Source organism: Afipia broomeae ATCC 49717, from assembly GCF_000314675.2.
GTDB lineage: Bacteria > Pseudomonadota > Alphaproteobacteria > Rhizobiales > Xanthobacteraceae > Afipia > Afipia broomeae.
Genome location: NZ_KB375282.1, coordinates 2,117,315 through 2,174,985 on the forward strand (window position 1 = coordinate 2,117,315; position 57,671 = coordinate 2,174,985).

Annotated in this window: 54 protein-coding genes (2 of these 54 running past the window's edge); 12 read left to right on the plus strand and 42 right to left on the minus strand. The window is 62.2% G+C overall.

Going from position 1 to position 57,671, the window contains the following annotated elements; translation table 11 throughout:
- From HMPREF9695_RS09775 to HMPREF9695_RS09785, 3 genes are all read right to left on the minus strand, one after another.
- Positions 1-445 carry the 5' portion of a tetratricopeptide repeat protein gene (locus tag HMPREF9695_RS09775; RefSeq protein WP_006020688.1) on the minus strand. 383 nt of this gene lie to the left of the window's left edge, so the window shows 445 of its 828 coding nt (coding positions 1-445); it begins with the start codon at positions 443-445; its stop codon lies beyond the left edge, outside the window.
- A complete protein-coding gene (ilvD, locus tag HMPREF9695_RS09780; protein ID WP_006020689.1) occupies positions 432-2,156 on the minus strand; it encodes a dihydroxy-acid dehydratase in 1,725 nt (574 codons plus the stop codon). The genes HMPREF9695_RS09775 and ilvD overlap by 14 nt, the downstream gene beginning before the upstream one ends.
- A 384-nt stretch (positions 2,157-2,540) precedes the next feature.
- On the minus strand, positions 2,541-3,197 hold the full coding sequence (locus HMPREF9695_RS09785; protein ID WP_245258736.1) for a hypothetical protein: 657 nt from the start codon (positions 3,195-3,197) through the stop codon (positions 2,541-2,543).
- Between the two features lie 6 nt (positions 3,198-3,203).
- Between HMPREF9695_RS09785 and HMPREF9695_RS26940 the strand changes: the two genes are divergently transcribed.
- Positions 3,204-3,992: a hypothetical protein gene (locus tag HMPREF9695_RS26940; protein ID WP_245258737.1), complete on the plus strand. Its 789-nt coding sequence runs from the start codon at positions 3,204-3,206 to the stop codon at positions 3,990-3,992.
- A gap of 60 nt (positions 3,993-4,052) precedes the next feature.
- Positions 4,053-4,511 (plus strand): hypothetical protein, encoded by a 459-nt coding sequence (locus tag HMPREF9695_RS09795; protein ID WP_006020692.1) that lies wholly within the window; start codon positions 4,053-4,055, stop codon positions 4,509-4,511.
- A 127-nt stretch (positions 4,512-4,638) separates the two neighbouring features.
- Here HMPREF9695_RS09795 and HMPREF9695_RS09800 read toward each other — a convergent pair whose 3' ends face one another.
- Both HMPREF9695_RS09800 and HMPREF9695_RS09805 read right to left on the minus strand, forming a co-directional pair.
- A complete protein-coding gene (locus HMPREF9695_RS09800; protein WP_006020693.1) occupies positions 4,639-4,914 on the minus strand; it encodes a GlsB/YeaQ/YmgE family stress response membrane protein in 276 nt (91 codons plus the stop codon).
- Positions 4,915-5,038: 124 nt separating this feature from the next.
- Positions 5,039-6,763, minus strand: coding sequence for an autotransporter outer membrane beta-barrel domain-containing protein (locus HMPREF9695_RS09805; protein ID WP_006020694.1), 1,725 nt, complete (start codon positions 6,761-6,763; stop codon positions 5,039-5,041).
- A 273-nt stretch (positions 6,764-7,036) separates the two neighbouring features.
- Between HMPREF9695_RS09805 and HMPREF9695_RS09810 the strand changes: the two genes are divergently transcribed.
- The gene (locus tag HMPREF9695_RS09810; RefSeq protein WP_006020696.1) at positions 7,037-8,008 is read left to right on the plus strand and encodes a LysR family transcriptional regulator; all 972 of its coding nucleotides are present in this window, start codon (positions 7,037-7,039) and stop codon (positions 8,006-8,008) included.
- A 189-nt stretch (positions 8,009-8,197) separates the two neighbouring features.
- On the opposite strand, the gene lpdA is transcribed toward HMPREF9695_RS09810, so the two are convergent.
- The 9 genes from lpdA to eno all read right to left on the minus strand — a co-directional run bounded on the left by lpdA (position 8,198) and on the right by eno (position 17,851).
- Complete coding sequence (gene lpdA, locus HMPREF9695_RS09815; RefSeq protein WP_006020697.1) at positions 8,198-9,616, minus strand: dihydrolipoyl dehydrogenase; 1,419 nt, start codon at positions 9,614-9,616, stop codon at positions 8,198-8,200.
- A gap of 2 nt (positions 9,617-9,618) precedes the next feature.
- The gene (locus HMPREF9695_RS09820; protein ID WP_041711615.1) at positions 9,619-10,035 is read right to left on the minus strand and encodes an endonuclease domain-containing protein; all 417 of its coding nucleotides are present in this window, start codon (positions 10,033-10,035) and stop codon (positions 9,619-9,621) included.
- Between the two features lie 61 nt (positions 10,036-10,096).
- Positions 10,097-11,464: a pyruvate dehydrogenase complex dihydrolipoamide acetyltransferase gene (locus HMPREF9695_RS09825; protein ID WP_006020698.1), complete on the minus strand. Its 1,368-nt coding sequence runs from the start codon at positions 11,462-11,464 to the stop codon at positions 10,097-10,099.
- 19 nt (positions 11,465-11,483) lie between these two features.
- Positions 11,484-12,878: a pyruvate dehydrogenase complex E1 component subunit beta gene (locus HMPREF9695_RS09830; RefSeq protein WP_006020699.1), complete on the minus strand. Its 1,395-nt coding sequence runs from the start codon at positions 12,876-12,878 to the stop codon at positions 11,484-11,486.
- Between the two features lie 25 nt (positions 12,879-12,903).
- Complete coding sequence (gene pdhA, locus HMPREF9695_RS09835; protein WP_006020700.1) at positions 12,904-13,956, minus strand: pyruvate dehydrogenase (acetyl-transferring) E1 component subunit alpha; 1,053 nt, start codon at positions 13,954-13,956, stop codon at positions 12,904-12,906.
- A gap of 309 nt (positions 13,957-14,265) precedes the next feature.
- A complete protein-coding gene (locus tag HMPREF9695_RS09840; RefSeq protein ID WP_085947371.1) occupies positions 14,266-14,583 on the minus strand; it encodes an FtsB family cell division protein in 318 nt (105 codons plus the stop codon).
- 68 nt (positions 14,584-14,651) lie between these two features.
- Positions 14,652-15,203, minus strand: a complete 552-nt coding sequence (locus tag HMPREF9695_RS09845; RefSeq protein ID WP_006020702.1) for an NADPH-dependent FMN reductase — start codon at positions 15,201-15,203, stop codon at positions 14,652-14,654.
- A 110-nt stretch (positions 15,204-15,313) separates the two neighbouring features.
- Positions 15,314-16,438: a CaiB/BaiF CoA transferase family protein gene (locus tag HMPREF9695_RS09850; RefSeq protein WP_006020703.1), complete on the minus strand. Its 1,125-nt coding sequence runs from the start codon at positions 16,436-16,438 to the stop codon at positions 15,314-15,316.
- A gap of 129 nt (positions 16,439-16,567) precedes the next feature.
- On the minus strand, positions 16,568-17,851 hold the full coding sequence (eno, locus tag HMPREF9695_RS09855; protein ID WP_006020704.1) for a phosphopyruvate hydratase: 1,284 nt from the start codon (positions 17,849-17,851) through the stop codon (positions 16,568-16,570).
- A gap of 139 nt (positions 17,852-17,990) precedes the next feature.
- On the opposite strand from eno, the gene queF reads away from it, so the two are divergent.
- Positions 17,991-18,470, plus strand: coding sequence for a preQ(1) synthase (gene queF, locus HMPREF9695_RS09860; RefSeq protein WP_006020705.1), 480 nt, complete (start codon positions 17,991-17,993; stop codon positions 18,468-18,470).
- Here the strand turns inward: queF and HMPREF9695_RS09865 are convergent.
- The 8 genes from HMPREF9695_RS09865 to tpiA all read right to left on the minus strand — a co-directional run bounded on the left by HMPREF9695_RS09865 (position 18,467) and on the right by tpiA (position 26,085).
- The gene (locus HMPREF9695_RS09865; RefSeq protein WP_006020706.1) at positions 18,467-19,642 is read right to left on the minus strand and encodes an MFS transporter; all 1,176 of its coding nucleotides are present in this window, start codon (positions 19,640-19,642) and stop codon (positions 18,467-18,469) included. The two genes, queF and HMPREF9695_RS09865, sit on opposite strands and share 4 nt — an antisense overlap.
- Before the next feature lie 43 nt (positions 19,643-19,685).
- The gene (gene kdsA / locus HMPREF9695_RS09870; protein WP_006020707.1) at positions 19,686-20,537 is read right to left on the minus strand and encodes a 3-deoxy-8-phosphooctulonate synthase; all 852 of its coding nucleotides are present in this window, start codon (positions 20,535-20,537) and stop codon (positions 19,686-19,688) included.
- A 68-nt stretch (positions 20,538-20,605) separates the two neighbouring features.
- Entirely contained in the window at positions 20,606-21,478 is an 873-nt protein-coding gene (locus HMPREF9695_RS09875) for a VOC family protein (RefSeq protein ID WP_006020708.1), read from the minus strand.
- Positions 21,479-21,500: 22 nt separating this feature from the next.
- Entirely contained in the window at positions 21,501-21,833 is a 333-nt protein-coding gene (locus HMPREF9695_RS09880; protein WP_006020709.1) for an NIPSNAP family protein, read from the minus strand.
- A gap of 301 nt (positions 21,834-22,134) precedes the next feature.
- Positions 22,135-22,923 (minus strand): COG3904 family protein, encoded by a 789-nt coding sequence (locus tag HMPREF9695_RS09890; RefSeq protein ID WP_006020710.1) that lies wholly within the window; start codon positions 22,921-22,923, stop codon positions 22,135-22,137.
- Positions 22,924-23,017: 94 nt separating this feature from the next.
- Positions 23,018-24,649, minus strand: coding sequence for a CTP synthase (pyrG, locus tag HMPREF9695_RS09895; RefSeq protein WP_006020711.1), 1,632 nt, complete (start codon positions 24,647-24,649; stop codon positions 23,018-23,020).
- A 180-nt stretch (positions 24,650-24,829) separates the two neighbouring features.
- The gene (gene secG, locus HMPREF9695_RS09900; protein ID WP_006020712.1) at positions 24,830-25,195 is read right to left on the minus strand and encodes a preprotein translocase subunit SecG; all 366 of its coding nucleotides are present in this window, start codon (positions 25,193-25,195) and stop codon (positions 24,830-24,832) included.
- Positions 25,196-25,329: 134 nt separating this feature from the next.
- Entirely contained in the window at positions 25,330-26,085 is a 756-nt protein-coding gene (tpiA, locus tag HMPREF9695_RS09905) for a triose-phosphate isomerase (protein WP_006020713.1), read from the minus strand.
- 273 nt (positions 26,086-26,358) lie between these two features.
- Between tpiA and HMPREF9695_RS09910 the strand changes: the two genes are divergently transcribed.
- The 6 genes from HMPREF9695_RS09910 (at position 26,359) to lexA (ending at position 32,789) form a co-directional block, all read left to right on the plus strand.
- Entirely contained in the window at positions 26,359-28,254 is a 1,896-nt protein-coding gene (locus HMPREF9695_RS09910) for a peptidylprolyl isomerase (RefSeq protein ID WP_006020714.1), read from the plus strand.
- Positions 28,255-28,288: 34 nt separating this feature from the next.
- Positions 28,289-29,302, plus strand: coding sequence for an anthranilate phosphoribosyltransferase (trpD, locus tag HMPREF9695_RS09915; RefSeq protein ID WP_006020715.1), 1,014 nt, complete (start codon positions 28,289-28,291; stop codon positions 29,300-29,302).
- 13 nt (positions 29,303-29,315) lie between these two features.
- Positions 29,316-30,137 (plus strand): indole-3-glycerol phosphate synthase TrpC, encoded by an 822-nt coding sequence (gene trpC / locus HMPREF9695_RS09920; protein ID WP_006020716.1) that lies wholly within the window; start codon positions 29,316-29,318, stop codon positions 30,135-30,137.
- Between the two features lie 3 nt (positions 30,138-30,140).
- Entirely contained in the window at positions 30,141-30,650 is a 510-nt protein-coding gene (moaC, locus tag HMPREF9695_RS09925) for a cyclic pyranopterin monophosphate synthase MoaC (RefSeq protein WP_006020717.1), read from the plus strand.
- Between the two features lie 10 nt (positions 30,651-30,660).
- Complete coding sequence (locus HMPREF9695_RS09930) at positions 30,661-31,869, plus strand: molybdopterin molybdotransferase MoeA (RefSeq protein ID WP_006020718.1); 1,209 nt, start codon at positions 30,661-30,663, stop codon at positions 31,867-31,869.
- Positions 31,870-32,081: 212 nt separating this feature from the next.
- A complete protein-coding gene (lexA, locus tag HMPREF9695_RS09935; RefSeq protein ID WP_006020719.1) occupies positions 32,082-32,789 on the plus strand; it encodes a transcriptional repressor LexA in 708 nt (235 codons plus the stop codon).
- Between the two features lie 106 nt (positions 32,790-32,895).
- Here lexA and HMPREF9695_RS09940 read toward each other — a convergent pair whose 3' ends face one another.
- The 5 genes from HMPREF9695_RS09940 to HMPREF9695_RS09960 form a co-directional block, all read right to left on the minus strand.
- Complete coding sequence (locus tag HMPREF9695_RS09940) at positions 32,896-35,205, minus strand: ComEC/Rec2 family competence protein (RefSeq protein ID WP_006020720.1); 2,310 nt, start codon at positions 35,203-35,205, stop codon at positions 32,896-32,898.
- Between the two features lie 131 nt (positions 35,206-35,336).
- The gene (locus tag HMPREF9695_RS09945) at positions 35,337-35,573 is read right to left on the minus strand and encodes a tautomerase family protein (RefSeq protein ID WP_006020721.1); all 237 of its coding nucleotides are present in this window, start codon (positions 35,571-35,573) and stop codon (positions 35,337-35,339) included.
- A gap of 11 nt (positions 35,574-35,584) precedes the next feature.
- Complete coding sequence (locus tag HMPREF9695_RS09950; RefSeq protein ID WP_006020722.1) at positions 35,585-36,295, minus strand: SDR family NAD(P)-dependent oxidoreductase; 711 nt, start codon at positions 36,293-36,295, stop codon at positions 35,585-35,587.
- A gap of 146 nt (positions 36,296-36,441) precedes the next feature.
- On the minus strand, positions 36,442-37,377 hold the full coding sequence (locus tag HMPREF9695_RS09955) for a LysR family transcriptional regulator (protein ID WP_006020723.1): 936 nt from the start codon (positions 37,375-37,377) through the stop codon (positions 36,442-36,444).
- Positions 37,378-37,473: 96 nt separating this feature from the next.
- Positions 37,474-39,141, minus strand: coding sequence for a glutamine--tRNA ligase/YqeY domain fusion protein (locus tag HMPREF9695_RS09960; RefSeq protein WP_006020724.1), 1,668 nt, complete (start codon positions 39,139-39,141; stop codon positions 37,474-37,476).
- Positions 39,142-39,354: 213 nt separating this feature from the next.
- On the opposite strand from HMPREF9695_RS09960, the gene gltX reads away from it, so the two are divergent.
- Positions 39,355-40,779 carry a glutamate--tRNA ligase gene (gene gltX, locus HMPREF9695_RS09965; RefSeq protein WP_006020725.1) on the plus strand — a complete coding sequence of 475 codons (1,425 nt, stop codon included), beginning with the start codon at positions 39,355-39,357 and terminating at the stop codon, positions 40,777-40,779.
- Positions 40,780-40,957: 178 nt separating this feature from the next.
- Positions 40,958-42,262, plus strand: coding sequence for a citrate synthase (gene gltA / locus HMPREF9695_RS09970; protein ID WP_006020726.1), 1,305 nt, complete (start codon positions 40,958-40,960; stop codon positions 42,260-42,262).
- A gap of 70 nt (positions 42,263-42,332) precedes the next feature.
- Here gltA and lpxB read toward each other — a convergent pair whose 3' ends face one another.
- The 15 genes from lpxB to HMPREF9695_RS10045 all read right to left on the minus strand — a co-directional run.
- Positions 42,333-43,508 carry a lipid-A-disaccharide synthase gene (lpxB, locus tag HMPREF9695_RS09975; protein ID WP_006020727.1) on the minus strand — a complete coding sequence of 392 codons (1,176 nt, stop codon included), beginning with the start codon at positions 43,506-43,508 and terminating at the stop codon, positions 42,333-42,335.
- Positions 43,505-44,359, minus strand: coding sequence for an LpxI family protein (locus HMPREF9695_RS09980; protein WP_006020728.1), 855 nt, complete (start codon positions 44,357-44,359; stop codon positions 43,505-43,507). Before HMPREF9695_RS09980 ends, lpxB begins: the two co-directional genes overlap by 4 nt.
- Positions 44,356-45,186 (minus strand): acyl-ACP--UDP-N-acetylglucosamine O-acyltransferase, encoded by an 831-nt coding sequence (gene lpxA / locus HMPREF9695_RS09985; protein WP_006020729.1) that lies wholly within the window; start codon positions 45,184-45,186, stop codon positions 44,356-44,358. The genes HMPREF9695_RS09980 and lpxA overlap by 4 nt, the downstream gene beginning before the upstream one ends.
- A 148-nt stretch (positions 45,187-45,334) precedes the next feature.
- Complete coding sequence (fabZ, locus tag HMPREF9695_RS09990) at positions 45,335-45,793, minus strand: 3-hydroxyacyl-ACP dehydratase FabZ (RefSeq protein WP_006020730.1); 459 nt, start codon at positions 45,791-45,793, stop codon at positions 45,335-45,337.
- Complete coding sequence (gene lpxD, locus HMPREF9695_RS09995) at positions 45,793-46,872, minus strand: UDP-3-O-(3-hydroxymyristoyl)glucosamine N-acyltransferase (protein ID WP_041711627.1); 1,080 nt, start codon at positions 46,870-46,872, stop codon at positions 45,793-45,795. The genes fabZ and lpxD overlap by 1 nt, the downstream gene beginning before the upstream one ends.
- 144 nt (positions 46,873-47,016) lie before the next feature.
- On the minus strand, positions 47,017-49,566 hold the full coding sequence (bamA, locus tag HMPREF9695_RS10000; RefSeq protein WP_006020732.1) for an outer membrane protein assembly factor BamA: 2,550 nt from the start codon (positions 49,564-49,566) through the stop codon (positions 47,017-47,019).
- Positions 49,567-49,738: 172 nt separating this feature from the next.
- On the minus strand, positions 49,739-50,887 hold the full coding sequence (gene rseP / locus HMPREF9695_RS10005) for an RIP metalloprotease RseP (RefSeq protein WP_006020733.1): 1,149 nt from the start codon (positions 50,885-50,887) through the stop codon (positions 49,739-49,741).
- A 45-nt stretch (positions 50,888-50,932) separates the two neighbouring features.
- Positions 50,933-52,156 (minus strand): 1-deoxy-D-xylulose-5-phosphate reductoisomerase, encoded by a 1,224-nt coding sequence (dxr, locus tag HMPREF9695_RS10010; protein WP_041712059.1) that lies wholly within the window; start codon positions 52,154-52,156, stop codon positions 50,933-50,935.
- Positions 52,157-52,160: 4 nt separating this feature from the next.
- On the minus strand, positions 52,161-52,949 hold the full coding sequence (locus HMPREF9695_RS10015) for a phosphatidate cytidylyltransferase (RefSeq protein WP_006020735.1): 789 nt from the start codon (positions 52,947-52,949) through the stop codon (positions 52,161-52,163).
- Positions 52,950-53,011: 62 nt separating this feature from the next.
- Positions 53,012-53,770: an isoprenyl transferase gene (locus tag HMPREF9695_RS10020; protein WP_006020736.1), complete on the minus strand. Its 759-nt coding sequence runs from the start codon at positions 53,768-53,770 to the stop codon at positions 53,012-53,014.
- Positions 53,771-53,780: 10 nt separating this feature from the next.
- Complete coding sequence (frr, locus tag HMPREF9695_RS10025; protein ID WP_006020737.1) at positions 53,781-54,344, minus strand: ribosome recycling factor; 564 nt, start codon at positions 54,342-54,344, stop codon at positions 53,781-53,783.
- Positions 54,345-54,445: 101 nt separating this feature from the next.
- Positions 54,446-55,162, minus strand: coding sequence for a UMP kinase (gene pyrH / locus HMPREF9695_RS10030; RefSeq protein WP_006020738.1), 717 nt, complete (start codon positions 55,160-55,162; stop codon positions 54,446-54,448).
- Positions 55,163-55,257: 95 nt separating this feature from the next.
- Positions 55,258-56,181 (minus strand): translation elongation factor Ts, encoded by a 924-nt coding sequence (gene tsf, locus HMPREF9695_RS10035; protein WP_006020739.1) that lies wholly within the window; start codon positions 56,179-56,181, stop codon positions 55,258-55,260.
- A 129-nt stretch (positions 56,182-56,310) separates the two neighbouring features.
- Positions 56,311-57,306, minus strand: a complete 996-nt coding sequence (locus tag HMPREF9695_RS10040) for a 30S ribosomal protein S2 (protein ID WP_006020740.1) — start codon at positions 57,304-57,306, stop codon at positions 56,311-56,313.
- Between the two features lie 227 nt (positions 57,307-57,533).
- Positions 57,534-57,671, minus strand: partial view of a caspase family protein gene (locus tag HMPREF9695_RS10045; protein ID WP_006020741.1) — the final stretch only. It continues 2,139 nt past the right edge of the window; only the last 138 of its 2,277 coding nucleotides appear in the window; the start codon falls outside the window, past its right edge — the gene reads right to left on this strand; its stop codon occupies positions 57,534-57,536.

Genomic DNA, 57,671 nt, shown 5'->3' on the forward strand with positions numbered 1-57,671 from the left:
GATCAGCCTTTACGCGGGTGTTCGGAATTCCGGAGACGTAATACCGGCCGAGCGCCACGAAAGCGTTGGCAACGATCGTCGCCTGTGGCGCCGACGGGCTATCCTCGGCGTGGGCGTTCGCGATCTTGCTGAAATAGTCGTAGGCGCGCAGATCGTCCTGCGCGACGCCGTCGCCCTTGGCGTACATGCGCCCGAGCTTCCACTGCGCCACCGGATGACCCCCCTCGGCGGCATATTGCAGCGCCGACAACGTCGCCGGAGGCTGGGGAATGTCGGCCGGTGGGACCGGCTTCTTGATCACGGCAACGCCGGTGGGAGCGGCAACAACCGGCAGCGTGCCGTCCTGATTGCCCGGCGACGTGCCCTCAAAGGCAACGGCCGGACCTGCCGCGAAAAACGCGACAGTCAGGGCAGCAACAATACCGATGCGCTCAGATGTCCGCATAACACACTTTCTCAGCCGCCCCGCCGGGATGGGTCACCGCGCCCTTGACCGCCGGTCCCACCTGCTGGGCATATTTCCAAAGCACGCCGGAACCGACCGAGGTTTCACGCGGCTTCCACGCCTTCCTGCGCTCGGCCAGTTCGGCATCGGTTAATTTGACATTGAGCGTGCCGTTGACCGCATCGAGCTCGATGATGTCACCGTCGCGGATCAGCCCGATCGGGCCGCCGACGGCCGCTTCAGGCCCGACATGGCCGACGCAGAAGCCGCGGGTGGCTCCCGAGAAACGCCCGTCGGTGATGAGAGCCACCTTGCCGCCCATGCCCTGGCCGGTGAGAGCTGCGGTTGTCTGGAGCATTTCGCGCATGCCGGGGCCACCCTTGGGGCCCTCGTAGCGGATCACGATGACGTCGCCTTCCTTGTAGGTCTTATTGTTCACGGACTCGAACGCATCTTCTTCGCAATCGAAGCAACGCGCGGGCCCTGTGAACTTCAACACCGACATTCCAGCGACTTTCACGATCGCGCCGTCGGGCGCGAGATTACCCTTCATGCCGACAACGCCACCGGTCACGGTGATCGGCTTATCGGCTGGATACACCACGTCCTGGTGAGGATTCCATTTCACGCTCTTGAGGTTTTCGGCGATCGTACGACCGGTGACTGTCATGCAGTCGCCGTGCAAGTAACCGTTGTCCAAGAGCGTCTTCATCAGAAGCGGTATTCCACCAGCCTCGAACATATCTTTGGCCACATAACGGCCACCCGGCTTCAAATCCGCGATATACGGTGTCTTTTTGAAGATTTCGGCAACGTCAAAAAGATCGAACTCGATGCCGCATTCGTGTGCCATCGCGGGCAGATGCAGCGCAGCATTGGTCGAGCCGCCCGACGCCGCCACGACGGCTGCCGCGTTTTCCAAGGACTTACGGGTGACGATGTCGCGCGGACGGATATTCTGCGCGATCAATTCCATGATCTTTTCGCCCGCCGCCATGCAGAAGCTGTCGCGGATTTCGTAAGGAGCCGGCGCACCGGCCGAGTAAGGCAAGGCAAGGCCGATCGCCTCGGAGACGGTCGCCATGGTGTTGGCGGTGAACTGAGCGCCGCAGGCGCCCGCCGACGGGCACGCCACCCGCTCGATTTCGTCCAGATCCTCGTCGGACATTTCGCCGACCGAGTGCTTGCCGACCGCCTCGAACATGTCCTGGACGGTGACCTGCTGGCCCCGGAAGTTGCCGGGCAGGATCGAGCCGCCGTAGATGAAGATCGACGGTACGTTGAGCCGCAGCATCGCCATCATCATGCCGGGCAAGGACTTGTCGCAGCCGGCGAGGCCGATCAGGGCGTCATAGGCATGGCCGCGGACGGTCAATTCAACTGAATCGGCAATGGTTTCGCGCGACGGAAGCGACGACCGCATCCCCTCGTGGCCCATGGCGATGCCATCGGTGACGGTGATGGTGCAGAATTCGCGAGGGGTGCCGCCCGCCGAGGCGACGCCCTTTTTGGCGGCCTGGGCCTGACGCATCAGGGAAATATTGCAGGGGGCCGCCTCATTCCAGCAGGACGCCACGCCGACGAACGGCTGGTGGATCTGCTCGGTGGTGAGGCCCATGGCATAGAGGTAGGAGCGATGGGGAGCGCGTGCGGGACCCTCCGTCACATGACGGCTTGGGAGTCGCGACTTGATGTTGCTCTTCGCGTCCATCGTGAACCTTGTCCCGCAGCCGCCCCGAGAGCCAGAAAACCCCTAAAAATGGGAGGTTCTTCCAATGCCATCGCGAATGCCGTGGCGTTTCGCCTACGGAATAATGATCTCATGGAGGCGTGTGGCTAAATAGCGGCGCGCGCAAGTGCTTGCTGGGGCCACGGTTAAATGTTCACGAAGTGTTGTAGACACGCAACATTCGTTGCTGCGCGGCAACTCCAACGACCAGCGCCTGACAAGCCTTAGAACTTCTCCGCCGCTCAGGACTTACTTCGGATGGGGTGTCCCGGTGCTTACCGCGCTTGGAAGCCGGGTCATGGAGACAGGCCAGCCGTTGGCGCTGGTTCTTTACATTTTCAGAATTCAAGTCGGCGCAGTCCGAGGTCAGCCGTCGATTAATTCGCGGGACGCATCCCTGGCGTTCTGCTTTGTCCACTCCGCCATGACGACGCAGTTGACGGCGTCGTGGAGATACATGCCTACGGCAAGCCCGCGGTCGTAGCTCGACCAGAAACGCGGCAGGATCTCGATGCCGCGGCCGCCGCGGCCGACGATTTTCACCAGCCCCGCCGCTTGCGCCGTCTCCATCAGGTTGCGGACATGCGTTCGCGAGACGCCGAAGCGATCGGCCGCGTCGAAATACGGCACCGCCGCGGCTGGATCGCCGGCATCCATCGCTGCCTTGAGTACCGCATTCTGAATCAATGGCCCGGCGGCGTGGCTGAAGAACAGCATCGTGTCGGGCAGCGTCATCATCATCCGCGCGCTTACGGGCGTAAACGGCAGGCAGGCACGACAATGGAGCGCATGGAAAGTGCGGTCGCGCGTTAGCACCGGAGTATAATCATGCGCGGGAAAGAGCGTCGCGAGCGGAACATAATGCGCCGCCAGCCAATCGGCATGATGCGAGCGAAGCTTGTCCGTGGTGGCGAGCAGACGCACGCGGCCGTCGCCGGGCGCACGGCGCTGTTCGATGAAGCCGACCTCCTGCAGCCGCGCCAGCAGATGATCCACCTGTCTTGCACTGACATAGCCGAACATCGCCAATTGCTGCTTCAACGCCGCGACCGTGAACCAGGTCTCGCGTCGCGCGAGGTCATGCGAGGATTCCAGGACCATGGCGCAGTGAAACACGAGGAAACGGCCAGCCTGCAAAAGGAGGCGGATCAAAAAGGGATCGCCCTCGTAGACGTCGAGAAAGCTCTGCAGATACGCTCGCCGAGCCTGCGGCAGGAGCGGATGGTTCAAGATTTCCTCGAAGCTATGCCGCAACCGGCCGCCGACGAGTCGCTCAAGTTCGTCGCTTTCCACGGTCTGCCCCAAGGCGTCATTCCCCGCCGAAACGCTATCTGCGCGGTCCGATCTGCGCAATGTTTTCCGACCGGACGAACACATCTGCGAATAGCTTGTCCGCGTTGCAGGACGCTTTTGCATTTATGGACATTCATTCTGCTGGGGAGTTTGACCATGGTTCGATATCTATCGGCTGGCTTGAGCGCGTTCATTCTGTCGATCGGCGCAGCGGCCGCACAAAGTGCCCCGCCCTCCTATGAGGCCGACCCAACGGTCTACAAGGTCATTTTCGAAGATCAGAACTTCCGCGTGATTTCAGCGACTTGGAAGAAGGGCGTGACGGACAAGCAGCACTCCCACCCGGTTGCCTTTGTCACTTACGCGCTCGATGACTGTAAGGTGAAGGTCCATAACGTCGACGGCACGACGCGCGAGATCAAGGTCAAGGCCGGCGAGGCCCACACCGGTCCGATCACTGCGTCGCATGCAGCCGAAAATGTGACGGATGCGGATTGCCACGGTCTTTTGATCGAGCGCAAATAAGCAGCGCAAGAGAACTCCAGAACCGACCGCTTGCCCCTCGCCCTAGCCGGAGACGATCCGATGCGCCGTGCTGTTGCTTTGGCATTCGCCATTCCATGCCTCTTCCTCGGTGCGCCGGTGTCGTCCGGCCGCGCGGATGACATGGTCGATGCGCGGGAGCAGGTCTTCAGGACGGAGGCCGAAAAGGCCTTCATCCTTGATCAGATGCGGCTGCTTCTGAATTCAATCACTGAAATCGAGGAAGGGCTTGGGACCGGCGATATGGGCCTGGTCGCGCGCGAAGCCGCCGCGCGGGGCCGGAAGGCCAACCTGACGCTGGCGCGGCCGCCCTCGTTGGCGGCCAAGGAAAGCGAGGCCTGGAAGTTGATGTTTCTGTCGGTGAGGAATGGCTTCGATGCGCTCGCCGATCAAGCCCGCGCCAATGCACCGGCGGCGACGATCAACAAGTCGCTTGCCGATATCATGCGCAACTGCGTCGCCTGCCATCAGACCTACCGCATCGAGGTAAAGGCCCAGTAGCCGCAATCCTCCGGCGGACATCGGACGGCGCGCGTGAATCGCCCGTGGCCCGCACCCATCCTCCACCTGGCATCAACCGATTGGCCGAGGCGGCCTTTCGCTTTTGGTCCTCGGCAGATGCCCGCGCTTAGCGGCCGCGGATCATGCGCCACGCAAACAGCAGAAGCACCGCGCCGATCGCTGCGGAAACGAGCGTCCGCCAGAAGCCGAAGACTGGCACTTCCGCGATTTCGGCAAGCTTGGCGCCGACGAACGACCCGGCGATGCCGACAAGGATATTGGTGAAGATGCCGTGGTCGGACGACGTCACCCGCTCCGCGATCCAGCCGGCGATGGCGCCGATCAGAAGCATGGTAAAGAAGCCGACTCCCGGCTGGCTGAAAAAGGCCTGAGCTTCGTTCATTGATAGTCCTTGCACAAACTGTCCGGTCACATTGCGTTATACCGGACCTCGCACAGGACAGTTAGGCTTTCGTGAGCGAAAGTCGTGCAAATCTGATTGAGAGCGGCCATCAGTACATTAGCCCTTACCAAACATACCGCACACGACCGGTGCCCGCGTAAGTCTGCGTCCGCTCGGAGAATTCACCGTCAAACTTCGCCATCAGCGACCAGCCCTTGCCCATCATCCATTCTGATCCGGCAGCGACCAGCGCCAGGTCGCGGGCGGGCGTCACACCGCCGACCCCAAACGCCGGGATAGCAAAACCGGAAAACGAAGCTGCAATCGTCGGATCGCTATATTCATCGTGGCCGTAGGCGATCTTGCCGAACGCGCGCAGGCTGCCGCCACTTGGCAGACTCCATGTCTTGTCGAGGCGGCTGCCGGCTTCCGAGCGGACGACCCACGCATCGCGCGACGCGAACGCCAGCGCGAATGCGCCTACGCCTGCCGATGCGGTCTCGGTATAGGACGGCGTGGTGTAGAACTGCGACTGGATCGCGACATAGGGCGTCAGACGCATACCTTCGGGAACCTGAAAGTGCCGCCCGAGTTCGAACCGCCCGCCGAAATTCTGCACGTTGAACTTCGCATCGAACTGATCCGCGCCGACCGTCCGATTGGTTGTCGTCCAATAATTGCCGAAGCTCAAAGCGCCGGAGAGATAATACGACGTGTTGAAACCATGCGCGCCATAGACACCGACGAGGAGTGCATCGCTGCGGCCGCCGCCGTTGTTATCTGACACCGACCACGATGTTCCGCCACCCGCAAGCGAAAAACCGATCATCGAGTTCGGCGAGAATTTGTAATCGACGCCGGCGGCAAAACCTCCGACCGTCGTTGATGTATCTGAAATGCCGAGTGTGGACACGCCGCTGCTCTTGTTGCCGCCGCCGAAAGCCGCGCCCCACATGCTGTAGCGTGGCTCATAACCGTTCGGCGCTTTGTTGAACTTGGCGAAGGCAGACGCGACGCCCGCGGGCACGTTCGACGGGCGCTCCGGTGCAAAGCCGATGGCTGAAGCGCCACCGCGATCGGTGACAAACGGATCGGTCAGCACATTCAGGTACTGGTGCATCAGTTGGACGACGCCCTGCTGCGCCTCGATGCCGTTCTGGCCCGCGACGGGAAGACCGGGGATAATCGTTGCCGTAAAGGCGAGATCGAGATTGGGCGACCCCCAGCTCTGGCCGAGCAATCCAGCCAGGGTGGGACTCGATTGCGTGACAAAATTTCCTCCCGAATAGGCCGAGCCGCCCATATATCCAAACCGATAAAGTCCGGCGGCCTGAGCGCCGACCGAACTCGTGGTCACGAACAGAGCATATTGCTGGCCCGGCGAAAGAACCACGCCGCCGCCGGTATTGATCGTCATCTGCGCAAATGCTCCGGCGGTCGCCGGAGCCGTCATCACCCCCGACGTAAACAGGGCGCTGCCGACCATACTGCTTGTGACCGGATCCCATTGATAAACGTACGCCCGATATTGCTGGGGTACTCCCGAGTCTTGAATTACTTCAAATGAGAAACTCGACAGGCGCGAAGGCGCGCTTCCGGCGGTAATGCTCTGGCCGAACGCTGTCTGACCTCCTCCGGAGCCCCAAAAAGAAAGCGCTTGAGTGCCGTTCCATGAGGGACGAGTGTCGATGGACTGCGCAAATGCGGGAGCGCCGAGCACCGCAAGCAGCGCGGTGCCGAGCATCGCGCGCCGCAATCCGAACTTAACCCGAAGCCGTATCACATAAGGCGCACCGACCAGCGCCCGGCGGCGGTTGATATTGCCGCCGCTTTTCAATCTTTTGCTCATTTCAACACCCCGGCCCCTTCGCTCGGCTGCGCGCAAGCAACCCGACTCCGGGGGCAAAATAGGCAAAGCACTCGGCGGTGAAAAATCATCAGTACGAATAGCAACCATAGTTCTGATGAATGATCCGCAGCAGGGTCGCAAACCACGAATACGGCTCTGCAATCATGATGTTACCTACACGAGCGGGAACGAGACGCTTGGAAAATGCGGCGGTTTCAGGTTTATGTATCAAGTCCATGAATATGTCTGTCCTGCACATAGAAAACCGCGACAGTGTCCGCCAATTTGCGCAATATCGATCTCAATCTGCTGATCGTTTTTGAAGCCGTATTCTCCACCGGAAATATCAGCCACGCCGCCAGACAGCTCGCGCTTAGTCAGCCTGCGGTCTCCAACGCGCTGACGCGGCTGCGCGAGCATTTCGACGATCCGCTGTTCGTGCGGTCCGGACGCGGCGTAAAGCCGACCAACCGCTCGCTGCAGATGATCGCGCCGGTACGCGAAGCACTGCAGCTGATCCGGCGCCAGCTCGACGGCGGGCAAAGTATCGACCTGGCCACCTATCAGCGCAAATTTCGTATCGTGATGGTCGATACGCTGGAGCCGGTGCTGATGCCGCCGCTGCTGCGCGATATATCCGGACATGCGCCGCACGTTTCGATCGAGTCGCGTCCGGCGTGGAATTCCAGAGTATCGGAGGAGATCGTCGCCGGCACACTCGACCTTGCCTGCCATACGTTTCCGATCAGCGCTCCGGGATTGATGATCTCCACGATCTGCGACTGCGATCACATCGTTGTCGCCCGCCGTGATCATCCGCGCATCGGCAAGACTCTCGACGCCAAGACATTCATGTCGCTCGGCCATCTCGCGCTGATCGGCGAATTGCGTGGCCACGCCAATATCGACCGCGACATCACCTCGCGCGGCGGCATACGCAACATTGTCTATGAAGTGAACAAGGTCTGGTCGATGCCCGCCATCGTGGGCAGCACCGACCTCGTCTGCGTATTGCCGCGCCGGTTTGCGGAGCTGATGGCACCGCTGTTCGGGCTGGAGATCTACGATTCACCAGTACCGATTTCGGATCAGTCCTACCACATGATCTGGCACGAGAAGAACAACGACGATCCGGGCCACAAATGGCTGCGCGAAACGCTGATGCGGAATTTTCAAGCCGGTACCGCAGCGAGCTACCCGATGAAGCCGTCAAAGCCTTCAAAAGCCAGAAGGCCCAGGCCTTGAAGTCATCCCGGTTCGTTTTCAGCGTTCACGACAGAAATCGCGAACCGACTTTCATTGTACTGGACGACAGATCGACGATGTCTCTCTGCGCATTGACGCTCTCGCAAGCAATATCCCGTAGCCCACACCGCGGTCACAACAAGAAGCGCAGAGATCCGACCTGGAGATCATCGGCGCGTCCCGATCGACTCACATGTTCAGCACGCGGCCATAGGCGTCGAGCACCGCTTCCTTCATCGTTTCCGAAATGGTCGGATGCGGGAAGATAGTGTGGAACAGTTCTTCCTCGGTGGTCTCGAGGTTCATGGCCACCACGAAGCCCTGGATCAGTTCGGTGACTTCCGACCCGACCATGTGGGCCCCGAGCAACTGCCCGGTCTTCTTGTCGAACACCACCTTGACCATGCCCTGATCTTCGCCCTGCGCGATGGCCTTGCCGTTGCCGACGAACGGGAAGCGGCCGACGCGGATATCCTTGCCCGCTTCCTTCGCCTTCGCCTCGGTGAGACCGACCGATGCGATCTGCGGATGGCAATACGTGCAGCCCGGGATCAGCAGCTTGTCCATCGGATGCGGATGCATCCCCTTGATGGCCTCGACGCAGATGATGCCTTCGTGCTCGGCCTTGTGCGCGAGCATCGGCGGACCGGCGACATCGCCGATAGCATAGATGCCGGGCACATTGGTCTTGCCGTATCCGTCGATGACGATGCAGCCGCGGTCGGTTTTCACACCGAGCTTCTCGAGCCCGAAGCCTTCGATGTTGCCGACCACGCCGACCGCCGAGATCACGCGATCCACCTCGATCTGCACCGGCTTCTTGCCGTCATCGATGGTGGCGACGACGCTGTCGGCCTTCTTGTCGAGCTTGGTGACCTTGGTGTTGGACCTCACCTTGATGCCCTGCTTCTCGAACTGCTTGCGCGCGAAACCTGCGATCTCGGCGTCTTCCACCGGCAATATCTGCGGCAGCACTTCGACCACCGTTACGTCCGCACCCATGGTGCGATAGAACGATGCGAACTCTATGCCGATGGCGCCTGAGCCCACCACCAGCAACGATTTCGGCATTTTGTCCGGGTTCATCGCCTCGAAATAGGTCCAGACCAGCTTCTTGTCCGGCTCCAGGCCCGGCAGCACGCGCGGGCGCGCGCCGGTGGCGACGATGATATGTTTGGCTGTGTACGCGCCCTCGCCCAGCGATCCCTTCGGCGGTTCGGCCGCCGACTTCTTCACCGTGAACTTGCCCGGCGCGTCCAGCGTCGCCTCGCCCCAGATGATCGAAATCTTGTTCTTCTTCATCAGGAATTCGACGCCGCCATTGAGGCGCTTCACCACTCCGCGCGAGCGCGCGATCACCGCCTTTGGATCGAACGAGACGTTGTCCGCCGACAGGCCGTAGTCCTTGGCGTGCTTCATGTAGTGATAGATTTCCGCCGAGCGCAGCAGCGCCTTGGTCGGGATGCAGCCCCAGTTGTTACAGATGCCGCCCAGATAGGCCTTCTCGACAATGGCGGTCTTGAAACCAAGCTGCGCCGCGCGAATAGCCGTGACGTAACCGCCCGGCCCCGATCCGATCACGACGACGTCGAAGGATGTATCAGCCATAGCTAAACGCTTTTCTTGCTTCCCTCTCCCCCTGTGGGAGAGGGTGGCGAGCGAAGCTCGCCGGGTGAGGGGGAATTTGACGCCGCAGCCAAAATGACCTCAGCGACGCCGCTTGGATTTTGAAGGATCTCGTTGTTCCAGAATCTCAATACACGAAAGCCCCGAGCCTCCAGATCGTGATCGCGAGCCGCATCTCGCGCGCTATCGGCGTGCTGGCTTCCATCGGCTTCGACAACAAGATGCCTGTCGAACGACACGAAATCTGCAATCCATTCGCCGATCGGCGCCTGCCGTCTGAATTTCATATCCGCCAGTCTGCGGGCTCGCAGCAATCGCCACAATGCAATTTCAGCGTCAGTCGCATTAACACGAAGCGTCTTTGCGAATATTCGCTTCGACTGCGTTACGCGTTGGCGCATGCCCCCTCACCCGGCAGCCTCCGGCTGCCACCCTCTCCCACGAGGGGAGAGGGAAAAGAAATTACACGACCATCATCACCGGGTTTTCGATCAGCTTCTTGAACGCCGTGATCAGCTCGGCGCCGAGGGCGCCGTCGATGGCGCGGTGATCGCACGACAGCGTCACGCTCATCATCGACGCTGCGACGATCTGACCGTTGCGCACAACCGCACGCTCCTCACCCGTTCCGACCGCAAGGATCGACGACTGAGGCGGATTGATCACCGCAGTAAAGTCCTTGATGCCGTACATGCCGAGGTTCGACACCGACGATGTGCCGCCCTGATATTCGTTCGGCTTGAGCTTCTTCGCCTTTGCGCGCGCGGCCAGATCCTTCATCTCGTTGGAAATCGCCGACAGGGTCTTGATTTCGGCCTGGCGAATAATCGGGGTAATCAGGCCGAATGGCAGCGCCACTGCGACGCCGATGTCCGAATGCTTGTGGCGAAGCATCGCCGCTTCGGTCCATGACACGTTCGCCTCGGGGATTTTCTGCAGCGCTATTCCCATCGCCTTGATGACGAAATCGTTGACCGAGAGCTTGTAGAGCGGCTTGCCGTCTGCATTCTTGCCCGCCGCGGCGTTGATCTCTTCGCGCGCCGCGTTGAGCTTGCCGAGATCGCAGTCCACCGTGAGATAGAACGTCGGCATCGAATTGGTCGCAGCGGTGAGACGCTGCGCGATGGTCCGGCGCATCGAGTCGTGCGGTATGCTCTCGTAACCGCCCTCCTCATACAGCGCGAGAATCTGCTGGTCCGACATCGCAGGTGCACTGACGGCACCGGTGGCCGCGGCGGGAGCGCCTGCGCTGGCTGCGAGCTTGAGGCCCTTCCCGGACTTCGCCTGATCGATGTCGCGCGCAACCACGCGGCCATGCGGCCCCGAACCGGTGACGCGGGACAGATCGATCCCGGCTTCCTTGGCAAGACGCCGCGCCAGTGGCGATGAGAACACACGCGCGCCGTTGCTTGGTGCGGGAGCAGCGGCCGCGGCCGGTGCAGCCGCAGGTTTTGCAGGCGCGGATGCAGCAGCCGGTGCCGGTGCTGCGGCAGGCGCAGCGGCTTTCGGCGCATCAGCTTTTGGTGCTTCGGATTTCGTAGCAGGCGAAGCCGATGCGGCTCCCGCTCCCGCAGCCTTCACGTCTTCGCCGTCACCGGCGAGAACTGCGATAACGTTGTTGACCGGAACGTCCTGTGTGCCTTCCGGCACCAGAATTTTCGCGATGGTGCCTTCATCGACGGCTTCGACTTCCATCGTCGCCTTGTCGGTCTCGATCTCGGCGATCACGTCGCCGGACTTGACCTTGTCGCCCTCTTTCTTGAGCCACTTGGCAAGGTTGCCCTTCTCCATCGTGGGCGACAGCGCGGGCATCAGAATGTTGATCGGCATAATCCTGTTCCCGGCTCTCTCAGCGATACATCACGGCTTTGGCCGCATCGACGACTTCAGCCACCGACGGCAGCGCCAGCTTTTCGAGATTGGCGGCGTAAGGCATCGGCACATCCTTGCCCGACACGCGCGCCACCGGCGCATCGAGATAATCGAAGGCCTGCTCCATGATCCGCGCCGCGATTTCAGCGCCGACACCGGACTGCTGCCAGCCTTCCTCGACCGCGACCGCGCGCCCAGTCTTCTTGACTGAATTGATGATCGTCTCGGTGTCGAGCGGACGCAGCGTGCGCAGGTCGATGACCTCCGCTTCGATGCCCTCCTTGGCGAGTTCATCGGCGGCATGCAGCGCGTAGGTCATGCCGTTCGACCACGCGATCAGCGTGACATCCTTGCCCGCGCGCGCGATGCGCGCCTTGCCGATGGGTACAACGTAATCGTCGAGCTTCGGCACATCGCCGGAATGACCATAGAGGATTTCGTTCTCGAGGAAGATCACCGGGTTCGGATCGCGGATTGCGGCTTTCAGCAAACCCTTCGCGTCCGCCGCGGAATACGGCGAGACCACCTTGAGGCCCGGAATCTGCGAATACCACGCCGAATAGTCCTGGCTGTGCTGGGCCGCCACGCGCGCGGCCGCGCCGTTCGGGCCGCGGAACACAATTGAGCAGCCCATCTGCCCGCCGGACATGTAGAGCGTCTTCGCGGCGGAGTTGATGATCTGGTCGATCGCCTGCATCGCGAAGTTGAAGGTCATGAATTCCACGATGGGTTTCAATCCGGCCATCGCCGCGCCGACGCCAACACCGGCAAAGCCGTGCTCAGTGATCGGGGTATCGATCACGCGGCGTTCGCCGAATTCCTGCAACAGGCCCTGCGTGATCTTGTAGGCGCCCTGATACTCGGCGACTTCCTCGCCCATGACGAACACGTCTTCGTCGCGGCGCATTTCCTCGGCCATGGCATCGCGGAGAGCTTCGCGCACCGTCATCTTTACCATTTCGGTGCCGGGCGGCACTTCCGGATCGGCCTCGGCAATCGGAGCCGGTGACTGCAAAACGCCCGGCGTGGCGGGCGCCTTGGCTTCGGCAGCGGCAGGCGGTGCGGATTCAGCGGCCTTCTGCTGCGCTGCTGGTGCAGCAGCAGCTTTTCCAAGATCGGCGGCGCTTTCGCCGTCGGCAAGAATGGTGGCGATCGGCGTGTTGACCGCAACGTCGCTGGTGCCTTCGGGGATCAAAATCTTGCCGAGCGTGCCTTCGTCGGTCGCTTCGACTTCCATCGTCGCTTTGTCGGTTTCGATCTCGGCGATCACATCGCCGGACTTGATGGCTTCACCCTCTTTCTTGAGCCACTTGGAGAGATTGCCTTTCTCCATGGTGGGCGAAAGCGCGGGCATCAGAACTTGAATCGGCATGGTTGCTCCGGACTCTTTCGCAGGCTTAACGGTAAATGTCGGTGTAAAGCTCGGACACGGGCGGCTCCGGCGTGTGCTGCGCGAAATCCGCTGCCTCGTTGACGATCTCGCGAACCTCGCCGTCGATCCCCTTCAGGTCCTGCTCGCTGACCTTGAGCTCGAGCAGGCGCTGGCGCACCTGCTCGATCGGGTCGCTGTCATGACGCACCTTGTCCACTTCCTCGCGGGTCCGGTACTTCGCAGGATCGGACATCGAATGGCCGCGGTAACGGTAGGTCTGCATTTCGAGGATGTACGGCCCATTGCCCTCGCGGCACCATTGCACCGCCTTGTCGCCCGCGGCCTTTACGGCGCGAACGTCCATGCCGTCCACCTGTTCGCCGGGAATGTTGAATGACGCGCCCCGCTTGGAGAAATCGGTCTGTGCCGACGAACGGGTCACTGACGTGCCCATCGCGTAACGGTTGTTCTCGATGACGTAGATCACGGGAAGCTTCCACAGCTCCGCCATGTTGAAGCTTTCGTAGACCTGGCCCTGATTGGCTGCGCCGTCGCCGAAATAGGCGATGCTGACATTCTTGTTGCCGCGATAGCGGTTGGCGAAAGCGAGGCCGGTGCCGAGCGGAACCTGCGCGCCGACGATGCCATGGCCGCCATAGAAGTTCTTCTCCTTGCTGAACATGTGCATGGAGCCGCCCTTGCCCTTGGAATAGCCGGCTTCGCGTCCCGTCAGCTCGGCCATCACGCCCTTGGGGTCCATGCCGCAGGCCAGCATGTGGCCGTGATCGCGGTAGCTGGTGATGATCTGGTCGCCCTTCTCCAGCGACATCTGCATGCCGACCACGACCGCTTCCTGGCCGATATAGAGATGGCAGAAACCGCCAATGGCGCCCATGCCGTAGAGCTGGCCGGCCTTTTCCTCGAAACGGCGGATCAGCATCATCTCGCGAAACGCGTGAAGTTCCTGGTCCTTGCTGAACGTCAGATTGTTCGGATTGCGGGAGCCGTTGCCGGTAGCCTGGCCCACGTCCTGCGCGGCGGCGCTTTTCTTCGAAGAGGCCGATTCTTTTGGCGACATGTCACGTCCGGATGAGAGAGCGGGTACGATCTTCTCTACTCCAACTCACATCGCCATGAAAGGATTGCATGATGTCGCGTGCACGCGCACTTATCTCGCAACGCAGCGAACGCAACTTTAAAATGCAAAGCAGACGATTTTTGAAATTTGAAACCAGAGCGGTGGTTCGGACGTCCGCAAGGCTGCGGCGGCGCGTACCGTTGCGGATTGGCGAACCAAAATCACAATGGAATGATAGGTTCTGGTGTCATGAATCCGAAGTCTGGAATGAAGTGCTTTGGTAATCGGGCGAACTTCGGCTTCAAAAGGCTAGTTCTGACCGATCATCCGAACGAGATCACGCGGATGCACATAGTCGAGCTGGTAACGTGCGCGCTCGTCGAGCATGTCGGGATCGACTCGGTCTGAACGAAGCAGCGAAACGCGCTGTTCGGCCGCGATGCGCTCGGCCTTGAGCCGGGCCAGTTCGGCGGTCAGTTGCACGATTTCTTGATCGAGTTCCTGCCGCGCGTTGAGACCGTACTTGCCGGTGTAGGCATTGACCCCGAAATAGGCAATCAATGCCGCTGCGATCGTATAGAGCGCGAGGCCGGTCATGATTGCTTTGAGTCGCGAGCGTGAAACCATGCCCGCAAGATGGGACAGCCCGGTTAACCTATCGCTAACAACCGGGCTGACCCTTCATCACCGCGCCATCATTTCTTGATGCGATCGATCCAGGCTGCGAAGGCCGTGATGTAATCCCTCAGCACCTTCTCAAGAGCCTCCTTGGTCAGTTCGCCCTTGTCATCGAACGCGTCGCCCACCCCATTCAGATAGATTTCGGGCTGCTGCAGGATCGGTCCCGTAATACCGGGGAGAAGCGCCTTCAGGTGCATGGCCGCCGCAATGCCGCCGAGCGGTCCCGGTGAGTTCGCCACAATGCCGGTCGGTTTGCCGAGGAAAGAACTCTTGCCGTAGGGACGCGAGCCGACGTCGATGGCGTTCTTCAAGACGCCGGGAACGGAACGATTGTATTCCGGCGACACAAACAGAACAGCGTCGGACTTCTGAATTGTCTCGCGGAACGAAACCCAGTCCGCCGGCGGCGTCGCTTCCAGGTCCTGATTGAAGAACGACAGACCATGAAGAGTGACAATCTCAAGCTTGAGAGACGATGGAGCAACCTTGGCGAACGCCTTGGCGATCTTGAGCGAAAACGACTCCTTGCGGAGGCTGCCGACGATGACGGCGACGGAATGGGCCATAGAACGATCCTCTTAAGCAACAGGACAAAGGGAACCTGCGAAAGGCCCGATTAGCCTTCGGACAAAAAGGATGCAAGTGCATTAAATTCGGATCGCGAGATCGTGTTCCTTTATCCCAGCAGTTCGTCGTTGTGTTCTCCGAGCCGGGGCGCGCCAGAGTGCGGATGCGGGCGTTGCCCGTCAAACGAAATCGGGAGACCTACCACGGGCAACTCACTGCCGGGCAATGTGCGCATCAAGTCCGAAGCCTTGAACTGCTCGGTCTGTGACAATTCCACGATGGTGTTGACCGGACTGCACGGCACACCAACCGCCTCGAAGGCGGCCAGCCATTCCGCGCGTGTCTTGGTCAGCAGCACCGGCTTCAGCAAATCGATCAGCGTGTCGCGATGAACGAACCGGTCCCTGCCCTTGGCAAATCGCGGATCGGTACACCATTCAGGAAAACCGAGCACGGTGGCGAGCTTGTGAAACAGCCGGTCGTATCCGGCGGCGATCACCAGCGGATGGTCGGCGGTTTCGAACGCCTGATACGGCACAATGGTCGGCGTCGCCGCACCCGTTCGCGGTGCAAGCTCCTGTGTCACATGATAGGTCGCCAGCGAGGAGTCCACCCACGACGCCGCGCTGTCGAGCAACGAGGTATCGATCACGCAACCCTTGCCGGTGACGTGGCGCTGCTGAAGCGCAGCCAATGCGCCGATCACACACCACTGCGCGGTGGCCTTGTCGTTGATCGCGGGCGCGCAGAATGTCGGCGGATCGTCGCGCCGGCCGGTCTGCATCATCACGCCGCCATAGGCCTGCAGCAGCGGGTCGAATCCCGGCGCTTTCGACAGCGGCCCCTTCGGTCCGAACGCCCATATCGAACAGTAGATCAGCCGCGGATTCACCGCGTGCATATGCTCGGGGCCGATGCCGAGATCGTTGACCACACCCGAGCGCAGATTCTGGATCAGAATGTCGGCATCGCGCACGAGGGTCTTCAGCTTCTCGATATCGGCGGCGTTCTTCATGTCGAGCGTCACCGACCGCTTGTTGCGATTGGTGACGTGGAACATGATCGAGGCTTCCTCGATGAACGGAGGCCCCCAGCTTCGCGCGTCGTCGCCGCCATCGGGCTTCTCGATCTTGATCACGTCCGCGCCCATGTCGGCCATGATCGCACCGGCCAGCGGACCCGCGAGCGCCTGCCCGATTTCAATGACTTTAATTCCGGCAAGCGGACCGTTCATGGCGTCGTTCTCCCGCAACTTGATTAGCGGACGCCACTCAAGCGAGTGCGGCTTGCCAAGGCAAGCCGCAAGCGCGATATGAAAACGAAACCCAGCGTTGCACCGCTGAGGCTTGGCGCGAAGGAAAGTTTACGCAAGCGCCTTGAGCGCCGAGCGGCCCGCATAGACCGCCTGGTTGCCAAGTTCCTGCTCGATGCGCAGCAACTGGTTGTACTTGGCGGTACGGTCTGCGCGCGCCAGCGAACCGGTCTTGATCTGTCCACAATTGGTGGCGACGGCGAGGTCGGCAATGGTCGAGTCTTCCGTTTCACCCGAACGATGCGACATCACGGCGGTGTAGCCCGCCTTGTGCGCCATCTCGACAGCCGCGAGCGTCTCGGTGAGCGAGCCGATCTGGTTGACCTTCACCAGAATGGAATTGCCGAGGCCCTTCTTGATACCATCCGACAGACGCGTGACATTGGTCACGAACAGGTCGTCGCCGACGAGCTGGCACTTGCTTCCGATCAGGTCTGTCAGCTCCTTCCAGCCATCCATGTCGTCTTCGGCCATGCCGTCTTCGATCGACACGATCGGATAGCGCGAGACGAGATCGGCGAGATACTTCGCCTGCTCGGAGCGCGAGCGCGTTTTCTTCTCGCCCTCGTAGACATATGAGCCGTTCTTGAAGAACTCGGTCGAGGCGCAGTCGAGCGCCAGCATGATGTCGCCGCCCGCCTTGTAGCCGGCCTTGCCGATGGCGCTCATCACGAAATCGAGCGCAGCGTCCGCCGACGGCAGGTTTGGCGCAAAGCCGCCTTCGTCGCCGACATTGGTGTTGTGACCGGCCTTCTTCAGTTCGCCCTTGAGCGTGTGGAAAATCTCGGCGCCGCAACGCAGTCCTTCCGCAAAGTTCTTTGCGCCGACCGGCATCACCATGATTTCCTGGAAGTCGATCGGATTGTCCGCGTGCACGCCGCCGTTGACGATGTTCATCATCGGCACCGGAAGGGTGCGCGCCGAGGTGCCGCCGACATAACGATACAGCGGCATGCCGAGCGATTCCGCGGCGGCCTTGGCGACAGCCAGCGACACGCCAAGGATGGCGTTGGCGCCCAGCCGTCTCTTGTTCGGTGTTCCATCCAGATCGATCATGGTCTGGTCGATCTGGACCTGCTGCTCGGCCTCCATGCCGCCGATGGCATCGAAGATCTCGCCGTTGACCGCATCGACGGCCTTCTGCACGCCCTTGCCAAGATAACGGCCCTTGTCGCCGTCGCGCAGTTCGACGGCCTCATGCGCACCCGTGGAAGCGCCCGAGGGAACGGCCGCGCGGCCCAGCGAGCCGTCTTCCAGCACCACATCGACTTCGACGGTCGGGTTGCCGCGGCTGTCAAGAATTTCGCGGCCGATGATGTCGACGATTGCGGTCATGTGCGCCCTTTCAGGATCAGGTTCTGAGGTTTGGGGCAGCTTCTACAGGAACGCGCCGCGCCGGAAAAGACCATCCGAAGCCTTTGATCCCGTGACGTTTTGATCAGGACCGGCTATCAGACGGCAAACGGAGACACCTATGTCCAGAAAGCCTCGCGCGGCCAAGGCCGCCGGAACATCGCTGCAACTCGGCCAGCAGGTCGAAGCGCCCGCTTCGCCCGATACGGCCAAACTCGACCGGGTGCCGAATCCGCATACCGACACGAAGTATGTCGCACGTTTCACAATGCCGGAATTCACCTCGATCTGCCCGGTCACCGGCCAGCCGGATTTCGCCATTCTCGTCATCGATTACGTGCCGAACAAATGGCTCGTGGAATCGAAGTCGCTGAAGCTCTATCTCAACAGCTTCCGGAATGTCGGCTCGTTCCACGAGGACTGCACCGTGTCCATCGGCAAGCGGCTGACGAAACTATTGGCGCCGCGCTGGCTGCGGATCGGCGGATATTTCTATCCGCGCGGCGGCATGCCGATCGATGTGTTCTGGCAGGCCGGCAAGCTGCCGGCGACTGTTTGGGTGCCGGATCAGGGCGTCCCGCCCTATCGCGGGCGGGGTTAGATATCCGTCATTTCCGCCGGCTTCTGGTGAAGCAGGCGCGCCGCAACGATCCCGAGCACAAGGATGGCGACTGCGCTGATTATCAGCGTGGGGATTTTGCCGGCGTGTGACAGTGCGAAGCCGTACAGGATCGGCCCGACCGCCTGCCCCATGAAGAAGCAGAACGCATGGAGCGACAACGCCGAGGCGCGCGCTTCGGGCGCTAGATCGCTCGAGAACACCTGCAACGACCCGTGCAGCGAGTAGAATCCCCAGCCCATCAGAAGAAAGCAGATGGCCTGAATTTCCCAACGCGGCCCAATAGCAACGACGAGAAACTGAAGCGCCACCACAATAGCGCCGCCGACCATTAACCCGTTGACGCCAAAACGCGGCAGCATCCGGGACACGCTCGCGGTGTAGAGCAGACCGCCAACAGCGAACGCGGCGATCACCACACCGGGGATCGAGGCGCGCGTCTCGCCGAGTTCGAACAGAAACGCGGCGACGAACGGAAGCAGCCCGAGAACGCAAATTCCCTCGATAAACACGGCAATGAAAACAACGCGCGCGTTCGGGTTTTTCAGGATGGTGCGATAGCCGTCCTTGAGCGATTTCAAGCTCACGCCGCTTCGCGGACTGGTGACGCCGCCGCGGCGAAAGCCAATGAAGACTGCCACCGATGCAATCACCATGATCGCGCCGAGGACAGCCAAAACGCCGCGCCATCCCAGAAAATCGCCAATCACGCCTGCGGCCGTCGCGCCCAGCAGGTTTCCGGTCATCGCACCGGCGAGCACCCGGCCCAGCGCCACCTGCCTTTGCGCCGTCGGCACGAGATCGCTGGTCAGTCCGAACGCGATGGGAAATGTGCCCCCCGCCGCCATGCCGCACAGGACGCGCGACAGAAACAGCATCTCGAACGATGTCGCCATCGCGCCGACGATGTTTGCCGCACCCAGCAGGATCAGACACGCGATCATCAGCCGCGCCTTGCCGAACATGTCGGCGGCCGCGCCGAGAATGGGCTGCACAATGGCAAATGTGAAAGCGACCACGGCGGACAGGCTTGCGGCGGTCGCGACCGTCACGCCGAAACTATCGGCCACCAGCGGCAGCACCGGCTCCATCGCACGCGATGACAAGGCAGCGGCGAACGTCGTGGCGGCGATGATGTTGAGGATCGGCAGCATCAGGGATTCAATTGTCCCACGGATGCTGCGCGACGAGGTTGCATCAGCGTGTTTCGCTCTTGGCGAGCGCGTCGAAAGCCATCAGGTTCTTCACCAGAGCTTCAAAATCTTTCAGCGGCACCATGTTCGGACCATCCGACGGCGCGTTGTCCGGATCTGGATGCGTCTCGATGAAAACACCCGCCACACCGACCGCGACGGCGGCCCGCGCCAGCACAGGCACGAATTCGCGTTCGCCGCCGGATGAGGTCCCCTTGCCGCCCGGCTGCTGTACGGAATGGGTCGCATCGAAGATCACCGGCGCACCGGTGGTGCGCGCGAGGATCGGCAGCGCCCGCATGTCGGACACCAGCGTGTTGTAGCCGAACGATGCGCCGCGTTCGGTCACCATGACGTTGGGATTGCCCCCGCCAGTGATCTTGCCAACAACATTGGCCATGTCCCACGGCGCCAGAAACTGGCCCTTCTTGACGTTGACCACCTTGCCGGTTGCGGCCGCGGCCAGCAGCAGGTCCGTCTGCCGGCAGAGAAACGCGGGTATCTGCAACACGTCGACCACTTCGGCGACCTGCGCGCATTGCTCGATCTCATGCACATCGGTCAGCACGGGCAGACCGAGGGTTTCGCGAATCTCCGCGAAGATCGGCAGCGCTTTCTCAAGCCCCATGCCGCGCGCGCCGGACGCGCTGGTGCGGTTGGCCTTGTCGAACGAGGTCTTGTAGACGAGGCCGATCTTGAGACGAGCGGCGATCTCCTTCAGCGCGGACGCGACTTCCAGCCCATGCGCGCGGCTCTCCAACTGGCATGGCCCGGCGATCACCGCCAATGGCAATGCGTTGCCGAATTTGACGTTGCCTGCGGAAACCACCGGGGCCGCGGAAATCTTGGCGTTCAAAGGGTGTCCCTTTTCAGAAAATCGGTTGGACCATGCCGGTGAGGGAGTGCCCGATCAAGTCCGGCCCGTCAAATCTTCGACGGGGCCTCGAATATCAGGGTTGCGCCAAAAGCTGCCCCGGACGGCACCACCAGCCGGCCGATATGGCGATGCGAGGCCACCCCGCCACTTTTGAGGACCCGCTCGGTAGCGTCGATGTCCGGCACCGCAAGGCGCAGGCCTTTGATCGAAGCGCCCTCGCCGTCCAGTTTCGGCAAGGTTCCAAACTGGTCGCGGAACGACACCGCCTCGATGATCTCGACATCGCCGCGCGGCGTGTTTGCGGTGACGCCGATCGAACTCGAATGGAGATCGCGCACCCCGGTCAGTGCACCGAGGAAAATATGATGATCGGTCGGATTGTCGGCGACGAGGACCGCGCCGAGCACACCGCTCGCGCGATTGGCGTGCTGCTGATAGTCCGCATTCCAGAACGCGGCCGGATTGTGCTGCTTGCAGGTGAAGAACGTCGTGTGGGGCGACAGTGCATCCCGCGCGAAGGCGAGCGAAAAACCGACAGTCGTGGAGCTTCCATCCGGTCGTTTTGCCTCGCGCGAAAACGGCAGTGACTTCGAGGCACCAATGCCATGTCGCGCGAAGTCCGCGACATCGGCCTCGCTGTCGGTGCTTTCAAGCACCAGCATCGAGAAGCCGTCGTCGCGCGCGATCGCCTCGCGGTTCGGAGCGCCGAAATGCAGCGACAGGCCGTCGTCTCCGAGCTTCTCGGGTTCGGCGACCGTCAGAACCTCGATGAAGAAGCCGGGAAACTGCACGACATGATTATGTGTGCCCCACGGATGCACATTGCGCGCGCCGACCCTGAAGCCGGCGCGGCGATAGAAGTCCGCCGCCGCATCGAGATCGCGGACGGCATGGACGATATGATCGAGACCGCGAGGCATGACCGGTGCGCGAGACGCGCCCTCACTTCACCGCGGAGAAGGCCGTCGGCGCCAGGAACTGGCTGGTGATGTTCTCGACGATCTGACCGTTCTTCTCGGTTTCGGCGCGCGTGGATATCCAGACCGGGTCGGTTTGGAACGCGCCCCATTTCTGCTCGCGCTCCGCCAGTGAATCCCACGCAAGGAAGTACGTCAGTTCCTGACTGGACTGGCCGACCACCGTTGTGAAAAAGCCGGCCTGACGGATGCCGTGCTTTTCCCAGATCTTCAGCGTGTGATTCTCGAAGCGCTTCACCAGATCCGGAAGTCGCCCCGGGACACAGCGATAAACGCGCATTTCATAGATCTTGCTCATGGGCCCTCTTGTTGATTGATGGCGCTCCCTAGCGGAATCGAACCGCGCCGACTGTGATTATGCAGGCTCTCCAGAACCGGCATATAGTCGCCTGCGCGATCCGTTATCAAGCGCTTCCCGGCGATGGGACCAATGCGAGAATTGTCATGCAAAAGATCGTGCGTTGTTTGACACTGGCCGTCGTCGCATCCGGCTTGATAACTTCGGGTTTTGCCCGAGCCCGGTCACCCGGAACGCCCAGCGTGGTCACCGGCGGCGCGAACGGCGTGACCTTCAACGGCCAAGCCTGCGGCTGTCACGATCAGCTCCCAGCGTAACGAGCCGTGACCAGATTGAGATCAAAGGCCTCTTTCTCCGTGAGCCAGCGGATGTCCTTGCTCGCAGTCATCGCCTGCATGATGGAAGGCGAAACGCCCATCTCCGTCATGTAATCGAGAATGATGCCGGTGGTGCGCTGGGTACGCGACACGATATCTCCCGCGGACTCTTCGCCTTTCGCTCCTGTGCTGCTGAACTGATGCACGCCGAGCATCGACCGCGGCATGGCCTCCCGGATCTTGCCTCCCGCGAAAACGAAGACGCACGCGCTGGCGCAACGCGCAGGTTGCGGGCGTCCGCTGGAATCGACCCTCCCCACCACCGTCGTCAGTCCGCGCGAACGGACCACTGCACCCATGATCAATCCCTGATCGAGTGAGCCGCCCGGCGACGACAGGAAGACGACATCTCCGCCTGTCAGTTTGGCTGCATCGAGCTGTTCGCGGAACCAGCCTGCGGCGGCAGGCCCGATCTGCCCCTGAATTGCGAGTCCCTTGCGGCCGTCTGCCATGGTGACAACCGTTGCCGTCATGCTCGGCGAACCGAAAAGATCACTCCAGTACGACCACGCACCCGGCGAAGAAAGATCTCGATACGCACTCACGCCGTAGGTTGCGATCAGCAGCACCACGAACAGAACAGACCACAGCGATCTTCGGCTGCGCGGGACGGACTGGTTTTCCTGCGGCGCCGGCGCATCGCCCGCAGGCTTGCCCCACGGCCGCGCGGTTTGGTCGCCTTCAAGCCCTGGAGGTTTGATCTTCGGAATCATGCCGCTTCGATCTCGCCAGTTTTGCCGTTGTTCAAACGGCTCAGGAGAACCGCTCCCACGCGGCCTGACGCGACACGCCGAGCGCCTAGCTGGACTAAACCAGCCGGCTCTGAACCATCGCCGCCTGCACGAACGAGGCGAACAGCGGATGCGGCTCGAACGGACGCGATTTCAGTTCGGGGTGGTACTGCACCCCGATGAACCACGGATGATCCTCGTACTCGACGATTTCCGGCAGCACGCCGTCAGGCGACATGCCCGAGAAGCGCAGGCCATGCTGTTCGAGACGGTCCTTGTAGGCGGTGTTGACCTCGTAGCGGTGACGATGCCGCTCGGAAATTTCCAGCGCCCCGCCGTAAACTTCCGAGACGCGGCTGCCCTTCTTGAGCGAGGCGGGATAAGCGCCGAGCCGCATGGTGCCGCCGAGATCGCCGGCCTTGCTGCGCTTTTCAAGTTCATTGCCGCGCAGCCATTCGGTCATCAGGCCGACCAGGGGCTCCTTCGTCGCACCGAACTCTGTCGAATTGGCATCCTCGATGCCGACCAGATTGCGTGCGGCCTCGATCACCGCCATCTGCATGCCGAAGCAGATGCCGAAATACGGCACATCACGCTCGCGCGCGAACCGCGCCGCCTTGATCTTGCCTTCCGCACCGCGCTGGCCGAAGCCGCCCGGCACCAGAATGCCGTTGACGTGTTCGAGGAACGGCGCGGGATCTTCGTTCTCGAAAACCTCGGACTCGATCCAGTCGAGATTGACCTTCACCTTGTTGGCGATGCCCCCGTGCGACAACGCCTCGATCAGCGACTTGTAGGCGTCCTTCATGCCGGTGTACTTGCCGACGATGGCAATGGTCACCTGGCCTTCGGGATTGCGGACACGCTCGTTGATGGTGTGCCAGCTTTCCAGCTTGGGCGGCTTGATATCGACGATGCCGAATGCGGCGAGCACTTCGTCGTCGAGACCGGCGGCGTGATAGGCCTCGGGCACCGCGTAGATGTTGTCGACGTCCCGCGCCTCTATGACGGCGGATTCGCGGACATTGCAGAACAGCGCCAGCTTGCGGCGCTCTTCCTTCGGAATCTCGCGATCGGTGCGGCACAGCAGGATATCGGGCTGGATGCCGATGGAGCGCAGTTCCTTGACCGAGTGCTGGGTCGGCTTGGTCTTCAATTCGCCAGCACTTGGAATGTAAGGCAGCAGGGTCAGGTGGATGTAGATCACTTCACCGCGCGGCAGGTCGTTCTTGACCTGACGGATCGCCTCGAAGAACGGCAGGCCTTCGATGTCGCCGACGGTGCCGCCGACTTCGCACAGCACGAAGTCGTAGTCTTCGTTGCCGCCGAGGATGAATTCCTTGATGGCGTTGGTGACATGCGGAATCACCTGCACGGTTGCGCCGAGATAGTCGCCGCGGCGTTCCTTGTTCAGGATGTCCTGATAAATGCGCCCCGTGGTGATATTGTCCTGCTTCGTCGCAGGACGGCCGGTGAAGCGCTCGTAGTGACCGAGATCGAGATCGGTCTCGGCGCCGTCATCGGTGACAAACACTTCGCCGTGCTGATACGGCGACATCGTTCCGGGATCTAGATTGAGATAGGGATCGAGCTTGCGAAGGCGGACCTTGTAGCCTCGTGACTGCAGAACAGCGCCGAGCGCTGCTGAAGCCAGACCCTTGCCGAGCGAGGAGACCACGCCGCCGGTGATGAAAATATACCGCGTCATGGGACTCTACCTTTATCTCCGCCGGTGTGATTCGCAAAACTAAACCCACGCGCACGCCGATAAATCGCGACGCTGTGGGTGACTTCGATATGTGAGTTCAGTCAGGTACTTGGAAGGCAACTCTAAGACTTGCAGGCAAGCAGCTTACGCATGGCTGCAAGTCTTGTCGTCGCAACAGCACTACTTCGACTGCGGGGCCTGCGGAGCGGACGGCGCTTCAGGCTTCTTGAGAGAATCCAGCAGACCGCCAGCAGGCGCGGCCGGAGCACCAGGCTGCGAGATCGGCGCAGGGCTGGTGTTGAGGATCGAGGCAGGTTTGCGGTCGTAGCTCGCAAGCCACGACAGAACCAGGCTTGTCACGAAGAAGCCTGCCGCCAGGATGGCAGTGGTGCGTGTGAGCAGGTTGGTCGTTCCGCGGCTCGACATGAATCCGCCGCCGCCCCCGCCGCCGACACCAAGGCCGCCACCTTCGGATCGCTGCAACAGTACGACGCCGATCAGGCCCAGCACGAGCATAAGATGAATGACAATAATGACAGTCTGCATCGTTACCTTCCGTCACAAGCCTCCAGCGCCGGGAGCCGGTCGCGTCGGTGCTTGCGGGGGTTGAAGTTGCGCGGTCTGTACACGATTGCAGGGGGCATTGTCACCCCCGATGGACCGCTTCGAGACCATGGGATTTAGGGGCACGCAGCAGCAATCGCAAGGAAATCAGCAGCTTTCAGGCTGGCTCCGCCTACCAGCGCCCCGTCGACATTGGCGACAGCCATCAATTCGGCGGCGTTCGACGGCTTTACCGAGCCTCCGTAGAGAATCCGGACGGAATCGCCCTCGCCCTTGAACCGGTCCTTCAGCTTGCCCCGGATAAACCCATGGACTTCCTCGACATCCTTCGCTGTCGGGGTCCGGCCGGTTCCAATGGCCCACACCGGCTCATAGGCGACCACCAGATTGGCTGCGGTAGTCCCGTCCGGTAGCGATCCGGCCAACTGACGCCCGACCACATCGAGCGCCTGTCCGGCGTCACGCTCGGCCTGTGTTTCGCCGACACAGACGATGGCGACAACGCCCGCACGCCACGCCGCCTCTGCCTTCTCGCGAACAAGCGCATCGCTCTCATGGTGATCCGTGCGGCGTTCGGAGTGGCCAACGATAATGGCGGTTGCGCCGGCATCCGCCAGCATCTCCGCCGAAATATCGCCGGTATGCGGGCCGGACGGCGCCGGATGACAATCCTGTGCACCAATTGCGACTTTCGATCCGGTGACCACTGCCGCGGCCGTGAAGAGCAGTGTCGCGGGAGGACAGATCAGAAGATCGGCCTTGCGCCACACCTTTTCAGCACCCTGTCCGATGGCGGCGAGTTCGTTCGCCGAGGCCTTGAGGCCGTTCATCTTCCAGTTCCCCGCGATCAGCGGACGGCGCTTGTCGGTCATATTTGATCTCGCATCATATTTATCGGGATTATCGGGCAGTGCGGCCGATCTGCGCTAGCAGAGCGTTATCGGAGATGCCAGTTCCGAGGCCTTATTTCCACACGGCGGTTCCGGTTTTTCCCTATCCGCGCCATTAACCGCGCTGAAGCGTCGCCTTCACCATGGTTGCTAGGGAACCAGCACCCCTTTATATGTTGGCGAAACAACGCGGTAATGCCTCTGCGGCCGGCCGCTCCACCCCCCGAACATCAAGTTGGACCCATGCTCCGAGGAATGCGCAAAGCCTCATCGAATTGGCTCGGCAAGACGGTGATGTCCGTCCTGTTCGGCGTGCTGATCATCAGTTTCGGTGTCTGGGGCATCGCCGACATCTTCAAGGGATTCGGACAGTCGTCGCTCGCCAAGATCGGCAGCACCGAAATCACCACCGAACAGTTCCGGAATCTGTTCACCGACAAGGTTCAGCAGATCGGACGCCGGTTCGGCCGTCCGCTGACCATGGAGCAGGCACGCCAGTTCGGCCTCGACCGTCAGGTGCTTCAGGAGGTCATCTCCGACGCCGCGCTGGACGAGACCGCGCGCCGCATGGGGCTCGGCCAGTCGGATGCCGATATCGTGCGCGCCATCTCGAGCGACCCGACCTTCAAGGGGCTCGACGGCAAATTCGATCATGACCGGTTCCTGCAGACGATCCGCCAGGCCGGCTACACCGAACAGCGCTTCATTGCCGAGCAGCGCCGCATCGCAATGCGCCGCCAGCTCACGGGCACGGTCGTTGCGGGCCTCGAGCCGCCGAAGACCCAGGTCGAGGCGCTGGTCCGTTTCCAGAACGAGCAGCGCTCGGCCAGCTACGTCAAACTGGCAGCCGCTCAGGCGGGAACCATCGCGCCGCCCTCACCCGAAGCGTTGGCGGCGTATTTCGACGAGCGCAAGCAACTGTTCAGGGCGCCGGAATATCGCAAGATTGCGGTGCTCGCTCTGACGCCCGACGAACTCGCCAAGTCGATCACCGTATCTGACGAAGACGCGAAGAAGGTCTTCGAACAGCGCCGCGAGCGTTACGCGACCCCTGAGAAGCGTCAGGTGTTCCAGATCCCGTTCCCGAACGCCGACGAGGCCAAGGCGGCAAGCGATCGCATCAAGGCCGGAACATCGTTCGAGGACATCGCCAAGGAGCGCAAGCTGACGACGGCCGATATCGACCTCGGCAACGTGGCGAAGGCTTCGATCGGCGACTCCGCCATCGCCGACGCCGCATTCGCGCTCGCGCCGAACACTGTGAGCGAGCCGGTCAAGGGCACCCTCATCACCGCGCTGCTCAAAGTCACCAAGGTCGAACCCGGCACCAACCCGACCTATGAGACCGTTGCACCGACGATCAAGCGCGAGATCGCGCTGGAGCGTGCGCGGGCGCAGATGCAGGATCTGCATAACAAGATCGAGGACGAGCGCGGCGGCGGATCGAACATTGCCGAAGCCGCCCAGAAGCTCGGGCTCAAGGCGACCACGATCGAAGCCATCGATCGCTCTGGCCGCGGCCCGGACGGCAAGCTGGTGGCCGGTTTGCCGCAAGGCATCGATCTCGTCTCGCCCGTATTCGCCAGCAACATCGGCGTGGAGAACGAGCCGGTGCAGTACAACGGCGGCGAGCTTTGGTTCGACGTCCTCGGCGTGACGCCGTCGCGCGACCGTTCGCTCGATGAAGTGAAGGATCAGGTCGAAGCGCGCTGGCGCGATGAGCAAATCTCGACCCGCCTGCGCGCCAAGGCCACCGAGATTGTCGGAAAGCTGGAAAAGGGCGCAGCCTTCGACGCCGAAGCCGCGGCTGCGGGACTCAAGGTCGAGACCGCCAAGCTGTTCAAGCGCGACACCGACGCCAAGGATATTCCCGAGCGGCTGGTGACGGCTGCGTTCCGCACGCCAAAGGACGGCGTCGGCCAGACCGAAGGCAGCGGCGGCAGCGAGTGGATTGTGTTCAAGGTGACCGACGTCGTCGTGCCGCCGGTCGATCTTGCGTCCGAGGATGTGAAGAAGCTGACCGAAAGCCTCCGCCGCGCGGAAATGGAAGAGCAACTCACCGCCTATATCGCGAAGCTCGAAACCGAGATTGGCGTGACGATCAACCAGAACGCGTTTGCCGTGGCGACGGGAGCCACAGCCGCTCAGTGATGTTGGAATAAAAGCTCATTTGAGCGGAAGTCACATGGACGATCTGAAAGCCATTATCGGAAAAGTCGCCACCGGCGCAGCCCTGTCGCGTGACGAAGCGGCATCGGCGTTCGACCGCATGATGTCCGGCGAAGCGACGCCCTCGCAGATGGGCGCGCTGTTGATGGGCCTGCGCGTGCGCGGCGAGACCGTCGACGAAATCACCGGCGCGGTCTCCGCGATGCGCTCCAAGATGCTGACCGTGAAAGCGCCTGCCGACGCGGTCGATATCGTCGGCACCGGCGGCGATGGGTCGGGATCGGTCAATGTCTCGACCTGCGCATCGTTCATTCTTGCCGGCGCGGGCGTCCCCGTCGCCAAGCACGGCAACCGCGCGCTGTCGTCAAAGTCCGGCGCTGCCGATGCGCTCGCGGCGCTCGGCGTCAACATCAACATTGCGCCGGAAGGCGTAAGCCGCTGCATCGCCGAGGCGGGCATCGGCTTCATGTTCGCGCCAACGCATCACCCGGCGATGAAGAACGTCGGCCCTACCCGCGTCGAACTCGCCACCCGCACCATCTTCAATCTGCTCGGACCGCTGTCCAATCCCGCGGGCGTCAAGCGGCAGATGGTCGGTGTGTTTTCCAAGCACTGGGTCGAGCCGCTGGCGCAGGTGCTGAAGAATCTCGGCGCGGAATCGGTGTGGGTCGTGCATGGCTCCGACGGCCTCGACGAGATCACCCTCACCGGCCCGACCTTCGTCGCGGCTCTCGAAAAGGGCAACATCCGCACATTTGAAGTCACGCCGGACGACGGCGGGCTGCCACGCGCTACCAGCGCGGACCTCAAGGGCGGCGATGCCGAGGCCAACGCCAGGGCGCTTCGCGATGTTCTGGAAGGCAAACAGAACGCCTATCGCAACGTCGCGCTGTTGAATGCGGCGGCTGCGCTCGTGGTCGCCGGCAAGGCCAAGGACCTCAAGGAAGGCGTTGCGCTCGGCACCAAGGCGCTGGACACTGGTGCGGCGGCGGACAGGCTCAAGCGCCTTGTCGCCGTTTCCAATGCTTGAGGAGCCAATACCCTTGTCGGACATCCTCGATAAAATCGAAACCTACAAGCGCGAGGAAATCGCCGCTGCCAAGCGCGCGCTTCCACTCGCCGAGGTCGAGGCGCGCGCCAAGGCCGCATCCGCGCCGCGCGGCTTTGCCAAGGCCATTCGCGCCAAGCACGCCAACGGCGACTACGCACTGATCGCCGAGATCAAGAAAGCCTCGCCGTCGAAGGGACTCATTCGCGCCGACTTCGATCCGCCTGCTCTCGCCAAAGCTTACGAGGCGGGCGGCGCAGCGTGCCTCTCGGTGCTGACCGACACGCCGTCGTTCCAGGGATCGCTCGCTTTCATGGTTGCGGCACGTGCGGCCGTCTCGCTGCCGGTGTTGCGCAAGGATTTCATGTACGACACCTATCAGGTGGCGGAAGCGCGGGCACATGGCGCGGACTGCATCCTGATCATCATGGCCGCGCTCGACGATGCTGCGGCGAAAGATATCGAGGATGCCGCGTTCGCGCATGGCATGGACGTGCTGCTCGAAGTCCATAACCGCGAGGAACTCGACCGCGCATTGAAACTGAAGTCGCCGCTGCTCGGCGTGAATAACCGCAACCTGCGCACCTTCGAGACGACGCTCGCCACCAGTGAAGAACTCGCTCCGCTGATTCCGAAGGATCGCATCAGTGTCGGCGAAAGCGGCATCTTCGCGCCGGAGGATCTCTCCCGTCTTGCACGCGTGGGCATGAACACCTTTCTCGTCGGCGAGAGCCTGATGCGTCAGGCCGATGTGACGGCTGCAACGCGCACCCTGCTCGCCCGCAGCGATGCGCAACGCGCCACCGGGACGCGCTGAACCGTGGCCAAAAAGACATCAAAGACGAAAGCAGGCGCCGCCCTCACCCATATCGACGCCAAGGGTGAAGCACGCATGGTCGACGTCTCGGCCAAGCCGGATACCGAGCGTGTGGCGGTGGCCGAAGGCCGGGTCATCATGACCCGCAAGACGCTCGACCTCATTATCAAGGGCAACGCCGCCAAGGGCGACGTGCTCGGCACCGCGCGCATCGCGGGCATCATGGCGGCGAAGCGGACCTCCGACCTCATTCCGCTCTGTCATCCGCTGGCTCTCTCAAAGGTCACGCTCGACATTACGCCCGACACCAAGCTGCCGGGTTGCCGCGTGCGTGCCACGGTGAAAGTGAAAGGCCCGACCGGCGTCGAGATGGAAGCGCTGACCGCCGTGTCGGTGGCCTGCCTCACCATCTACGACATGGTGAAGGCCGTGGAGCGCGGCATCCAGATCGAAGCCATCCGTCTGGTCGAGAAAAAGGGCGGCAAGTCCGGCCACTATCTGGCGGACTATTGAGGATCGCACCATGGCGCTGATGCCGGTCGCCGAGGCCTATGCCGCCGTTCTCAAGGACGCCGCTGCGTTGCCCGAAGAGACGGTTGCGCTCCAAGATGCGTTTCATCGCACGCTCTCTCGCGATATCGCAGCAATGCGCACCCAGCCACCTGTCGCCTTGTCGGCGATGGATGGATACGCGGTGCGCGCCGCAGATGCCCTGCCGGGCGCACGGCTGAAGGTGATCGGCGAAGTCGCTGCCGGTCGGCCGTTCAATCAAAGCATCGGCGCTGGACAGGCTGCGCGCATCTTTACCGGCGGAGTTGTTCCCGGCGGCGTGGACGCGGTGGTCATTCAGGAAGACACCACGCGTGACGGTGAGTTTGTCGTCATCAACGAAGCCGTCACGGCGGGGAAAAACATCCGCCCCGCCGGTATCGATTTCCGCGAGGGCGACGTGCTGCTGCCGCGCGGCTCTCTGCTCAACGACCGCGCCCTCGCGCTGGCGGCCGGCATGAACCATCCGCGGTTGCCGGTGCACCGCCGTCCGAAAGTGGCGATCCTCGCGACCGGCGACGAACTGGTGCCTCCGGGCACGACACCCGGCCCCGGTCAAATCGTCTACAGCAATGTCTTCGCGCTGGCTGCACTCGCGCGCAGCGAAGGCGCGGACGTGATCGAACTCGGCATCGCGCGCGACACACTCGAAGAGACCTCCGGCGGCATCCGGCGCGCGCGCGATCTCGGCGCGGACGTTCTTGTCACCACCGGCGGCGCATCGGTCGGCGATCACGATCTGGTTCAGGCCGCGCTGACAACCGAAGGCTTCGACATGGCCTTCTGGAAGATCGCGCTGCGGCCCGGCAAGCCGATGATGAACGGAAGGCTCGGGGCGATGCGCGTGCTCGGCCTGCCCGGGAACCCCGTGTCGTCCTACGTCTGCGCCTTCCTGTTTCTGGTACCGCTGATCCGTTCGCTCTCCGGGCGAACCATGATCGATCATCCACTCGAGCAGGCCAGGCTTGGGCGCGAGCTGCCCGCCAACGACAAGCGGCAGGACTACCTGCGGGCGCGCGTCACAGCCGGCAGCGACGGTGTGCCCGTCGCTACGTCGGTGGGTGCGCAGGACAGTTCGCTGGTGGCAAAACTGGTCGAAGCGAATGCGCTGATCATCCGTCCGCCGTTCGCGCCCGCGGCCCCCGCCGGCTCGCCCTGCACGATCCTGCGGCTGCCGGACTGACAATCCCGATCACACGGGCCCCGTCGTTGACGTGAAATTAAGGGGTTGCGGAACACATATGGAACAGATAGTGTTCGTTCATGATTTGTTTCGAGTGACTCGCTACTCCTGAGTGTCCCTTTCCACTTGTTCTCAGTGGGGATCCAGAGAGGCGCGGCTTCGGATCAAAACGTGGGAATTCTTGAGATCCTTGGGATCGGGGACCAATTCAGATGCTGACACGCAAACAATACGAGCTTCTGCGCTTCATCAACGAGCGGCTCAAGGAAGCTGGTGTTCCGCCCTCCTTCGACGAGATGAAGGACGCGCTGGACCTGCGGTCCAAGTCCGGCATCCACCGGCTCATTACCGCCCTTGAGGAGCGCGGCTTCATCCGCAGGCTCGCCAACCGGGCCCGCGCCATCGAGGTCATCAAGCTTCCCGAAACAAGTGCCAGCCCCGGCGGCGCCCGCCGCGGCTTCACGCCAAGCGTCATCGAGGGCAACCTCGGCAAGGTCCGGTCGGCTCCGTCCCTCGGTCCTGATGAGGATGCCAGCTTCCCGGTTGCCGTGCCGGTCATGGGCCGGATCGCGGCAGGTACGCCGATCGAGGCGTTGCAGACCCGGAGCCACACCATCAGCGTGCCGCCCGACATGCTCGGCTCCGGCGAACACTACGCTCTCGAAGTGCGCGGCGATTCCATGATGGAAGCCGGCATTCTCGACGGCGACACCGTGCTGATTCAGCGCAACGAGACCGCCGACACCGGCGACATCGTGGTGGCGCTGATCGACGAGGAAGAAGCCACCCTGAAGCGCTTCCGCCGCCGCGGCGCGTCCATCGCGCTGGAGCCGGCCAACGCAGCTTATGAAGTTCGTATCCTGCCGCCCAACCGCGTGCGGATTCAGGGCAAGCTGATCGGTCTCGTCCGCAAGTACTGAGACTTTCGGTTTCCCTGTCATTCCAGGGCGCGAGCTTTTGCGAGCGAACCCGGAATCCAGAAACTTGCCCGTTGAATTTGCTGGCCTGTCCGGAATGATGGCTGGATCAATCGTCCGGCTGCAGATCGCTCTCCGCCGGCGTCGCATCGACAGGCTGTGCGGGACGATTTGACCGGACAGCGGGTGTTTCGATGTCATCATCGGCATTTGCCGGTGACCACGGGCGATTCACGCCGCGCGGCTTGTTGGCCGTGATCGCGTAGCCGTCTGCGGTTTTGCGCAGAGCGAGTGTGCCGCGCCTGCGCAGCATTTCCTGATCCAGCACCATGGCCGCACAATCGGCGGGCGGCTGACGCAGTGTCACGATCACCGCGGCCCGCGCGCAATCATCCGCGAACGCGTCGGGTTTTAGCGCCAGCGCAACGGTCGAGCCGTCCGCCGCCTGCACCACGCATCCAGATGGGTCGCACGAGACACCGTCGGTCAGCGACGCGTCGGTTGCCTTGCGCATGTCGGCGTCGGCTGCGAGCCATTCGCGCGACAGGAAGGCATCCTTTCCAGTGCGCATCAGGCGCAGCCTGCCGTCCTTCCCGCGCACCGCGACCGAGGTGCCGTCTCCCGCAACAAGGATGTCCGGCTGCGGCGTGGTCAGCGCCCAGACCGTTGCGAATGCAATGAGCCCTGCTCCCGTCCATCGCAATGGCGTCCGCAACAAACCGAGCGCGATAATGCCTGCGCTCATCACCGCCAGCGGCCCGGCGCCGAATGACGCGATCTGGCCGATCGCGCCGGGAAGCGCTGCCACCCATTGCGACACCGCCACCATCCATCCGATGCCGACATCCATCAGCCGCCAGAACACGCCGTCGAAGCCGAACGGCATCGCCAGCAACCCGAGCAGCCCTGCGGGCATCACCAGTATCGAGACCACCGGCATCGCCGCGAGATTGGCTAACACGCCGTAAGGCGTCACGCGATGAAAATGAAACGCCGCGTAGGGCATGGTCGCGAACCCGGCCACCAGCGACGCCAGCGCCAGCATGGTGATTTCGCGTCCACCCCAGAGCGCCGCGCGCGCCACCTGCGAATTGTCGGGCGAGGCAAACAGGTTCGGCATGCCGATCTGGATCAGCGCCACGAGGCCAAGCGTCGCCGCGAACGACATCTGGAAACTTGGGTGGACCAGCGCTTCCGGCGCGATCGCGAGCACGATCATCGCCGCCACCGCCAGCGTGCGGAACGTGATCGCGCGCCGGTCGACCATCACCGCGATCAGCACCACCGCCGTCATGAAGAACGAACGCTGCGTGGCGACCTCAGCCCCAGACAGCAGCAGATAGAAAGCGGCGGCGATCAGCGCCGCGGCGGCGGACCATTTCTTGATCGGAAATGTCACGGTGAGCGCGGGAAACAGCGCGAGCAGCGCGCGCACGGCGAAGAACACCACGCCTGCCACCACCGCCATGTGATAGCCCGAGATCGACAGCACATGGCCGAGTCCTGAAATGAACATCGCGTCGTTGACCGGCGCGGAAATCGCATCGCGCCGGCCGGTGAGCAGTGCCGTGGCGATGGCGCGGTTATCGCCGGAGACGACGCTGCGAATGCGCGCGTCGATGGCGTCGCGCATCCCCTGCATCGTGGCGGCGTAGCGCAGATATGCGCCGCCGCTGCGTGGGGCATCAACCGTCTTGATCGCGCCCATGACGAAGCCCGACGCGCCGATGCCCTGAAAGTACATGTCGCGGCCGAAGTCGTAACTCCCCGGACGCAGCGGCGAGAGCGGTGGCAGCAATCGCGCCTTCAGTTCGACAAAGCTGCCGACGGCGGGCGCTGTCCCCTTCTTCACCGAAAGCCGGACACGCTCCAGTTTCTGCGTACCGCGCGCCGATTCCATCTCCTCAACGCGCAGCACAAAGCGGTCGGTGCGCTCGCGCTCGTCACGGGTTTCGACAAACCCCTTCACTGTCACCGAAAACATCGGTCGCGCCAGCACGCCATGGGCGACGCGCGCAGTCTTCAGCGTGGCTGTGGCAAACCCCGCCACCAGTGCGGCCAGCATCACCGCGAAAGGAAAGATGCGGCTTCGCCGCGCGAGGAATGCTGCGATACAGAACGCGAGCGCCGTCGCAATGGCAACCGACGCCACGGGTTCACGGTCCGCAGCGAAGTAGATCGCAATGCCCGCGCCGAACGCGACCGGCACCCATGGCAGCAACCGGCCCGGTCCGGCTTCCGCCGCGATCCAGCTTCGGGCTTTTCCGATGAGGAATGACGATGCGCTTTCCGTGAAGCCGGCGGCGGCAGGCACGGCACTGCGCGGCGGCCAAGAAACAGCTCGGCCGATGGCGCGCCCCGCCCGGCCTTGGGATCTCTCTTGGGATCGCTCCCGGTCTTCGCCGCCCCCGCCCGCCATCGCGCCGCTCCGGCATCGCCGAGACAATGCTAGCGGAAGCCATCAGGCTGGATAGCGGAACGGATGCAGAATGCGCTGTTCGATTTTGCCGGAAAACTGAGGCCGCCAAGTGATGGCGGCCTCCGTCCCGGTTATTTGCCGCTGGCGGCGCGCTGCTTGCGGTATTCGAGCGCGGGCAGGCCGCCCCATCCCCAGTTGTCCGTGTCCACCTCCTCGATAACGACGAAGGTGGATTCAAGCGGCTTGTGGAGGACGTCGAGCAGAAGCTGGCTGGCGCCAGCAATCAGACGCGCCTTCTCTTCCGCCGTGACGGAGGTCCGGCCGGGGCCGGATCCCTCGCGCGTAACCTGGATCGTGACAATCGGCATGACAGCCTCCGTTAGTGACCGGCGCTCTGGCCGCCGTCGACATGCAGGATTTCTCCGGTCACGAAGCCAGCGGATTCAAGGTAGAGAACCGCGTCCACGATATCGCGCATCTCGCCCATGCGTTTCACCGGATGAAGGGCGGCAAGAAACTCGTGGGTCTCCGGGGCGTGCATCGGAGACTTGATGATGCCGGGCGACACGGCGTTCACACGAACGCCCTTGGTCGCATATTCGATCGCCAGCGCCTTGGTGGCCGAATTGATGCCACCCTTGGTGAGGTTGGCGAGCACCGTGGGCACGATGGCGGTCGCGTTGTCGGTCAGGCTCGTGGTGATGCTGACAATATGACCAGAGCCCTGCTTCAGCATTTCCGCCGCGGCTTGTTGCGTGATGTGGAAGAAGCCGGCGACATTGGTCGCGATCTTCGAATTGAAGTCCTCGGCCGTGTATTCGGTGAACGGCTTGGAGATGAAGATGCCGGCATTGTTCACCAGCGTGTCGACCCGTCCAAAGCGCGTGACGGCTTCCTTGACGACGCGCTCGGCTGTGGCGCGATCGCCGATATCGCCGGCGACGGCCACAACGTCGGGATCGCTGCCCTGCTTGATTGAGCGGGATGTCGCGACGACCCGATAGTTGCGATCCCGGTAGGCCTTGACCAGGCTGGCGCCGATACCCTGCGATGCGCCGGTGATAATTGCGACCTTCTGTGCGTTGCTCATGGTGTGCCTCGATGATGTACCCAACGGCGATATTGCTGCTGGCTGGCCCGCGGGCCGTTGCTCATCGTTCTATGGCGTCCCATGAGGCGGCAGAATTGCCGACGTTCGGCAGACATCCTTCCGCCGGCCGAAAGAATGGCGAGGGTTCAGGAATTCATCGTTCCGGCTTCCGCAGACAACCGGGCAAATTCGGCTTTCAGGCGGGGCGCTGCAAAATCAACGAATGTGCGCACCTTTGGCACCGTCAGCCGCCCCTGCGGCATCACGAGATTGACCGGCAGGACTGCGGGTTCGGCATCGCGCAGCAGGAGCTTCAACGATCCATCCTGGACGCGTTCGGCAACGTGATAGGTGTAGAGACGCGTCACACCATGGCCATCCACCGCAGCGCCAAGCGCTGCACGTACGCTGTTCACGAGAAACCGGGGCTTGAAGTGGACAGATCGCGCGATCGAACTCCCCGGAGCTGGCGGAAAGACCCAGGTGTCCTGCCCCATGTGAGTTGTGGTGACAATGCTGTGTTTGGTCAGATCCGCGGGCTCGACGATACGAGGATGGGCGGCGAGATAACGCGGCGACGCGGCGACCACCCGCTTAACGTCTCCCCCCACCCGTACCGCGACCATTGCGGAGTCCGGAAGTTCGGCAACACGAAGCGCGATGTCGATACCTTCTTCCACAAGGTTGGCATGGCGGTCGAGCAACAGCAGATTCACCGAGACACCCGGGAACGCGTCGAGATAGGCGGTGATGATTGGGCGCAGAATTTCTTCGCCGCTGATCGGCGGCGCCGTGATCGTCAGCACGCCTCGCGGAGCGGCACGCTCACCCGCCGCGGACAGATCCGCCTCTTCAAGCTCGACGAGAACGCGCCGGCACGCCACGGCATAACGCTCACCGGCTTCGCTCAGCTTGATCGTACGCGTGGTACGATGAAGCAGTTCAGCGCCGACATGCTGCTCAAGAAAGGCAATGGCTCGGCTGACCGCTGCCGGTGACCGCCCGAGCCGTCGTCCTGCTCCGGCGAGGCTTCCCTCATCCAGCGCCGTGACAAACACCTTCATTGCTTCGAGACGATCCATCTGCAACCTGCCGTGCCGCTTCGTTATCGCTCCCGCAATGGTAGCGGAAGCGATCCGGTGATGAACAGCGGAACGGATGCGGAATGCGAGCTTCGATCAGCCCGCAGCCTTGGCGTAGCTGTCGCGCAGGCCGACGGTGCGGTTGAACACCGGCTTGCCGGGCGCAGAATCCTTGTCCCGAACGAAATAACCCTGGCGCTCGAACTGAAAGGCTCCGTCGAAATTGTCGCTGGCCAGCGCGGGCTCCAGCATCCCGGTCACGGTTTCCAGAGACTGCGGATTGATCTGCGCGGCGAAGTTCGCGGCCTCCGGCTGAGGTGTCGTGAACAGCAGGTTGTAAAGCCGCACCTCCGCCGGCACGGCGTCCGCCGCGCTCACCCAGTGGATCGTGGCCTTCACCTTGCGTCCGTCAGGCGCGTTGCCGCCCTTGGTCGCAGGATCGTAGGTACACCGCAGTTCGACCACCTCGCCCGCCGCATTCTTGATGACCTCGCGGCAGGTGATGAAATAGCCGTAGCGCAGCCGCACTTCGCGGCCCGGCGCCATGCGGAAGAATTTCTTCGGCGGGTCTTCCATGAAGTCGTCGCGCTCGATGTAAAGCTCGCGGCCGAACGGAATCTGCCGCGTGCCCTGCGACGGATCGTCGGGATGATTCACGGCTTCGAGCGTTTCGCTCTGCCCTTCCGGATAATTCTCGATCACCACCTTGAGTGGATTGAGCACGGCCATGCGACGCGGCGCGGTCTTGTTCAGGACCTCGCGCACCACGAAATCGAACATGCCGAGGTCGACGGTGCTGTTCGCCTTGGCGACGCCGATGCGCTTGACGAATTCGCGCAGCGCTTCCGCCGGAATCCCGCGCCGCTGCAAGCCCGCAAGCGTTGGCATGCGCGGATCGTCCCAGCCGGACACATGGCCGCCGCGCACCAGTTCTGTGAGCACGCGCTTGGACAGCAGCGTGTAGGTCACGTTGAGCCGGGCGAATTCATACTGATGCGGCCGCGATGGCACCGGCAGGTTTTCAAGGCACCAGTCGTAAAGCGGACGGTGATCTTCGAATTCGAGCGTGCAGATCGAATGCGTGATGTGCTCGATCGCATCCGACTGGCCGTGCGCAAAATCGTAGCTCGGATAGATCTTCCACGCGTCGCCCGTGCGCGGATGATGCGCGTGCAGGATACGATAGAGCACCGGATCGCGCAGATTGATGTTGCCCGACGTCATGTCGATTTTGGCGCGCAGCACGCGCGCGCCGTTCGGAAATTCACCCGCGCGCATCCGGCCGAACAGGTCGAGATTTTCCTCAACCGACCGGTCGCGGAAAGGGCTGTTCTGTCCGGGCTCGGTCAGGGTGCCGCGGGTCAGCCGGATCTCTTCCTGGGTCTGATCGTCGACATAGGCCTTGCCTGCGCGGATCAGGTGCTGCGCCCAGGCATAAAGCTGTTCGAAATAGTCGGACGCGAAATGGAGATGCTCGCCCCAGTCGAAGCCCAGCCAGCGCACATCGCGCTCGATCGCGTCGATGTATTCCTGTTCTTCCTTGGTCGGATTGGTGTCGTCAAAGCGAAGATGGCAGCGCCCGCCGAACTCCTCGGCGATCCCGAAGTTCAGGCAGATCGATTTGGCGTGGCCAAGATGCAGATACCCGTTGGGCTCAGGCGGAAAGCGGGTCACCACGCCCTTTGCACGGCCCGAAGCCAGGTCCTCGGCAACAATATCGCGGATGAAGTCGCGGCCTGCGGTCGAAGGCGATTCGTCGGTCATTGGCACCCTTTCAGTTGGGCCCTATGTGCCAAATCCGGGAGGCCCCGCCAAGTGCTGCCCGGCGCTGGCCAGACCGGGCTTTTTCGCTGGCGAAGCCCGCATCCGGGCTTTGGGCGCGTTTTAAATCCCCGGCAATTCGTGCTGAGACAGTGTGCCGTTGTTGTGATAAACGCCCGCCGATACCCCTCTCCGAGATCGATCGAACCGCCTGAAATGACCGAAACTGTCGTTACCCGCTTCGCGCCGTCCCCGACCGGCTTCCTCCATATCGGCGGCGCACGCACCGCGCTGTTCAACTGGCTTTATGCGCGCAAGCGCGGCGGCAAGATGCTGCTGCGGATCGAGGATACCGATCGCGAGCGTTCCACCGATGCGGCCATCGAGGCCATTCTCGATGGACTGAAATGGCTCGGCATCGAGTGGGACGACGAGACGGTCTATCAGTTCACCCGCGCCGCGCGGCACCGTGAAGTCGCCGAGCAGTTGCTCGCCGACGGCAAGGCCTATCGCTGCTACGCGACGGCTGAGGAACTGGCGCAGATGCGCGAGGCCGCCAAGGCCGAGGGCCGCGCCATCCGTTACGACGGCCGCTGGCGGGACCGCGATCCGTCGGAAGCGCCTGCCGGCCTTAAGCCTGTCATCCGGCTTCGCGCGCCCCAGACCGGCGAAACCGTGATCGAGGATCAGGTCCAGGGCCGCGTGGTCTGGCAGAATGAAAATCTCGACGATCTCGTGCTGCTGCGTTCGGACGGCAATCCGACCTACATGCTCGCCGTGGTCGTGGACGATCACGATATGGGCGTCACCCATGTCATTCGCGGCGATGACCATCTGATCAACGCTGCTCGTCAGAAGCACATCTACGATGCCCTCGGCTGGACCGTTCCGGTGATGGCTCACATTCCGTTGATCCACGGTCCCGACGGCTCGAAGCTCTCCAAACGGCATGGCGCGCTTGGTGTCGATGCCTACCGCGCCAAGGGGTATCTGCCGGAGGCGCTGCGGAACTATCTGGTACGGCTCGGATGGAGCCACGGCGATCAGGAGATTTTCTCGACCGAGGAGATGATCCGGGAATTCGATCTTCCGGCGATCGGTCGATCCGCGGCGCGGTTCGATTTCGCCAAGCTCGAAAATCTCAACGGCCACTACATCCGCAACGCCGACGACAAGGCGCTGCTGGCGAGCTTCGAGGATGTGCTCCAGTTCATTCCCGAAGGCGCAGCCATCCAGGCCAAGCTGAATGACACGACCCGTGCCCAGTTGCTGGCTGCGATGCCGGGCCTGAAGGAGCGTGCCAAAACGCTCCTCGAACTGGTCGACAGCTCCAATTTTATCTTTGCCGACCGCCCGCTCCAGATGGAGCCCAAGGCGGCGGCGGTGCTCACACCTGACACCCGCAAGCTGATCGGGGAACTTCGTTCGGCGCTGGAAAAGGTCGATCCCTGGACTGCGGAGACCGCCGAGACGGCCATGCGCCAGTTTGCCGAGCAGAACAACCTCAAGCTGGGGGCGATTGCGCAACCGTTACGTGTCGCCTTGACCGGGCGGACAACGTCACCCGGGATTTTCGACGTTCTGGCGGTGCTGGGGCGGCAAACCTGCCTCGAACGCCTGCAGGATCAGGCCTCGGGATAGCCCTGGAATAACAAACACCAACGCAGAGCTGCCCAAACTTTAGGTGCAGCCCACCTATCTTGCAGCGCACACAGCAATAAGCTACCCATTCCAGCCACTCTTCTGGAATAAAGCGCTTAGGCCCCTATATGGCCTTAAGCGTCACTCGCCCTGAGCAACACTCACCGGGGACTTCACGATGGATGCAAAGACCAACACCAAAAAAGCAACGCTGACGGTTGAAGGGAAGACCGTCGATCTCCCGGTTTTGTCCGGCACTGTCGGACCTGATGTCATCGACATCAGCAAGCTCTACGCCCAGACCGGGATGTTCACATATGACCCGGGCTTCACGTCGACGGGCAGCTGTGAATCCAAGATCACCTACATCGATGGCGACGAAGGCATCCTGCTGTACCGCGGCTATCCGATCGAACAGCTCGCCGAAAAGGGCGACTTCCTCGAAACCTGCTACCTGCTGCTGTACGGCGAACTGCCGACCAAGGCCCAGAAGGAAGATTTCGATAATCGCGTGACCCGTCACACGATGGTGCACGAGCAGATGGCCCGCTTCTTCCAGGGCTTCCGCCGCGACGCGCACCCGATGGCCGTGATGGTCGCCTCGGTCGGCGCCCTCGCCGCGTTCTACAATGACTCCACCGACATCTCCGATCCGACGCAGCGCATGATTGCCTCGATGCGCATGATCGCGAAGATTCCGACGCTCGCGGCGATGGCCTACAAGTACAACGTCGGCCAGCCCTTCGTTTATCCGAAGAACTCGCTCGATTACGCCTCGAACTTCCTGCAGATGTGCTTCAGTGTGCCTTGTGAAGAGTACAAGGTGAATCCGGTGATGGCGGAAGCGCTGGACAAGATCTTCATTCTCCACGCCGACCACGAACAGAACGCATCGACCTCGACCGTGCGCATCGCCGGTTCGTCCGGTGCCAACCCGTTCGCCTGTATCGCCGCCGGCATCGCCTGCCTGTGGGGCCCGGCTCACGGCGGCGCGAACGAAGCCGCTCTGCAAATGCTGGCCGAGATCGGCACCGTCGACAAGATTCCTGAGTTCATCGCCAAGGTGAAGGACAAGAACTCCAATGTCCGCCTGATGGGCTTCGGTCATCGCGTCTACAAGAACTACGATCCGCGCGCGAAGATCATGCAGCAGATGTGTCACAAGGTGCTCAAGGAGACCGGGCACCAGAACGACCCGCTGCTTCAGGTTGCGATGGAGTTGGAGAAGATCGCGCTGAGCGACGAATACTTCATCCAGCGCAAGCTCTATCCGAATGTTGACTTCTATTCGGGCATCACCCTGAAGGCGATGGGCTTCCCGACCTCGATGTTCACCGTGCTGTTCGCGGTCGCCCGCACCGTTGGCTGGATCAGCCAGTGGAGCGAGATGATCCAGGATCCGCAGCAGAAGATCGGCCGTCCGCGCCAGCTCTACTCCGGCGCGACGTCCCGCGATTACGTCGGGATCGACAAGCGCAAGTAAGCGCTACGTCATTCTCAGCAAAAAGGCCGGTGCTGCGCACCGGCCTTTTTCGTTGAGCCTCATGACGCCTCTAGCGCAGCATCGCGATGACGTTGTGCGCCGCAAGCTCGCTGGGCCGCTTGCCGCCCGTGGACATGATCTCTTCCAGCCGGTCAAACGCCTCCACCTGACGTTGCCGCGCCGGGGTATCTTCAAGAATATCGCGCAAGGCAGGCGCGAGGTTTTCCGCCGTGAAATCCTGTTGCAGGAATTCCGGGATCACATTCTCGCCGAGAATGAGGTTCGCCAAAATGATCGACGAGGTCTGGATCACCCGCCGCGCGATGAAGGCCTCGATCTCGGTGACGCGATACGCGGTCACCATCGGCACGCCCGCCAGCGCCAGTTCGAGCGTCACCGTTCCGGATTTTGCGAGCGCCGCGCGTGCCGTCCTGAAAGCGGCCTTCTTGTCCTCGTCGCTGACCACGATGCGCGGCTGCACCGGCCAGTCCGCAGCAGCGGCACGCACGCTGTCGAGCAGTCCGGGCACTGTCGGCAGCACCGGCTCGAACGCAACACCTTGCGCACGCAACAGGCGCAGCGTGTCGCCGAAGATTGCCATGTTGCGTTTGATCTCGCTGCGGCGGCTTCCGGGCAGCACCAGAAGCAGCGGCGGCGCGGCCGACCGGCGCGCCAGTTCCTGCTTATCCGGCCGCAATGTACCCAGTTCATCCAGCAGCGGATGACCGACATAGGTGCACGGCGGGCCGCTCAACTTGCGATGAACCTCGGGCTCGAATGGCAGAACGGCCAGCAGCCGGTCGATATACGCACGCATTTTCCGCGCCCGTCCCGGCCGCCAGACCCACACCGTGGGCGAGACGTAGTCGACAATCGGGATCGACGGATCGCGCGCGCGGACCCGCCGCGCCACCCGATGCGTGAAATCCGGGCTGTCGATGATGACCAGAACGTCAGGCCGCGCCATCAGAACAGCGTCGGTCGTCTCGCGAATCCTGCGCAGGATCATCGGCAATCGTTTCGGAATCGCCGCCAGACCGATAATCGACAGCTCGTCGGTGGGAAACAGTGACGGCACGCCCTGCTCAGCCATGTGACGACCGCCGACCCCGACAATTTTGAACGCCGCCCCGAGCCGCGCACGCAAGGCCTTGATCAGGCCTGCGCCGAGCCGGTCGCCGGATTCCTCGGCCGCGATCAGAAATATCGTCGGGGATTTGCGCGCATCGCTCTCGCCCGCGCTCACAGCGGCAATCCCGTAACAAACAGCCCGGCCTGATCCGCCTTCGCGGTCATCACATCTGCTTCGGCGACCAGTGTACGCCCGGCAACAATCCCGATGCCGGCCAGCCCGGCGGCAATGACGCCATCAATGGTCCTGGGACCGAGTGTCGGAAGATCGAAGCGCAAATCCTGCTGTGCCTTGGGCATTTTCACCAGCACGCCGCGTCCGGGCTTGGCGCGAATTCTTTTCTCCGCGCGCAACCGCGTCACCCGCGCCAGAAGTCCATCGGTACCCTCGATATCTTCAACAGCCACCACATGGCCGTCGATCACGACAACGCCCTGACCGACGTCGAAAGGACTGATCGCCTGCATCAGTTCACGCGCCTTGGCGATATCGGCGACGGCCTCGGCATCGGGCACGCGGCGTGTGAGGCTGCCCTCCGGCATCAGCAGTTCGGGCGCGACATCCTGGATGCCGACGACGCGAATTCCATGGCGTTCGAAGATGCGGCTGACGCCTGTCAGCAGATGATCGTCGCCGCCGCGCAGTGCCGCCGCGATCGCGGGAATGGCGCGCAGCGTGCCCCAGTCGAGACGAATTTCCGACAAGGCCGGTCGCACCAGGCCGCCGATGAAAACGATGTCGCGGCAGCCTTCGGTTCGCATCAGCCGCGTCAGCCGGCTGAACTGTCCGAGTGCGACCCAGTGATGAGGATATTGCGCGACCCGCACCGGATCGCAGAAGCCTCGGATCGCGAACAGAAACGGTGCGACGCCCCGGGCCCGTAGCAGGTCAGCGACTGAAAACGGCAGCACTCCGCTTCCCGCAACGATGCCGACTGTCGAGGACAATGCGGGAGCTGTCATCATCGCTGTTCGAGGTGAGCGCGCTCTGAGGGCTTGTTGGGGTTGTTGTGCGCCATGCAGAGCGGCCGTTTGATGCCGTTGTCGATGAAGGTCAGTATCTCGGCGATCGCCGGATCGGCGCTTCCCATTGGCCGCAGCGCTTCAAGCCGTTCGGCGAAGATACCGCCGCCATGAAACAGCTGCTGGTAGAAGTCGCGCACGACTTTGAGGCGCGAATGCGTAAAGCCACGGCGGCGCATGCCGACAACATTCATGCCTTCGAGATGCGCGAACTGGCCGCTCGCAAGTCCATATGGAATGACATCGTGACGCAGACCGGAGACACCGCCGATCATGGCCTGATGCCCGATCCGGACGAACTGATGGGCCGCTGACAGGCCGCCGAAATAAACGAAATCGCCGATCTCGCAATGACCGCCCAGCGTCGCGCTGTTGGCGAAGATCACATTGTCTCCGACGAGGCAGTCGTGACCGATATGGGAATACGCCATGAAGAAACCGCGCTTGCCGACGCGCGTCTTGCCGCCGCCTTTAACGGTGCCGACATTCATGGTCACGCTTTCGCGGATGATGCATCCCTCGCCGATGTCGAGCGTGGTCGGTTCGTCGCGATAGCCGAGATCCTGCGGCGCCATTCCGAGTGACGCAAATGGAAACACCGCGCAGCCGGCGCCGAGTGTGGTGTGGCCGCCGATGTTGACATGAGCGTGCAGCTTGCAGTCCGGGCCGATCGTCACGTTCGATCCCACGATGCAGTAAGGACCGATCGACACACCGTCGCCGATAACGGCTCCATCCTCAATTCGCGCCGTTGGATCGATCTTGCTCATCAGCCCCTCTTGTCACCATACCTTTCGCTCAGCCGAAAACCGGACCGCGCAGACGATACGACACTTTTATAACGAACCCGATCCGCCATCCCGGATCAAAGATGGCGCGTTCGTGGTCATGAATTGTTACGCATGATGACAGAGCACGTCAGTCGGCCAGCATCGCACCGACATCGGCCTGCGCGACGATCTCGCCATTGACCTTGGCGTCACCGTGAAACCACCACATGTCCCGCCGCCGCGTGACCAGCTTCATATGATAGTGAATGATGTCGCCGGGGCCCGTCGGCTTGCGAAACTTGCACTTGTCGATGGTCAGAAAATACACCGCCGTCGGCCGGTTCGTCTCCGTCGACAGCATGCCGATCACGCCAGCCGTCTGCGCCATGCCTTCGATCATCAGTACGCCAGGAAAAATCGGGCGGTTCGGGAAATGCCCCTGAAATACCGGTTCGTTGACCGACACGTTCTTGATGCCGATACCGCTGAAGTCCTTGCGGATATCGATCACCCGGTCGATCAGCAGCATGGGATAGCGATGGGGCAGAGTCTTCAGGATCTGCCCGATGTCCACGGCCTCGATGGTGATTGGTGCCTGCTCGTCCATTATGTCTGTTCCCCGTCGCCCGACGGCTTCGATTTCAATTTCGCAATGCCTTCCCGGCCCAGACGCTCCACCTCGAACAGTTCGCGGAAGAACTGCTTGATCGGCTTGGCCGGAGAGCCACCCCAGCGCGCGCCGGCCGGCACCTCGCCGACGACGCTGCTTCGTGCCGCGATCTGTGCCCCGTCGCCGATGGTGGCGTGATCGCTCACGCCAATGCGCGCGGCAAGGACCACGCCGTCACCCAGCGTCGAACTGCCGGCGATCCCGCTCTGGCTGACCACCACACAGTTGCGGCCGATGACGACGTTGTGGCCGATCTGGACAAGGTTGTCGATCTTGCTGCCCTCGCCGATGACGGTGTCGTTGAGCGCCCCGCGGTCGATGGTGCAGCCCGCGCCGATCTCGACCCCGTTCTGGATGATGACCCGTCCGGCCTGGGGCACCTTCACATGCCCCTTCGCACCCATCAGGTAGCCAAACCCGTCCTGGCCGATCCGGCAACCCGGATGGATGATGACGTCGTTGCCGATCAGCGCACAGAGAACCGAAGCGTTCGCGCCGATATTGCAATCCCGGCCGATCCGGACACCCGCCCCGATCACCGCGCCTGACCCGATCACGGTTCCGGCCCCGATTTCGACGTCCGGTCCGATCACGGCCAGCGGATCGACGATGACGTCGTCCTCGAGATACGCCGACGGATGCACAACGGCCGCAGCCGCGACCCCGCCGTTGTCGAACCACGAGGTCGGCCGCAACGTGTCGGGATAGAGGGCACGCATCGCCGCGACAAAGGCCTTGTAGGGCTCCGCGACGCGCAGAACCGCGACATGGGGAGGAACGCTACCCTCAAGCTTCTCGTTTACCAGACAGGCGCCGGCGTGGGTCTGCTCGAGCTGGGCGGCGTACTTCTTGTTTTCGCAAAATGTCAGGTGAGCGGGCCCGGCCCGATCGAGCGACGCTGCACCGGCAATGAGCCTGTCGGCACGCGCTTCATCGGCGAGCTGGGCTCCGGTCAGCGCGGCAAGGTCTGCCAGCGTCACCGGTGAAGGACGTTTAAAGAATGTCCTCTGCGTCATTCCATCCGCCGCGGTCAGGGAAATGCACTTTCCCGCGACTCGAACCCCGGACCGCATAAGGAAAATGCCTGCAACAAAATAACCTAGCGGGTTCCAACCGGATGGCTGGAACCCGCTATTTGAAGTGCGAGCTCTTTTATGAGCTCAGAATGACGTACCGCCACCGAACCGGAATTCCTGGGTCCGGTCGTACTGACTCTTGGACAGCGGAATTGCGTAATCGAAGCGCAGCGGTCCGAACGGCGACTGCCAGATCAAGCCCACGCCCACCGACGTCCGGATCAAGCCATTGTCCGCGCCAACTTGGAGACACTGATACTGAGCATTCAGCAGAGCTGATTGATTACATGAAGCACCCTGAACAATCGATCTCACACCCTCATACCCAAACACCGAACCGGCGTCGGCATAGATCGCGCCCTTCAGACCAACTTCCTTGGGCAGGAACCAGAACGGCATCTGCAACTCAGCCGAAGCGCCCCAGTACTTGGTGCCACCCAGCGCATCGCCATAGCCTGTCGTTGCGAAGTTGCTGATATCGCGCGGGCCAATGCCCACCGGTGCGAAGCCGCGGACGAGATTCGGTCCCATCTGGAAGTGATCGAGCATGCGGATGCCCTTGCCGGTGTCGTTGAGCACACCGCCCTGTAGGCGCAGCACGCCAACGATGTCAGCCACAACCGGAGTATAGAGCTTCACGTCGCCCGTGGTCTTCAGGTAGCTCACGTCACCGCCAACACCCGCGAAATCCTGATTAAGGGTCGCGAGGATACCGCTGGTTGGATCCTTGTTGTTGTCGAGCGTGTTGTAGGCGAGCGTGTAGCCGACCGCAGACGTAATGACCGGCCCCTTGGCAAGTCCCTGTTTCACAGCGACCGAAGCTTCGCCGTCGACCAAACAGTTATTGCCGCCGATAGCCGAACTGTAAGCCGTGCCACCAGGATTCTGGTTGTTCGTATCCCCACCTGCATTGAGGTATGCGGGGGTCGGAAAGTAAGAACTGCCGGGGATACCCGAACCGAAGTTATTACAATTCTGCAAGTAGTACGGCAGCGTGATTTCCTGCCGCGAAATCGAGTAACGCAGCTGCAGGTTCAGGTCTTCACGCAGCTGGAAGCCTAGACGCGGGCTGAAGCCGATCGTCTTCGAGTCATACGACACGTAGTTCGAAGCGAGCTGCTTGCGCTGATAGAAGTCGAGACCGAGCGCGACGCGGTAGCCGAGCAGATACGGCTCGACGAACGACAGCGTGTAGCCCTGCGTACGCTGGCCGTACTGCACGGACGCCTTCGCATAAAGGCCGCGGCCCAGCAGGTTGCGCTCCGAGATGCTGACTTCGCCGAGGAAACCGTCCGCGGTCGAATAGCCGCCGGACACCGAGAAGTCGCCGGTCGACTTCTCTTCGAGGTCGACGTTCAGAACCACGCGATCGGACGACGAACCCGGCTCGGAGTTGACCTTGACGGTCTTGAAGTAGTCGAGGTTCTTCAGGCGTCGCTCGGCGCGATCGACCAGCGCGCGGTTGTACGCATCACCTTCCGAGATATCGAACTCGCGGCGGATAACGTAATCGCGGGTTCGCGTATTTCCGCGAACGTTGATTCGCTCGATGTAGACGCGCGGACCCTCTTCGATCGCAAACACGATCGAAACGGTGTGCGCCTCGAAATTGCGGTCGCCACGCGGCTTCACCGTCGCGAAAGCGTAACCGCGCCGCGATGCTTCGATCGACATTTCCTCGACCGACTTTTCAACGGCTTCGGCGTTGTAGATCGAGCCCACGTTGACGCGAGAAAGGCTGCGGAACGAGTTGCCGTCGAGCGTGGCGATGCTGGACTGGAATTCGACAGAACCGACGCGGTACTGCTGGCCTTCCTCGATCTTGAAGGTCACGAGGAAGCCCTTGCGCTCGGGATCGTACTCCGTCAGCGCAGCGACGATCTGGACGTCGGCGTAACCGTTCTTGAGGTAGAACCTGCGCAGGATGTCGCGATCGGCCTCGATGCGGTCCGGATCGTAGACGTCGTTGCCGCCGAGGAAGCTGAGGAAATTGCTTTCGCGCGTCTTGATCACGTCCCGCAGGCGGTAGCCCGAATAAGCCTGGTTGCCGATGAACTCGATCGACTTCACGCCGGTCTTCGCGCCTTCGGTGATTTCGAAGACGAGATCGACGCGGTTGTTCGGCTGCTCGATGATCTTCGGCTCGACCTTGACGTCATAGCGGCCGTTGCGGCGATAGATTTCGGTAATACGCGCGGTGTCGGACTGAACCATCGCCCGCGACAGGGTTCCGCGGGCTTTGGACTGCACCTCGGCCGAGAGCTGGTCGTCCTTGACCTTCTTGTTGCCTTCGAAGGCGACCCGGCCAATGACGGGGTTTTCAACGACCACAACGACCAGCCGGCCGCCGGCCTGGTTGATTTTCACATCCTGGAACAGGCCGGTCTCGATCAGGGCCTTCAGGCCGTCGTCGATGCGTGCGCTGTCGAGGCGCCCGCTCGGGCCCGGCTTGAAATAGGAACGGATGGTATCGGCCTCGATCCGGCGGTTGCCTTCCACGCCAATGGAAGCCGCGGTCTGGGCAACAGCCTGCGACGATACGAGCGAGGCCGTCGCCACAGCGGCGACCGGCAAAGCAAACATGATCAGGGCAGCGGTCAAACCGCCCCGTAGCACTCGCAATCCAACCATCATGCGCCAGGCGCCCTTGTCATTCCAAAGCCGACCCGTTTCCGAACCGGGAGATTCCCCAAATATTGCACTGCTTGTAGCCAATTTTGCCTAACGGGCAAACGTCCTTTCGCAGCGCAATTCCAATTTCCCAACAAGACGTTGCTGATCGGCCACGCCTGTAAAAAAGCCGCAATCAGGACGCGGCCAGATGCAGAATGTCGTTGTAGGTCGCGAAGATCATCAACATCAGCACGAGCGCCAGTCCGACCCGGAAACCCAGTTCCTGCGACCGCTCCGACAACGGCTTCCCCCGCACCGCTTCGACGGCATAGAACAAAAGGTGCCCGCCATCGAGAAGCGGGACCGGAAACAGGTTGAGAAGCCCTATCGAGACCGACAGGACTGCGGCGAGGTGAATCAGTGCCGCGAGGCCGATGGTGGCGACCTGACCGGAGATCTGGGCGATCCGAATCGGTCCGCCGACCTGATCCGCATTTTCCCGGCCGGTGAAGATTCCGCCGATATAGGCAACGGTCCGGTCAACGACGAACCAGGTCTCCTTGACGCCCAGCCAAACAGCGGTCGCCGGATTCACTGATTTGGTGACGGTGTCGCCTGGGCCCGTTGCGCGGGTAATTCCGAGGATTCCGACCCGGTGGACGTTGCCGAAGGTATCCTTGATTTCGCGAAGCTGAGGCGTTCCGGTCAGTTTCACGACCTCGTCGCCGCGTTTCACGGTGAAGACCAGCGGCGTGCCCGCCTTGGTGCTCACCAGCCGCTGCATGTCGGTGAAGCTCTCGATCGCGTCGCCGTTGATTGCGGTCACGATGTCGCCCGGCTTGAACCCGGCCGCAGCGGCGGCGCTGTTTTCCTGAATGGAATCGACGCGAGCGGTCTGGCTCGGCTTGCCGAAGAACGTAAAGAGAGCCGCGAAAATAACGATCGCGAGCAGGAAATTCGCAATCGGACCCGCAGCCACAATGGCAGCACGCGGCCCAACCTTCTTGTGGTGAAAACTAACGCTGCGCTCTTCAGCGGTCATGGTCTGGAGTGCATCGGCGGACGGTGTGCTGGCCTCGGAATCGTCGCCGAAAAACTTGACGTACCCGCCGAGCGGAATCGCCGACACCTTCCAGCGCGTGCCGTGGCGGTCATTGAAACCGAACAGTTCCGGCCCGAAGCCGAGCGAGAACGTTAAGACCTTCACCCCGGCCCAGCGGGCGACGAGGAAATGGCCAAGCTCATGGAAGAAGACAACGATGGTCAGGACGAACAGGAAGGGGATGATGTAGCCGATCAGGCCATGACTCAACGTATTGAAACCATTCAGGAAAAAATCCACAACTCAATCCCTCACCAGCGGGCCGCCGGGCCCGGTCCCAACGATCTAGGATGCCTTTAAGGCAATTTGAGGCAAGAGGGCGGCAGCACTATTTCGCGCATCATGGTCAACAGAAATCGCGTCATCGGCCGAAGTCAACGGCGCAAGATTCCCTGCCCTCACCCAGTTATTCAGAGTGGCTTCGACAAGCTGCGCGATGCCGCCAAACCGGATTCTCTGCGCAACGAAAGCGGCCACGGCGACTTCATTCGCCGCATTGTAGACGGTGGTCGCCCCGTTACCGGTGCGCAGCGCATCATAGGCGAGTTTCAATCCCGGGAACCGGTCGTAATCCGGCGCCTCGAAGGTCAGTGAGCCTATTTTGGCGAGATCCAGCGACGCGGCGCGCCCTGTGATGCGGTCCGGCCAGCCGAGGCAATGCGCAATCGGCGTGCGCATGTCGGGCGTTCCGAGCTGCGCCATGACGGAACGGTCGGAAAACTCGACCATGCCGTGGACGATGGACTGCGGATGCACCAGCACGTCGATCTCGTCCGGTGATAGCGCGAACAGGTATGAGGCTTCGATGACCTCCAGCCCCTTGTTCATCATCGATGCGGAATCGATGGTGATTTTCTGGCCCATGCTCCAGTTCGGATGCTTCAGGGCCTGCGCCAGTGTGGCCTGCGCGATGTCGGCGGCCTTCCAGGTGCGGAACGGCCCGCCCGACGCCGTGATGATGACGCGAACAAGCTCCTCGCGATTGCCGGAGGCTAGCGCCTGAAACAGCGCGTTGTGTTCGGAATCCGCCGGCAGGATGCACGCGCCCGCCTTGGCGGCGCGATCCATGAAGAAATCGCCGGCGCAAACAAGGCACTCCTTGTTCGCGAGCGCAATCGTGGCGCCGCGATCGGCAGCCGCAAGCGCAGGCTTCAGTCCCGCCGCCCCGCTGACCGCAGCCATCACCCAATCGGCAGGACGTTCCGCCGCTTCGATGATGGCGCTCTCCCCTGCACCAAACGCAATGTTGGTTCCGGCCAGAGCTTCGCGCAATTCACCAAGCTTCGAGGCATCGGCGACGGCGACAAACCGCGCATTGAATTCTTTCGCGAGTTTGGCCAGTCCCTCGACATTTCCGTTCGCGGTCAGCGCCTCGACCTGATAGCGCTCGGGAGACGCGCGCAGCAAATCCATCGTGCTGTCGCCAATCGAACCTGTGGCGCCGAGCACGGTAATCGTCCGCACGGCGGATGCCACGGCCTTGTTGTTACGCAACGGAACAGCGTTCATCACATCACCAAACCATGAAACCGCGGCCGACGCCATCAAGGCCGCCGCGCATAAAGCCAATAAGGGCGGCGAAAACAATCGCCGCAACGAAACCATCGAGCCGATCCAGCAACCCGCCGTGACCGGGAATGATGTGGCTCGAATCCTTGACGTCGAAGCGGCGTTTGACGGCGGATTCGAACAGGTCACCGAACTGCGAAACAATCGACAGAACGGTGCCGAGCAAGAGCAGCGGAAGCATCTTGCCGAAACCGAGCAGCGCGAATCCCGCAGCGATCACGAGGCTGAGGACCAAGCCGCCAATCGCGCCGGCCCATGTCTTCTTCGGGCTTACGCGCGGCCAGAGTTTTGGCCCGCCGATGCCGCGCCCTGCGAAGTAACCGCCGATATCGGTCACCCACACGACGAGAAGAACGAACATCAGCGCGACAAACCCAATTTCGGCATCGCGCCGGACGATGATCGCGGCAATCAGAGCCGCGGCGGCATAGACCAGTCCGCTTGCAACCCATATGCGCCGTTCGCGCACGAGTGCCGCGGCCAGCACAATTCCGACAGCCACGATCCCGAACGCGAGGTCCATCCGTCGCATCATCAGGCAAACGCCGGCGACAGCGAGCGCAGCTATTCCCGCTGCCGCAGCGACACGATTGCCGGAGAGGCCGACGATCATCAGCCACTCGAAATACAGCAGCGCAGCAGCCGCGATCACGATGCAGGCCCATGGCCAGCCGCCGATCCACGCTACGGCGATGGTTAGCGGCGCAAGCACCAGCGCCGCGACGACGCGCATGTAGAGATTGCTCGACCCTTTCGCGGTATCGGGTGTCGCTGGGATCTCCGGGGCCACGCGGCTCACGATCCGGTTTTGGCGACCAGCCCGCCGAAGCGGCGTTCGCGGGTCGCGTATTCGGCAATCGCGCTTTCGAGCGCAGCCTTATCGAAGTCCGGCCAGTGAATCGGGACAAACACCAGCTCGCTGTAGGCGGCCTGCCACATCAGGAAATTCGAGAGTCGCTGTTCGCCGCTGGTGCGGATGATCAGATCGGGGTCCGGAATGTCCGGCGCATCGAGGTAGCTGCCGAGCGTATCGGTGGTGATCGTCGCCGGATCGCGCTTGCCCTCAGCGACTTCGCGCGCGAGCCGCTGCGCCGCGTTGGCGATCTCCTGCCGCGATCCGTAATTGAAGGCCACGACAAGCGTGAGACGCGTGTTGTTCCGCGTCAGTTCCTCGGCTTCGTTGAGCAGCGCGCAGATGTCGGACTCAAGTCCGTCGCGTTCGCCGATGACGCGAACCCGCACACCATCGGCATGCAGCGTCGCAAGATCGTTGCGGATGAAGCGGCGCAGCAGGCCGAACAGATCGCCGATCTCGCTCGCGGGCCGCGACCAGTTCTCGGAACTGAACGAGAAGATCGTGAGATAGGAGATTCCGAGTTCGTGCGAGGCCCGCACCACCTTGCGCAGCGCGTCGACGCCGCGGCGGTGTCCCTCGGCGCGCGGCAATCCCCGCGCCGCCGCCCAGCGTCCATTGCCGTCCATGATGATCGCGACGTGCCGCGGCGCATCGGCACGATCCGATTCTCCTGGCTTTGGCATGGCGCCGTTCGACATTCGCGATCTCTTAAACGGTGAGAATTTCTTTTTCCTTGGCCGCAAGCGCCTTATCGACGTCGGCGATGGCGGCATCAGTCACCTTCTGAACCTCGTTCGAAAGGCGCTTTTCATCGTCCTCGGAAATCTGATGATCCTTCTCGAGCTTCTTCAGCATGTCGAGACCGTCGCGGCGCACGTGACGAACCGCAACGCGCGCAGCCTCGGTATATTTGTGCGCGACTTTCACCAGTTCCTTGCGGCGCTCTTCGTTGAGCTCGGGAATCCGCAAGCGGATGACCTGGCCTTCAGTCGCCGGGCTGAGGCCGAGGTTCGAGTTCACGATCGCAGTCTCGACCGCCTTCACCATCGACCTGTCCCAGACCTGGACCGACAGCAGACGCGGCTCCGGCACACTGACGGTAGCGACCTGGTTGAGCGGCATATGGCTGCCGTAGGCCTCGACCTGCACCGGCTCAACCATCGAGATCGCGGCACGGCCGGTGCGCAACCCGCCCAGTTCGTGCTTGAGCGAATTGATCGCGCCTTCCATCCGGCGCTTGAGGTCGTTGATATCGAAATTCCCGGCCGCCATGCGATGCTACTCCTTCAAGTCTGATGCGGCTCAAATGATCGTCCGCATCGCGTATCTTATTGTTCTGGCGCGACTTTCAGGTCCGCGCCGCCGCCTCCGCCCTAGCCGGAAACGATCGTGCCCTTGCCCTTGCCGCTCAGGATGGCGCCGATCGAGCCTGCCTCGGCGATCGAGAACACAATGATAGGCAAGGACGTTTCGCGGGCAAGCGCGAAGGCCGTCGCGTCCATCACCTTATAGCCGCCTTCCACCGCCTGCGAATGGCTCAACCGTTCAAATCGCTTGGCGGATGGGTCTTTCTTGGGATCGGCGCTGTACACGCCATCGACATTGGTGGCCTTGAGGACCGCCTGCGCGCCGATTTCGGATGCGCGAAGCACCGCCGTGGTGTCGGTCGTGAAGTACGGGTTGCCGGTCCCGCCTGCGAGCAACACGATGCGGCCCTCGGCAAGATACCGGTGGGCCGCCGCGCGGGTGAAAAGTTCGCTGATCTGCGGCATCACGAACGCGCACAGCGTGCGGGCCGACTGGCCCTTGCGCTCAAGTGCCGATTCGAGCGCCAGGCAGTTCATCACGGTGGCGAGCATGCCCATCGTGTCGCCGGTGGTGCGGGACACGCCGCGGGAAGAAACTTCGACACCGCGAAAGATGTTGCCGCCGCCGACTACGACAGCGATCTCGACGCCAAGTTCCCGCGCCCTGATCAGGTCACTGGCGATGCGGTCGATAGTGGGCTGGTGAATACCGAAGGATTGGTCCCCGGCGAGATATTCGCCGGAAACCTTGACCACGACACGCCGGTAAGCAGGTTCAGCCATACGATCGCTCACTCATTCGAATTGAGCGCATTCCAAAGCAAAACAGGGTGTCTTGCCGAATGCGCCCAGAATCCCGATCGGCGCGCGTCGTCTCGTTACCCCTGACCGGCAGCGGCAGCGACTTCAGCGGCGAAATCGGATTCCTGCTTCTCGATTCCCTCGCCCAGAGCATAGCGCACAAACCCGGCAACCTTGATAGGCGCGCCGACCTTGCCCTCAGCTTCCTTCACGGCCTGCGCCACGGTCTTGGCGCTGTCGTGGATAAACGCCTGCTCCAGCAGGGTCACTTCCTTGTAGTAGGTCTTGAGACCCGATTCGACGATCTTGGCGATCATCGCATCCGGCTTGCCCTGCTGGCGGTACTTGTCCGCCATGACGTCCTTCTCGCGGTTCACCACCACAGGGTCGAGACCTGCGGCGTCGAGCGCCTGAGGGTTGGATGCGGCGACATGCATCGCGATCTGGCGGGCCAGCGCTGCAAGCTCATCCTTCTTGCCGGTGGATTCCAGCGCGACGATCACGCCCATCTTGCCGAGACCATCGATCACGGCGCCATGGACGTAGCTGCCGACAACGCCATCGCTGACCGAAAGTTCGGCCGCGCGGCGCAGCGTCATGTTCTCGCCGATGGTCGCAATCGCGTCCGCGATAGCGCGATCGACGTTGTACTCGCCAACCTTTGCAGCCTTGATCTTCTCGACGTCGGCGCCGGCCTTGAGCGCAACCTGGCCGATCATCTTGACCAGGCCCTGGAACTGCTCGTTGCGCGCAACGAAGTCGGTCTCGGAATTGACTTCGACGAGGACACCCTTGGTGCCGTCGGTCACGGCTGCGATCAGGCCTTCCGCCGCAACGCGGCCCGACTTCTTCGCAGCCTTGGAGAGGCCCTTCTTGCGCAGCCAGTCAACCGCCGCGTCGATGTCGCCGTTGGTTTCGGTCAGGGCCTGTTTGCAATCCATCATGCCCGCGCCGGTTTTCTCGCGCAGATCCTTGACCATTGCCGCTGTGATTGTTGCCATTGCCGGATGTCCTTTGCCTGTGCGGGCCGCGCGGCGCAGCGATTGCTGGCTAGCCGGATTCGACGCGCAGGATTTTTCTAGTCGGGGAATGTCGCGGCCGGATGAACCGGCCGCGAATAGGTTTAAGGCTTATTCCGCGTCCGCGGTCAGCGCCTTGGACTGGGCGACCCAGCCATCGGCACGCGCCGGCAAGCCGACTTCTTCGCCGATCTTGTGAGCGGTATCGTGGTCGAGCTCTGCTATCTGCCAGTAGTGGAAGACGCCGAGATCGTTGAGCTTCTTCTCGATCGCGCCGGACACGCCGCTCAGCTTCTTGAGATCGTCGGCAACGCCGCGCGGACCCGCAAGACCCTGGAAGCCTTCCGACTTGGCAGGTTCAACCGCTTCCGGCGTCGGGTTGGCCAGAGCGCCGATGTCGATGCCCGCGCCACCCTGTGCGCGCGAAATACCGTCGATCGCCGCGCGGGCGACGAGGTCGCAATACAGAGAGATCGCACGGCCGGCGTCGTCGTTGCCGGGAACCACGTACGAGATGCCCTTCGGATCGCAGTTGGTGTCGACGATCGCGGCCACCGGAATGTTGAGGCGCTGGGCCTCCTGGATCGCGATGTCTTCCTTGTTGGTGTCGATTACGAAGATCAGGTCGGGCAGACCGCCCATGTCCTTGATGCCGCCGAGCGAGCGGTCGAGCTTGTCGCGCTCGCGCTGAAGCGTCAGGCGCTCCTTCTTGGTGTACTGCGCGCCTTCACCCGAGGCGAGCATCTCGTCGAGCTGACGCAGACGCTTGATCGAGCCGGACACGGTCTTCCAGTTGGTCAGCGTGCCGCCGAGCCAACGGGAGTTGACGAAGTACTGCGCGGAACGCTTGGCGGCTTCCGCCACGCCGTCCTGCGCCTGGCGCTTCGTGCCGACGAACAGGATACGGCCGCCCTTGGCGACGGTGTCGCTGACAGCCTGCAGCGCGCGATGAAGCAGCGGCACGGTCTGAGCGAGATCGATGATGTGAATGTTGTTGCGGGCACCGAAGATGTAATCCGCCATCTTCGGATTCCATCGGTGGGACTGGTGACCAAAGTGAACGCCAGCTTCCAATAGCTGACGCATAGAAAATTCAGGTAACGCCATAGTCAATTCTCCGGTTGGTTCCTCCGGAAGCGTGTGAGCAACGAGCCGCAAACAAAAATGACTTGCGTCCCGGTTGCCACCGGACGGCTTTTTAGAGCCATGCTTCCGTGTGAGATGCGCGGCTTATAACTGCCGCGTCGCGTCGAAGCAAGGATTTATGGCCGTTTTTCTTGACCTCCAAGGTCCTGCGAAACGCCGGCCGGAGCATGGTCCGACCGGCCACCTGTTCAGCACTTTGGAACATTCGGCGGGCATCGCTTGACCGCAGCAGGAGCCGGTCTGGGCGGAGGAGCTGCCCGGGGCGGCGGTGCTGCGGGGCGCGGAGCCATTTGTGGCCGAGGCGCCATCTGAGGCCGCGGAGGTGG

Coding starts and splice junctions, on each gene's coding strand:
- tpiA (WP_006020713.1), bottom strand. CDS start 26,085: ATGACCGACAAGCGCCGTCCGCTGATCGCGGGGAACTGGAAGATGAAC.
- HMPREF9695_RS09950 (WP_006020722.1), bottom strand. CDS start 36,295: ATGAGCAACGCACAGAAGGTCGCAATTATCACCGGCGCATCGCAGGGT.
- tsf (WP_006020739.1), bottom strand. CDS start 56,181: ATGGCAACAATCACAGCGGCAATGGTCAAGGATCTGCGCGAGAAAACC.
- pyrG (WP_006020711.1), bottom strand. CDS start 24,649: ATGACGCGGTATATTTTCATCACCGGCGGCGTGGTCTCCTCGCTCGGC.
- HMPREF9695_RS09800 (WP_006020693.1), bottom strand. CDS start 4,914: ATGAACGAAGCTCAGGCCTTTTTCAGCCAGCCGGGAGTCGGCTTCTTT.
- HMPREF9695_RS09875 (WP_006020708.1), bottom strand. CDS start 21,478: ATGCCTCGCGGTCTCGATCATATCGTCCATGCCGTCCGCGATCTCGAT.
- HMPREF9695_RS09795 (WP_006020692.1), top strand. CDS start 4,053: ATGCGCCGTGCTGTTGCTTTGGCATTCGCCATTCCATGCCTCTTCCTC.
- queF (WP_006020705.1), top strand. CDS start 17,991: ATGTCCAGAAAGCCTCGCGCGGCCAAGGCCGCCGGAACATCGCTGCAA.
- HMPREF9695_RS10040 (WP_006020740.1), bottom strand. CDS start 57,306: ATGGCGTTACCTGAATTTTCTATGCGTCAGCTATTGGAAGCTGGCGTT.
- HMPREF9695_RS09805 (WP_006020694.1), bottom strand. CDS start 6,763: ATGAGCAAAAGATTGAAAAGCGGCGGCAATATCAACCGCCGCCGGGCG.
- frr (WP_006020737.1), bottom strand. CDS start 54,344: ATGGCGGCCGGGAATTTCGATATCAACGACCTCAAGCGCCGGATGGAA.
- HMPREF9695_RS09940 (WP_006020720.1), bottom strand. CDS start 35,205: ATGGCGGGCGGGGGCGGCGAAGACCGGGAGCGATCCCAAGAGAGATCC.
- HMPREF9695_RS09910 (WP_006020714.1), top strand. CDS start 26,359: ATGCGCAAAGCCTCATCGAATTGGCTCGGCAAGACGGTGATGTCCGTC.
- HMPREF9695_RS09850 (WP_006020703.1), bottom strand. CDS start 16,438: ATGAACGGTCCGCTTGCCGGAATTAAAGTCATTGAAATCGGGCAGGCG.
- HMPREF9695_RS09880 (WP_006020709.1), bottom strand. CDS start 21,833: ATGAGCAAGATCTATGAAATGCGCGTTTATCGCTGTGTCCCGGGGCGA.
- HMPREF9695_RS09820 (WP_041711615.1), bottom strand. CDS start 10,035: ATGCGCCAACGCGTAACGCAGTCGAAGCGAATATTCGCAAAGACGCTT.
- HMPREF9695_RS09930 (WP_006020718.1), top strand. CDS start 30,661: ATGGCGCTGATGCCGGTCGCCGAGGCCTATGCCGCCGTTCTCAAGGAC.
- HMPREF9695_RS10020 (WP_006020736.1), bottom strand. CDS start 53,770: ATGTCGAACGGCGCCATGCCAAAGCCAGGAGAATCGGATCGTGCCGAT.
- HMPREF9695_RS09840 (WP_085947371.1), bottom strand. CDS start 14,583: ATGGTTTCACGCTCGCGACTCAAAGCAATCATGACCGGCCTCGCGCTC.
- HMPREF9695_RS09960 (WP_006020724.1), bottom strand. CDS start 39,141: ATGACCGACGAATCGCCTTCGACCGCAGGCCGCGACTTCATCCGCGAT.
- secG (WP_006020712.1), bottom strand. CDS start 25,195: ATGCAGACTGTCATTATTGTCATTCATCTTATGCTCGTGCTGGGCCTG.
- HMPREF9695_RS10015 (WP_006020735.1), bottom strand. CDS start 52,949: ATGCGCGTCGTCGCGGCGCTGGTGCTTGCGCCGCTAACCATCGCCGTA.
- trpD (WP_006020715.1), top strand. CDS start 28,289: ATGGACGATCTGAAAGCCATTATCGGAAAAGTCGCCACCGGCGCAGCC.
- lexA (WP_006020719.1), top strand. CDS start 32,082: ATGCTGACACGCAAACAATACGAGCTTCTGCGCTTCATCAACGAGCGG.
- HMPREF9695_RS09825 (WP_006020698.1), bottom strand. CDS start 11,464: ATGCCGATCAACATTCTGATGCCCGCGCTGTCGCCCACGATGGAGAAG.
- pyrH (WP_006020738.1), bottom strand. CDS start 55,162: ATGGCTGAACCTGCTTACCGGCGTGTCGTGGTCAAGGTTTCCGGCGAA.
- HMPREF9695_RS09845 (WP_006020702.1), bottom strand. CDS start 15,203: ATGGCCCATTCCGTCGCCGTCATCGTCGGCAGCCTCCGCAAGGAGTCG.
- gltA (WP_006020726.1), top strand. CDS start 40,958: ATGGATGCAAAGACCAACACCAAAAAAGCAACGCTGACGGTTGAAGGG.
- lpdA (WP_006020697.1), bottom strand. CDS start 9,616: ATGGCTGATACATCCTTCGACGTCGTCGTGATCGGATCGGGGCCGGGC.
- HMPREF9695_RS09830 (WP_006020699.1), bottom strand. CDS start 12,878: ATGCCGATTCAAGTTCTGATGCCCGCGCTTTCGCCCACCATGGAGAAA.
- lpxD (WP_041711627.1), bottom strand. CDS start 46,872: ATGACGCAGAGGACATTCTTTAAACGTCCTTCACCGGTGACGCTGGCA.
- ilvD (WP_006020689.1), bottom strand. CDS start 2,156: ATGGACGCGAAGAGCAACATCAAGTCGCGACTCCCAAGCCGTCATGTG.
- dxr (WP_041712059.1), bottom strand. CDS start 52,156: ATGAACGCTGTTCCGTTGCGTAACAACAAGGCCGTGGCATCCGCCGTG.
- pdhA (WP_006020700.1), bottom strand. CDS start 13,956: ATGTCGCCAAAAGAATCGGCCTCTTCGAAGAAAAGCGCCGCCGCGCAG.
- bamA (WP_006020732.1), bottom strand. CDS start 49,566: ATGATGGTTGGATTGCGAGTGCTACGGGGCGGTTTGACCGCTGCCCTG.
- HMPREF9695_RS09980 (WP_006020728.1), bottom strand. CDS start 44,359: ATGATGACAGCTCCCGCATTGTCCTCGACAGTCGGCATCGTTGCGGGA.
- HMPREF9695_RS09865 (WP_006020706.1), bottom strand. CDS start 19,642: ATGCTGCCGATCCTCAACATCATCGCCGCCACGACGTTCGCCGCTGCC.
- HMPREF9695_RS09955 (WP_006020723.1), bottom strand. CDS start 37,377: ATGGATCGTCTCGAAGCAATGAAGGTGTTTGTCACGGCGCTGGATGAG.
- HMPREF9695_RS09890 (WP_006020710.1), bottom strand. CDS start 22,923: ATGATTCCGAAGATCAAACCTCCAGGGCTTGAAGGCGACCAAACCGCG.
- HMPREF9695_RS09945 (WP_006020721.1), bottom strand. CDS start 35,573: ATGCCGATTGTCACGATCCAGGTTACGCGCGAGGGATCCGGCCCCGGC.
- lpxA (WP_006020729.1), bottom strand. CDS start 45,186: ATGAGCAAGATCGATCCAACGGCGCGAATTGAGGATGGAGCCGTTATC.
- gltX (WP_006020725.1), top strand. CDS start 39,355: ATGACCGAAACTGTCGTTACCCGCTTCGCGCCGTCCCCGACCGGCTTC.
- eno (WP_006020704.1), bottom strand. CDS start 17,851: ATGACCGCAATCGTCGACATCATCGGCCGCGAAATTCTTGACAGCCGC.
- fabZ (WP_006020730.1), bottom strand. CDS start 45,793: ATGGACGAGCAGGCACCAATCACCATCGAGGCCGTGGACATCGGGCAG.
- HMPREF9695_RS09785 (WP_245258736.1), bottom strand. CDS start 3,197: ATGTTCGGCTATGTCAGTGCAAGACAGGTGGATCATCTGCTGGCGCGG.